This window comes from Streptomyces sp. NPDC004647, from assembly GCF_040609575.1.
In the GTDB taxonomy this organism is placed as follows: domain Bacteria; phylum Actinomycetota; class Actinomycetes; order Streptomycetales; family Streptomycetaceae; genus Streptomyces.
The window spans coordinates 1-57,671 of record NZ_JBEXKU010000018.1 but is presented as its reverse complement, the minus strand read 5'-3'; the positions used below and the strand labels follow the sequence as shown (position 1 = coordinate 57,671).

Below are 57,671 nucleotides of genomic sequence, written 5' to 3'. Positions count from 1 at the left end.
CAAGCGCCTCCGGCCGGGCTCGTTCGCCCCCACCGGCATCACCTGGGGCCGCGACAACCGGACCTGCCCGGTGCGCGTCGTGGGCTCCGGCCACTCCCTGCGCATCGAGCACCGGGTGCCCGGCGGGGACGCCAATCCGTACCTCGCCGTCGCCGCCGCAGTGGCCGCCGGGCTGTACGGCATCGAGAACCGCCTCCCGCTCACGGAGCCGCACACGGCCAACGCCCTGGCCGATCCGTCGGTGCCGCGGCTGCCCACCACGCTCACCGAGGCTCTGCACCGGTGGGAGACCAGCGAGATCGCGGCCAAGGTCTTCGGCGAGGCGGTCGTCGGCCACTACGCGCAGGCCGCCCGTACTGAACTGGCCGCCTTCGAGACGGCGGTCACGGACTGGGAGCGGGTCCGCGGCTTCGAACGCCTGTGAAGTCCCGAGTTCTTCCTGCGGTTCGGGGGCCTGCCTGATACGACTGCGGCCCAGGCCACGGAACATCCGTGGCCTGGGCCGCAGTCGTGCGCTCCCATACCGCCGTTACTTGAGGTTCTTCTCCATCTCGTCGAGGATCTGGTCGGCTCCGGTGTAGCCGATGCCGAGCATCCACAGGTTGTCGTCGACCTTGAACGCCTTGTCGTTCTTCACGGCGTCCAGCTTCTTCCACAGGCTGCCGCCGGTGATGCTGGTCTCCTTGGCCTTCTTCGGGTCACCGTAGGTGGAGTAGAAGATGACGTCGGAGTTGCCCTCGTCGATCCGCTCCGGGCTGACGTCCAGGGAGAAGCCGGTCTTGTCCACGTTGGCGGGGCGGCCGGCCTTCAGGTCCTTGAGCATGCTGCCGACGAACGTGTCGTTCATGTACAGGCGGGTGTCCGCGCCTTCGACGAAGCGGACGAAGCCGACCTTGGTCTTCTTCGCCTTCTCCGCGCCACCGAGCGCGGCGGTCAGCTCCTTCACATGCGACTCGTAGTCGGCGACGACCTTCTTCGCCTCGTCCTTCTTGCCGAGCGCGTCGGCGTGCAGCTCGAAGTTCTCCCGCCAGGTGGGGCCGGTCGTCTCGGTGAAGACGGTCGGCGCGATCTTCGACAGCTCCTTGTAGCTCTTCTCGTCGCGCTCCTTGCTGCTCAGGATCAGGTCCGGCTTCAGACCGCTGATTGCCTCCAGGTTGGGCTCGGCGATCAGCCCGACCTCCTTGATGCCCTTGATCTGGTCCTTGGGGAGGTAGGTGGACATCGGCGCGCCGGCCTCGGCCGTGACGGAACCGACCGGCTTGACGCCGAGGGTGATGGCCGAGTCGAGGGCGTCGGTGTCCAGCACCACCACGCGCTTGGGCTTCTCGGGCACGTTCACCTTGCCCATGGCCGTCGTCACGGCGTGCGTTCCACCTTCGGCGGATGCCTTCGCGTCGTCCTTGCCGGACCCGCACGCGGTGGCGGTGACGGCGAGCACGGCAACGACACCAACGGCTGCGGCGCGACGACTGAGGGATGGGGACATGAATGGAGGCCTTTCTTACGGGTGCACGGCTCAGCGCGGGGGGTGAACTTAGGTAAAGCTAACCTTATGCAGAGTTGGGGGGCAAGGCCGGTCCGGATCACAACTCGGACTACGACGACGGGGGCTGGCTCACGGAGCGCCGAACCGGCGCCGGTTCGCGGCACACGGCGCATCGGCCCAGGGGCCCGTGCCTGCCACTCCCCGAATCGGCACCGTGCCCACGACCCCGATTCCCCGGACTGCGCGCACACGTATGCGTGGTGATGCAGGGAGCACATGGTGCGAGGACCGACCACCCTGAGGTTTCACTCGACCGATCTGGCGACGACGAAGTGGTGGTACACCGAACCAGCCGGTCGAAGAGTTCAGCCGGCCTCTGCCGCTGCGACGGCAGTGGCGGGGGCGTCCGCCCGCCACGGGCTGCCGGGGACGACAAGCGGGCTGCCGGTCACCGGGTCCGGCACGACGACCGCTTCGAGGCCGAAGACGTCGCGTACCAGATCCACCGTGACGATCTGCGAGGGGCATCCCTGGGCAACGATCCGCCCCGCCTTCATCGCCACCAGATGGTCGGCGTACCGCGCCGCCTGGTTGAGGTCGTGCAGCACCGCGACGACCGTCCGGCCACGCTCGCGATTGAGCTGCCGCACCAGGTCCAGCACCTCCACCTGGTGGGAGATGTCCAGATAGGTGGTGGGCTCGTCCAGGAGGAGCACATCGGTCTCCTGGGCGAGCGCCATGGCGATCCACACGCGCTGCCGCTGACCGCCGGACAGCTCGTCGACGGGCCGCTCGGCGAGGGCCGTCACATCGGTGCGGTCCATGGCGTCAGTGACCGCACGCTCGTCCTCCTCCGACCACTGCTGCCACCAGCGCTGGTGCGGCTGGCGGCCGCGCGAGACGAGATCGGCGACCGTGATCGCCTCCGGCGCGACCGGGGTCTGTGGAAGCAGTCCGATGGACTGCGCGATCGTGCGGGTGGGTATGCGGCCCAGCTCCGTACCGTCCAGAAGCACCGAGCCGCGCCGGGGCCTGAGCAGCCGTCCGAGTGCGCGCAGCAGCGTGGACTTGCCGCAGGCGTTGGGGCCGACGATGACGGTGACCTGGCCGTGCGGGATGTCCAGGTCGAGGTCCTCCACGACCGTGCGCTCGTCGTAGGCCAGGGTCAGGTCGCGGGCTGTGAGCCTGCTCTCGGTCACGCTTTTCCTCCAGTACGGCTGCGGACAATCAGCCAGATCAGATACGGCGCACCGACGGCGGCGGTCAGCACACCCACGGGCAGCTCGACCGGCGCGAACAGCAGGCGCGCCGGCAAGTCGGCGGCCACCACGATCAGCGCGCCGAGCAGCGCCGAGCACAGCAGCGGGATCTGCGCCGTGCGCGTCAGCCGGCGGGCGATCTGCGGGGCGAGCAGCGCCACGAAGTCCACCGGGCCGGCCGCACCCGTCGCCACCGACGCGAGGAAGACGCCCAGCAGCGCCAGCCCGAGCCGGGTCCGCTGCAGCGGTACGCCCAGCGCGGTGGCGGTGTCGTCGTCGAAGGCGGCGCTGCGCTGTGCCCGTGCGGCCCAGACCACACAGGGCACCAGGGCGAGCAGCGTCCAGCCGAGCGGTGCGGCCTCGTCCCAACCACGCCCGTTGAGCGAGCCGGTCAGCCACACCTGCGCCTGATGGGCGACCAGATACTCGCCCTTGGTGATGAAAAGGTGGATGACGGACCGCAATGCGATGGCGATACCGATGCCGATGAGCACGAACCGCGCCGCGTGCAGCCCGCCGCGCCACGCGAAGAGATAGACGAGAACGGCGGCGGCCACCCCGCCCGCGACCGAGAAGTACGGCAGCACGCTGAACGAGCCGACGCCGAAAGTCAGCGCGCCGATGGTCAGGGCGCTTGCGCCCTGGGAGACACCGATGATGTCGGGGCTGGCGAGCGGGTTGCGGGCGACGGTCTGGATCAGTGCGCCCCCGACCCCGAAGGCGGCACCGACCATCAACCCGAGGGCCAGCCGCGGCAGCCGCAGCTCGCTCACGATGAATTCGGCCCACGACGGCCGGCCGGCCAGCACGTTCAGGACGTCGGCCGGCGCGACGGAGGTCTCGCCGAGGCAGAGGTACGCGACGCACACGGCCGCGGTCAGCACGGCGAGGGCACCGCCGACGACTGCCGCGCGCCGATGGACGAGGAAGGATCCACGTCCACGCCTGACGAGCGCGTACCCGGCGGGGCGTACGGCCGCCGGGCGCCCGATAAGAGAGGTCGTCATGCGCTCACCGCCTTGCGGCGGACCATGGCGATCAGGAACGGCACGCCGATCAGGGCTGTCATCACACCCGCGGGCACCTCGCCCGGCGGGAAGACGATCCGGCCGATGACATCCGACACGAGCAGCATGACCGGGCCGAGCAGCGCCGCCATCGGCAGCACCCACCGGTGATCAGTGCCCACGATCGCGCGCGCGATGTGCGGCACCGCAAGGCCCACGAACGCGATCGGCCCGGCGGCCGAGACCCCCACGCCCGTGAGCACCGTCGCGCCGATGCCGCCTACGATCCGTACGGTCGCCACGTTCTGCCCGAGCCCCTTGGCGACGTCCTCGCCCAGCGCCAGGGCGTCAAGACCCCGTGCCACCGACAGCGCCAGGACCGCGCCCACCACGAGGAACGGCCAGATCTGACCGGCCACCACCGCGTCCCGCCCGGCGATCGAGCCGACCTGCCAGAAGCGGAACTCGTCCAGCGTGGCGGCGTCGGTCGTCAAGATCCCCTGGATGACGGAGATGAGCAGCGCGTTGATGGCTGCGCCGGCCAGGGCCAGCTTCACGGGGCTCGCCCCGCCACGCCCGCTGGAGGCGACGGCATAGACGGCCACCGACGCAACTCCGGCTCCGAGGAAGGCGAACCACACATAGCCGGAGAGCGTGTGCACCCCGGCAAACGCGATGGCCAGCACCACGCCCGCCGCCGCGCCCTGGCTGATGCCGAGGACACCGGGGTCGGCGATGGGATTGCGGGCGATGCCCTGCATCACCGTGCCCGCCAGGGCCAGGCCCGCGCCGACCATCAGGCCGACGACGGTCCGGGGCACCCGCATTGACCGTACGACTTCGGCAGCTTCGCTCGTGCCGCCGTACAGCAAGGCATCGAAGACTTCACTCGGGGCGATCTGGCGGGCGCCGACGGCAAGGCTGAGCAGCACCGCAAGCAGCAGCGCGACTACGGCCGCGGCCGTCCAGCCGATGCGGCGGCTGACCAGAACGCGTCTTGGGCTGCTGATTGTGGCAGCTGACATCGCATCCATTTCGACGTGGCGGGGGATCTTGATGATCGCGAACTTAGGGAAACCTAAGTGTAGGGCATCCCAAGGTCTCGTAGCCGATTGCCAGGAAGCATGAGTGCCGCTGTGGTATATGCATCTGCCGCAGGGAAGGGGTTGGCTCACCTGGCGACCCGGAGCCTTCGACATGGTCTTCACCCCCGAAGCCGTACAGGTGGTGAAGACCCCTCCCGCCTTCCCGCAGCGAACGCCTACGCGGAACGATTCGTGCGCAGTGTCCGCGAAGAGTGCACCGCCCAACTCAGCCGCCACGGCGCCGATCTCGGCCCTCGCGCCTCGTTACGCCTGGCGGCCGGCGCGAAGGCCGTGGCATGGCGCCCGGCGCGAAGAACCGAGATGTGTGCCGATTCGCAGCGGGCGGAATGAGTCAGGGCCGCTCGGGCTGCGTATCGCCTGACAACACACTCGACCCGGGCGGTGTCCCCGACCCGCCCCGGCCACCTATGGACGTTGGTTGAGAGGACTGCCGGTGAGAGTCGACGACACCGAACTGCAGCGCGTGCCCGGTTCAGGTCCCGCCGGCGCGCAAGAGATCATGGACTCCTTCCAGGCTGTGCTGGACGCCCTGGACGCCGCACGCGCCGACCTCCGCGCGTTCGACGAGCAGGACTGGGATGGAATTCCGCCCGCGTCCTGGCGTTCCCGCGGCGAACCGGCCGCGGGAGAGGTGCGAGGGGGGCCGGGACTTCTGTACCCCGCGCCGCCGGCGGAGGTGGTGGAGCCGCTGTGGGCGCGCAGCGCGCAGCCGGAGAACGCCACGCCCTCCGGGGCGGGGCATCCGCTGTGGGCGGGAGCGGCAGACCCGCCGGTCGGCCCGCCGCCCCTCGCCGGTCCGCCTCCGGCACCCCCGAAGGCCGGCGGGCGCCACAGGGCCGCCCCGCGCAGAGGGTTGCGGCGCCTCACGGACAGGCGGGAGACACGTGCCGCCGGTGTGCTCGGGGTGAGCGCCGTGGGCGGATTGATCCTCGCCTCCTCGCTGCTGGTCAACGACGACTCCCCACCGCTGCTCCCGTTCACGCCCGCCGGGCAGCCCGACGGACCGCCGTCCGACGGACCGCCGTCCGACGATCCCGGTCCGTGGGTTTCCGAGGGCGCGCAGCCGGGTGAGGGCGCGCAGGGTGAGGGCGAGCCGCGCCGGGGCGACGGCGGCCAGGAGGTGCCCGAGCCGCAGAAGCGAACGTTCCAGGTTCCGAACATCTACAACGACGGCGAGACCGACGGCCGCTACGAGATCGAGGTGCGGGCGGGGGGCGTGGCCAGATTCCAGGAGTGGTAGGTCCACGCCGACGAGACGGTGTGGACGGGGACCGCAACCGCGGCGGTCTGGAATCGCTCACCCGGTAGCGCGCACCCGGCAGCCGGGAGGGGGCCGGCCGAAAGGGGCGGTCAGACCAGGGCGATCTCCGCCCAGACCGTCTTTCCCGGGGCGCCCTTGCGGGCGGTGACAGCCCAGACGGTGGCGAGTTGGGAGACGAGAAGGAGACCGCGGCCCGACTCGGCGTCCGGGGAGGGGACCGCGGGAGCCGTGGGCGGGACGACCCTCTCCGTGCGGGTGTCACTCACCTCGATACGGAGGACCGACGCGGTCATGGCGAGGCGCAGCAGGAAGTCCCGGCCGGGTACGTGCCCGTGGCGCACCGCGTTGGCCACCAGCTCGGCGGCGATCAGCGTCAGGGTGTGGTTGGTGTCCGATGCGTACGGGTGGCCCCACGCGTGGAGCCGGTGCGAGACCAGGCGGCGCGCGAGCCGCGCGCCGCGCGGAGTCGATGTGAACTGCATCGCGAACGAGCGCTCGTCGAGGGGACGTTGGCCGGTGGGAAGTGATGCCGGAGTCTGGCGGTTCATGATCTCGAGCCTGCTGGCTCCCACACGCTCTGACCAGCGCTTCCGGGTCTACGAGCTGGTCCTGTACGGCTTCCCGGGCACAGATGTCGGGGCCCGGGAAGCCGTACAGGACCATCGTGGGGAGCGGGTCCGAAGCCGCTGGAACTTCCCTGCGGTACGGGCTTCCTCATGGCGAAGCGTTGTTGTAGGCATTGCCGTCCAGCATGTACAGGTACTGGCCGTGGGCGGTGTGCCCATCGCCACCATGCATACCGTGATGATCCCGCACCAATGATCACGAACCGCAGGCGGGTTGCCGGTTACTGAGACACGCTCCTAGCGGGGAATTCGAAGCATGCTCTCCGCGCGAGCGGAGGTGAGCCGCAGTGCCGCAGTGCCGCAGTGGGCCGGAATAAGCCTTCCGGATATACCTCTGATGGCGATAGAGAAAGGGAAAGGTGAGGGAATTGTAAAACGGCGGGGCGGGGGAGCTCATGCGCGTTCAGGTACTCGGGCCGGTCTGCGCCTGGCGGGACGGCACACGCCTCGCCCTCGGCTCGCCCCAGCGCCGCGCGATCCTCGCCCTGCTGGCCGTGTCCCGTGGACAGCAACTGCCGTACTCCGGACTCGCGGACGCCCTGTGGGGCGAACGGCCACCGGCGACCGCGGCAAACGTCATCCAGACCCACATCAAGCACCTGCGCCGACTGTTGGAGCCCGGGCGGCAGCCTCGCGCCCCCAGCGCGGTGCTGCCCCGGCTCGGCGACGGCTACGCGCTGCGCGTTCCGTACGGCGCCATCGATCTGCTGCGCTTCCGGGGCCTGGTCGCCGCGGCGGAGACCGCACGGCGGGACGGCGGCCAGGAGCGTGCCGCGGCGCTGCTGGCCGACGCGCTCGGGCTGTGGCAGCAACCGCCCCTCGCCGACCTGCCGTTCCTTTCCGCCCACCCGATGCTCGTCGCACTGGCCGGGGAGCGTCGTGGCGTGATCGCCCAGTACGGCGAAGCCATGATCGCGGCGGGAAAGAGCGCCGACGTGCTCCCCGTCCTGGAGGAGGCCGCAGCCGCGCAGCCCTTGGATGAGGACGCCCAGGCCCGGCTCATCCGGGCGTACGAGACCGTCGGCCGACGCGACCAGGCGGTCGCCGTCTACCGGCGAAGCCACCGCCGACTGGCCGATGAGCTCGGTGTCGACCCCGGCCCTGAACTGTCCGAGGCCTATGCGGCCGTGCTGCGCCGCCGCACGGGGCGTCCTCGCGCTCCGGCCCCCGACCATGGCCAAGGCCACGGGCATGTCTCCGACTGGGACGCGGTCTCCGGCCCGGTCCCGGTGGACGTCGCCGGGGCGCTCCCCGCGCAATTACCCGCGGACGTGCCCGACTTCTCCGGCCGGGACACGGAACTGTCGGCCCTCGACCGGCTGTTGAGCAGGACGGGCGGAAGTCCGACGGCGATGGCCGTCTCGGTGGTCTCCGGCACGGCCGGGGTGGGCAAGACCGCGCTGACCGTCCACTGGGCGCACCGCACGCGGCACCGGTTTTCCGACGGCCAGCTCTACGTCAACCTGCGCGGCTACGATCCGGACCACCCCATGCCGCCCGGTGACGCCCTCACCCGGTTCCTCACCGTCCTCGGGGTGGCCGGTGACGCGATCCCGCTCGACGTCGACGACCGCGCGAGCCGGTACCGGACCGAGATGGCCGACCGGCGGATGCTGGTGGTCCTGGACAACGCCCTGTCCGAGGAGCAAGTCCGCCCACTGCTGCCCGGCTCGCCGTCCTGCGCGGTCGTGGTCACCAGCCGGGACAGCCTGTCCGGCCTGGTGGCCCTGCACGGCGCCCGCCGCATCGGCCTGGGCCCGCTCCCGCTGCCCGACGCGGTCGCCCTGTTACGGACGCTCGTCGGCGCGCGGGTCGACATCGAGCCGGGGCCGGCCGCCGCCCTGGCCGACCAGTGTGTACGGCTCCCGCTGGCGCTCCGGGTCGCGGCCGAACTCGCCGTCGCCCGCCTGCCGTTGCCGCTGGCGGACCTGGTGACGGAGCTGGCCGACCTGCAGCGGCGACTGGATCTTCTGGACGCGGGCGGCGACCCACGCGCGGCGGTGGAGGCGGTGTTCTCCTGGTCGTACCAGCATCTTCCCGCCCCCGCCGCCCGCACCTTCCGCCTGCTGAGCCTGCACCCCGGGCCGGAGGCCGACGCCCACGCCGTCGCCGCCCTGCTGGGCGACGCGCCGGGCGACACGCCGGGGTCGGGCGAGGGGCCGGGTTACACGCCGGGCAAGGGGACGGCCCACACACCGCGCGAGGAACCGGGCGAGGGACTGGCCCACGCGCCGAGCGAGGAGCAGCCGGGCCACGCACCGCACGAGGTGCCGAGCCACGCGCCGGGCGAGGAGCGGGCGGCCGCCATCGGTGACGGCCCGGACCGGGCCGCCAGGACGCTAGCGCTGCTGGCCCGCGCCCACCTCCTGCAGCCCGCCCGGCCCGGCCGGTTCGGCACGCACGACCTGCTGCGCGCCTACGCGTACCGCCTGGCCCGTACGCATGACTCCGAGGCCGACCGGCAGGCCGCGCTGACCCGCCTCTTCGACCACTACCTGAGCACGGCCGCCGCCGCCATGGACGCCCTCTACCCCGCCGAGCGGCACCACAGACCCACTGTCGCGCCACCGGCGTACGCCCCTCCGATCGCCGACGACCCGGACGCGGCACGGGCCTGGCTGGACACCGAGCGCCCCACCCTGGCCGCCATCTGCGCGGTGGCCGCGGACCGCGGCAGCCCCGGGCACGCCGTACGCCTGGCCGCCCTCCTCTTCCGCCACCTCGACGCTGGTCACCACACCGAGGCCCTGGAGATCCACCGCCACGCCCTGCGCGCCGCCGAGACGACCGGTGACCTGAGGGGACAGGCCCACGCACTGACCAACCTCGGTGTCGTGCACTGGCGGCTCGCCGACGCCGGATCGGCCGCGGACCACCTCGTACGAGCCCTGGAACTGCACCGCCGGACGGAGGACCGCACGGGGGAGGCCAGAACCCTGTCCAACCTCGGTAATCTCCACTGGCGGCTGGGCCGCCTCCGCGACGCCGCACGCGACCATCAACAAGCCCTCACCCTCTACCGGGAGACCGGGGACCAGGTGGGCCAGGCACGCACACTGACCAACCTCGGCAACGTCTGCCTGCGCCTTGGCCAGTGCGAGCAGGCGGCCGACCACCAGCGGCAGGCCCTCGCCCTCCACGACCTGACCGGTGACCGGATCGGCCGCGCGCGCACCCTCTCCCACCTCGGCAACGCCCTCCTGCGGCTGGGCCGGTACGAGGAGGCGGCCGACCACCAGCGGCAGGCCCTCGCTCTCTTCCGGCTCCTCGGACACCACGGCGGCGAGGCGTACGCGCTGTCCGGCCTCGGCGACATCAGGCTGGAGCAGAGGGCGTTCGAGAGCGCGGCCGATCACCATCGGCACGCCCTCGAACTGTTCCGTGAGAACGGGGAACGCTACGGCGAGGCCTCCGCCCTCAACGGCCTCGCCGAGGCACTCCACGGCGGCGGCCACTACGACGAGGCACTCGTCCACCACTCCACCGCCGCGACGGTCGCGGCCGGCACCGACGAGCACGACCAGTTGGCCCGCGCCCGCGCGGGCGCCGAGCGCGCCCGCCAGGCCCTTGCGACCCGTGAGCCCGCCGGGGGTGACTGTGGGGCGGGCTCACCGTTACTGATCGGGGGTGTCAGTTCGTGTCGAGTGCGATGGCTATGTCGGTGATGGCCACCGGGAACTGCCCCACGCTGACCGGGGACCCGGTGAGCACGTCGACGGTGTAGAGCGTCGACGTCGAGGCGCCCGCCCGAGTGAGCGTGGCGAAGGCCGAGAACGAGGTCGCCCTGCCGTTGGTCAGGTCGGTGTAGATGTCGAAGCCCGCGTTGGCGCCGGCATCCAGGCTGAGGTTGCCGGTCGGGGCCAGCGTGCCGTTGTTGGCCGGTGACTGGATGGCGACCTGGTCCAGGGTCGTGTTGATGTCGAACAGCGTGGTCGCGGTGTTCGGGTCCAGGTCGTTGTTCGTGTAGCCGGCGGCAGTGACGCCCCTGGTCGGCCCGCTGATGGGCGGGGTGGTCAGGATGGTGTCCTCGATCGTGGAGTGGTCGGCGAGGTTGTGCCGCAGGTTCTGGCCATTGTCGCTGATCACACGCAGCCGGTCGGCCGCGGGGTTGAAGTCGACCCCGAAGTTCGTGCCGTACAGCGCGACACTGAGCTGGGAGACCTTGGTGACCACCACGTCCGGTGTCGCGGGCGGGGTCTTGATCGTGTAGATGCCGCCCTTGTTGCCGACGCCGTACATCAGGCCGTCCTGCACGCGGTAGTCGATCCCGATCAGGGCGGTGTCGCCGCTGAGCCCGGTGATGAGCCGGAACCAGTCGAGCACCTGAGGTCTGTCGGTGGTGAACGTGGCCATTAACGTGCCGTCACTCGAGATCCCGAATGCCCGCAGGCTCGGGGGCGCGGCGTAGCTGGTGCTCGGGGTTCCCACAACGAGTGCCGCCACGGCGGTCGCGCCCGCGACGGCCGCGGCCATCCTCTTCTTGATCCTAGCTTTCATGGGTTGTTCCTCCCGGTGAGCGTGTGGCGTGGTAAAGGGATTGCGGCGTGATCCACTTGGCGAACCATCAGCCAGCGACCACAAGCTATGCGGCAGGACTGGACATCCACTGGACGGTGATTGAACTGCTCACACAGGTGAGCTGGTCATCGTCCTGGTCGAAGGCATCACCGTCGACAACTCCAGAAGGGATACGGCACGCTGGTACCGGGACCCGATGAAGGTGTGCTGGAGTTCACCGCTCACAGCGTGACCCCGGCGATGGCCGCCGCTCGGTACTCGCCAGGAGGGACTCCGTAGGTAGCCCGGAACGTACGGCTGAAGTGTGCCGCGTCACGGAATCCCCAGCGGACGGCGATCGCGCTCACCGGTCGGGCACACAGGGCCGGGTCGTGCAGGTCCCTTCGGCACTGCTCCAGCCGACGGAGCCGAATCCAGTTCCCGACCATCGTTTGCTGGTCACGACAGGCAGATGCAGAACTCGTTGCCTTCCGGGTCCTGCCAGACCTGCCAGAGGTCCTCATGCATCTCCCCGACCGCTGTGGCGCCCAGTTCGGCGGCGCGGGCGACGGCCTTGGCGAAGTCATCGGCGATCAGATCGAAATGGATCCGGTTCTTCACGGTCTTGGGCTCAGGGACCAGTTGGAGAGCGAGGTCGGGGCCAAGGCTGATCCAGTCATCCTCACGGCGGGTGATCTCCAGTTCGAGCAGCCCGATCCAGAACCGGGCGAGCAGGTCGAGGTCAGTGGTGTCGATGACGATGCCGTTGAGGCGGATGCCCATGCTGTCCTCTCGTGGTGACCGGCCGGCCATGGACGGACGTGCCGAATATCGACCGCCGACGGTAGACACCAACGGCCCCACACTGCCTCGCCAGAGCACGCTCGACGCCCAGCGCGCGGCGAACCTCGTCAAGCGCTGCGCGAACTCGAGCGGTTCCTCGACGACTGCGACGAGACCACCGCCAATACCATCCGTTGCCCGCCGCACGTGTCATCAGCAGCGCGCCGCCGCGCCGAACAGCGCTGTTAACCGTCCCACCGTACGAGCGGTGTTTCACCTGTCAACTCCCTTGGGGCTGCGCCGAGTCGGCGACCTGGGGGCGTTGATTATCGGAAGGTATCCTCAAGCGGATCGATGGCTGCGATCGCATCAGCGCCCGCGCCGATGCCTGCCGGGAGGCTCGGGAGGGTCGTGGCGATCGGGATCGTCGGTTTTCCCCGGGTCGGGGAGGCCGATGAACTGCTCGGTGAGGGCGCGGTACGCCTCGGCACGTTCCCGCGGAGACCCGGACCGCACGCCCTGGGCAATGTGGCGGGGGACGCCGCCAGGGCCGGGCGGCCGCCGGGACTCGTAGTCCTGCCGCCCTCGGCGGTGCTCACCGTCCCAGTCGTAGACGACCCCGAGGCGGACGAACCGGAAGAGCGTCCCCAGGATCAGGACGAAGGCTATGGTCGCCGCGACGAAGCCGATGTCGTGCAGGAACACCCCCATGAGGCCCACGTATCCCAGGACGAGCAGCAGTCTCGTCACGCCGCTGAACACGACACCGTTGAACACGTCTTCACGATCGAGTCGGAAGATCTCGCGGGGGCTTCGCAGAGGCGGGCGATACGCACCGCCGAGCCGCAGCACGGCCTGCACCCGGGACACGAAGACCGTCGCAGCCAGCGTCGCCAACTGCCAGGTGATCGTCCCGGCGTAATCCGGATGCGTCCAGCCCCATAGGAGCCACGGGACGCACAGGGTGGCCGCAGTCCAGGGCACGAACCAGAGCGCCATACGCGCGACCGCGCCCAGCCGGGAAGCGGCCGACAGGCGCCGGGCCTCGTAGGCGGCCCACTGCTGGTCGCGGTGGGCGGCGGCGGAGTCGTAGGCTTCCTGTATGCGTTGGCTCTCCCAGTCGCGGGCGGCCTGTTTGTTCTGCTCCTGCGCCTGTACGCCGGCGAACAGGGCGTAGTCGGTGCGCAGCAGGATCCCGATCGGGGTATCCGGACCAGGCTCCCGCGCACGCAGCCAGTCGTACCAGTCGACGGCGCCCTCGGCGGGCGGTGTGACGCGGTCGCGGGCCACGCTCAGCCAGGCCGTGGCCTCGGGGCCGGGCAGCAGGGCGGCGAGCAGCAGTCCGTGCGCGGTGCTTTCCGCCGACTCGCGGAACTGCTGGGGCATGTTGGGGGCCTGCGCCGCCAGCTGCCGCCAGCTCGCCCAGACTTCGTCCCACGCCTGCTGGACGCCGTTCAGTTCGCACAACCGGGTGAAGCCGGCCAGCGCGTCCAGCAGACCGCCCGCGCAGAGGTCCCGGTAGAGGTCCGCGTCGGCTCCGGTGTCGTCGTCGAGGCGGCCGTTGCGGCACGCCTCCGAGAGCGACTCGGTGGTGACGGGCGTGCCGCGCCAGACCGGTGTCCCCTCGGGTTCGAGCCAGCGCAGCAAGTGAAGCAGCTTGAGGTCGGACGTGAGCTCGGCGCTCGTCAGTCGGCGGTCGACCAGCTCCAGGCGGCCCTCCACGTCGTCGGTGGCGGGGTCGTCGAACTGACGCAGCCAGGCGAGCAGGGTGCGCCAGCCCTCGGAGGGCTCACCGGGTGTGCCCATGACATCGAAGAATTGGCGGCGGGCGGCCGTCCAGTTGTCTCGTATGGTGGCGGCGAGGTCGCGCGGGGTGGAGTGCAGGGTACCGGCCAGGGCGAGAGGAGTGCGGTGCCGGGTGTCGGCCGACAGCTCTTCCGCGACGGGGGCGCCGCCGCCGTGCCGGGCGAGCGCGGACACGAACCCCGGATCGTCGAGCAAAGTCCTGCATTTGACGGCCTCAAGCCGCTGGTGGCGCCAGTTGCGCGGCGCCTCGGTGACGAGGCCCAGCAGATACCCGTACGCGAACAGCGCGGCGCCCGACATGCCCTCCCACGGCGACCCGCCGTGCGCCAGCTCGGGCGACACGTCCCGGATGTCCAGCACGTACCGGCCGCGCACCAGCCCCGATCCGGGACGCAGCGCACACTCGATGTGCTCGGTGTCCAATCGGTTGTCCTGCCGCGCGGCCCGGGGGAACCCCATCACCTGGCAGTCCGCGAGGGGATACCCGCCCGAAAGCCTGGCCCAGCGCACCGGGCCCATACGGGCCGCCGTCTGTGGGGGGACGAGGTCCCGCTCGGCGAGCAGCAGGGCGGCGTCACACTCGTCGTCCTGCCGTAACCACACCACCTGGCAGCGCTGGGTTCCGCTGCCGCGCACGGCCACGGCCCGCGGCGCGTTCTCGCCGCTCACGACATGGGCGGCGGTGAGGACCAGCCGGGCGGCGAGGAGATAGCCACTGCCACTACGGCCACTGAGGACGGCGGCGACCCTTTCGTGCTCGGGCCCGGTCCCGCGGCCGCCCGTCACGGCGCACCCGCCCCGGTCAGACCGGTGGCGTCGCCCTCGTCGTCCGCCGCGATCAGCAGCGGATCGCCGGTCGCCGCCTGCCGAGGCTCAAGGGTGAGGGAGATCCGATGGGTGCGCGTCCGGCTCACCGCGCCCTCGGTCTCCGCTGCGACGACGAACGCCTTAATCCCGCCGCGTGCACGGGCGTCCTTGCGCAGCTCGACGGCGAACTCCATCTGGATCGGACCCACTTGGAACGCCACTTCACTGCCGACGCCCTGCGCGGCGGCGCTCATCAGCTCGTCGCGCAGAACCTGAACGGCCTGCGCCAGCTCCATGTCCCCAGCCCCGGATCCCAAACCGCTCCCCCGATTGGTCGCACTGTGTCGGCGGATCAGAATTGAATGGCAGGCAGGCTAGCAGAACGGCCAACGGCTGGTCAGTACTACTCGATGATGTTCACCGCAAGCCCGCCCCGGGCGCCAACAGCGTCCGGGGCTCCGGCACGAGACCACCAGGACGAGCTACAGCAACGGCCTCAACTCCCCATCGCGGACATGTAGTCTATGAATCGTCGCAGTTCAGAGCCGGTATCCGAGCTCCTGCGGTCGGTAATGTCGAGTTCAAGTGGCGTCTGTGTGGTGAGTGCAGCGTCCCACACGCCGCATCCCTCGCGGCCGCGGGTCCCCGGGGTGATCGTGGCCGTCAGACGGGTGGAGTGGGGGCGGCGCCGGGCAGCGGCGGGGATTGCTGGGTCGGAGGCTGGAGTTCGGAGAGTACGAGCGCGCTGGACGGGATCCTGCGGCGCCTTTCGAGGAGGTCGGCGAGCGCGGCGTGAAGCTGCTCCGGCCCCTGATACGCCTCGTGGGCCAGGACGAGCCGCGCCTGCATCTCCAGCTCCTGCCACGCGTAGCGCCTGCGCAGCTTCGCCAACTGGCGTGCGTCGGCGCGCAGGAAGCTCGAACCTGCCGCGAAGCCCGCGGACAGCAGCGCCATAATCGCCGCCGGCACGCGAGCATCGGGAGACGCCAGGCCGGCGGCCCCGGCCACGCCGGCGAGGACCGCCGCGGGAAATCCGAGCAAGAGGTAGGTGGCGTTCCAGAAGGCTCCGCGCCGCTGGGCGCTCTGTGCCTCGGTCCTCGCCTCGATGACGATCTGCTCGACCTCGTGGCGGAGGTGGAGCAACTGCGCTTCGTCGTCGTTCCGAGGTGTGGCCGGCATCGGGTCGGCGCTGGTGTCCGTCACGGTTCCCCCAGTCGTGTCGATGGCGGCGGCATCCGCCGGTCGTGTCATGTCGGACGGCGATCGCGATGGCGATGGCGGGGTGGCGGTGGCGGTGCGCGGGCTCGGCTGGAGGCTGTACGTGCGGAGCCTCGGCGGGAGGATACCGGCCACGGTGAGTGTCGTGGCAAAACTTACAGTGAAGTGACGGGTGAGGCACGGGAGTTGGGGCTGCGAGGGCGGGTCAGAGAGGGACGGTTGTCGGCCGTGTCAGTCGGGAGGGTGGAGTTTCGGCCGTCACGGCCCCGGGCCTGGTGTTCCGTCCGTAGCCTCGCGCGTACGACCAGGGGTACGAGCTGGCTGCCGTACGGGTACGGGATGTGCCTGTCGGAGCCGTGGCCCGTGCCCGGTGACGGGGTCGATCGTTGAGCCGCGCCGTGGGCGAGCGGCGGGGAAATACGGCGCCGGAGGTGGCGGAACATGGCTGGTACGGGGCGACCGGAACTGCCGGAGGGAGACGGCTCGGGAGCCTTCCTCAAGAGCTTCGGCAGGCAGATGAAGCTGTTCCGGGAACGGGCTGCGCTGACACAGGCCGAGTTGGCGGCACGGCTGGGGTACGGGGAGAACCTGATCGCGTCGGTCGAGCAGGGCCGGCGCATCGCGCGGCCGGAACTCATCGACAAGGTGGACGAGGCGCTGGGAGCGGGGGGTGTCTTACGGGCGATGAAGGAGGAGGTCGCGCGGGCGCGGTACCCGGCGTTCTTCCGGGACTTCGCGCGTCTTGAGGCGGACGCGGTGGAGCTCCACGCGTATGACAACCAGGTGATCAACGGTCTGTTGCAGACCGAGGAGTACGCGCGGTCCGTCTTGGCGATGCGGCGTCCGCTGCTGGAAGAAGGGACGATTGAGCAACGCCTGGCGGCACGCATGGCGCGTCAGGAGATCTACTCGCGCCGACCGGCTCCGCTCATGAGCTTCGTCATCGAGGAAGTGGTGCTGCATCGCCCCATTGGCGGCAAGGACGTCCTTCGAGGTCAGCTGGAACAGCTTCTAATACTGGGCCAGAAACGAAACGTAGAGGTACAGGTGATGCCTACCGCGCGGGAGGATCACGCGGGAGCGGATGGTCCCCTGATCTTGGTACTGCCTAGAGGCGGTGACGAACTGGCTTACTTGGAGGTGCAAGGCCGCAGCACCCTGGTGTCTCCCCGCGACGAGGTCCGCGCCATCGCTTCACGTTATGGGATCATCCGAGCACAGGCTCTCACTCCTAGGGAGTCACTGGCACTCATCGAGAAGTCGCTGGGAGAACAATGAACACCGAGGTATCTCAGGCTCGGAGGACCGAGCTGGCCTGGTTCAAGAGCAGCTACAGCGGTAGTGAGGGTGGGGCCTGCGTCGAGGTCGCTGTGGAGTGGCGGAAGAGCAGCCACAGCGGCAGTGAGGGCGGGCAGTGCGTGGAGGTGGCTGCCTGCCCTGGGGCCGTGCACGTCCGGGACTCCAAGGACAAGACAGGCCCGGCCCTCTCGTTCGCGCCCGATGAGTGGGCGACTTTCGTGGAGTTCGCCGCGCGGGTCTGAAACCCACAGGTACGACGACGCCCCCGGCACCAGCCGCAGACCGGTGCCGGGGGGGCGTCGCGTGTGTTACGCCTCGGCCGACTTCCGAGGCCGGCCGCTTGCGGCAGTGGACACCTCGATCCGCGCGATCTTGGTGACCTGCAGCGGAACGTCGGTCAGCGTGCTGGTAACACTTCGTGTTTCAGGGATACGAGTTCGACGCGACGCCCATTCAGCGAACGTCCACCCCTGCACGCGGGAATCATTCATCGGATCGGCGCTTCTACGTCGCCGTCAGCGCGGCGACCAACTCATCCAGGCTGTTCGACCGCCAATTGAAGGTATCGGTCCTCTTCGGAGGATCCCCGACTGGTCGCTGAACGTAAGCGGTTCGCATTCCCACCGCCTGAGCTCCGCGAAGGTCCCAGGCGTGGGCGGCGACCATCAACACGCGCTCTGATGGACATGCTGCCGCGTCGACCGCGAGCTGGTAGACCTCCGGTGCGGGCTTGTAGGCCTGGGCACCTTCGGCGGACAAGGCTTGGTGCCAGCGCAGCCCGGCGTATGCGTTGAGACGGAGCAGAGTCGCGCGACTGGCATTGGAGAGCCCCAGTACAGGAAATCGCCGCGCGAGGCGCGTGAGCCCGGCGAGGGAGTCGTCCCAGGGCTTCAGGCGCTGACCCGCGGTAGCCAGTCGCTCGATGGCCACCGGGTCGGTGAGCCCGGCACAGTCGGCTACGCGTTGAGCTGCCTCGCGGTCGATGATCTCGGTGTTGGCGTATTCCCGGCTTGCTTCCTCGATGCGTTGCTGCTCGTGCTCGACATGCTCTCGCCACACGGTGAGCAGCTGGTCGACAGACGCATCGTCGGACGCGGGCACCGCGTCGCGAATGGCCGCTCGAAGTCCGCCTGGCTCGTCGACCATCGTTCCGAGGACGTCGAAGACGACGACCTCGATGTCGCATGCCCCGGCCATCCGGTCTCCTATTCATGGTGGTCGGGCGCGACGTGGCCCGGGTTAACACGTGGACTGGACAGTCAGGACAGTCAGGAGGGTTGCCCAGTTCCGTGCGCGTTCAACGCCACGTGTGTGCGGGCATCCGGCGCACTAGCCCCCGTCGCGTCACCGGTTCAGCAGGTAACGATTGTTGCTCGACCTCACGTCACCGGTCAAGATGGTGACGTGAGATTCGCATTCGTGAGTGGCAACCCAGCTCTGGACCTGGTCGGTACCGTGGGGTCCCGTCGAGACAAGCCCGTCGACCTCCTGGCCGACCCCGCCGACCTTGAGCAGTGGGTCCTCGAATGCGACGAGCTCCCCGACCAGGTGACCGCCGATGTCGCGACCTTCACATCCGCGCTGCAGCTCCGCGAGGCGATCTACCAGCTGGCGCTCGATCGCATGCGGGATCGTCGCTTCGCGCCCACCAGCCTGGATATCGTCAACGACGCCGCTGCCGGGCCGGTACCCACGGTCGAACTCAGCGACACAGGCTTGCATCTGTCAGGAGATCTCCGCTCCGCACTGGCCCACGTCGCACGCAGCGGGATCGCCCTGCTTGCTGACCGCCACGCGTGCTTGAAGGAGTGCGGTCGTCCGGGCTGCACTCGCCTCTATCTCGACCGCTCCCGTGGTGCACGTCGCACTTGGTGCGGCATGGAGAGTTGCGGCAATCGCGTAAAAGCTGCGGCCTATCGAGCCCGCAGACAAGCCGCCGAACAGGGTCGCGAACCCAGCACAGCGACTCGTACCAGAACGTGAGCCTGGAAGGCCGCATCAACGCGACCGAGAAGCACGAGGGACAGCAGAACGTACGGATCGTCCGCCCGAACCCGGACTGGTACTGATGACCACACATACGCACACCACACCCCCCACCGCCGCTGGCTCATCGACGAAATGCGGAGGTCTGGGGTGTCGGCGTCTGCCTTGGTGCCATGAACCATCAGGCACCAGTCGTCCGCGTACCGGACCAGCCGATAGTTGGGCAGACCTCGGCGCCGACGCCTCCGGCGCTCGTTGAGATCAGTTCCGGCGCCTCCCGACGCCTGGGCGATGTGCTCGTCCAGGACCGAGAGCGCGACGTTGCTGAGCAACGGCGAAAGGATCGAACCCTGCGGGGTGCCAGTGTCGTTGTCCCGCAGAGGCCGTCCTCGCTGAGGATGCCCGCCTTGAGGAAAGCCTTCACCAGGGCCAGGACATGTTTGTCGCCGACGCGTGTCCGCACCCGCTCCATCAGGGCGGTGTGCGAGATCTCGTCGAAGCAGGCTTTGATGTCGCCTTCCACGATCCACTCGTACTTCTTGGACGTGAGCAGGCGCACCTCGGCCACCGCGTCATGAGCCCGGCGGTTCGGGCGGAACCCGTAGGAACACGGGAGGAAATCCGCCTCGAAGATCGGCTCCAGCACCAGCTTCAAGGATGCCTGCACCACCCGGTCGGTGATCGTCGCGATCCCCAGTCGGCGCAGCTTCGCTCAGTCCATAGGAACGGTTCCCGTCGGCACTCTGCCACTCACCGTCGATCTCCTCGCGCCCGAAGCCGAGCGGGTTGGCCTCGATCCCGCTCCGAAGTCCCAGTGTCCCGTTCCTGTTCCTGTTCCTGTTCCTGTTCCTGTTCCTGTTCCTGTTCCTGTTCCTGTTCCTGTTCCTGTTCCTGATGGCGTCCATGCCCGCGCGCTACGGCTTGGAGCGCACACCAAGGCAAGGGCCGCGACGCCCGCCGTGAGGAGGAACGCGGCTCGCAGGCCATGGAGTTCGGCGTACGCACCGAGCAGCGCGGGTCCCGCGATCGTGCCCAGCCCCAAGAAGAAGACGGTGACGCTGAAGCCGGCGGAGGGCCGCTCGGGAAAGACGCGGTAGCTCCACACCGCGAGGATCCCGGATCCGGCCATGAAGCACGGGCCGTAGAGCAGGGCGGAGAGGGCGACGGCGGGGAGCGAGCCAGGGGCAAGGCCGAGCAGGGCGACTGCGACGGCGATGCCGAAGAAGAGCCCGGTGTGGACGCGGTGCAGCCCGTACCGCGCGATGGCGTGGCCGGTCAGCGTGCCCGCCGTGCCGGCCGCGCCCATCAGGGACCAGAACAGGGGCGCGGTTGCGGAGCCGGTGCCCGCCGCGTCGGTGATCGCTTCGACGGCGAAGGACCAGTAGACGGCGCCGACGAGGCCGTAGATGACGGCGGTGAGCAGGAGCGGCAGTGCGCTGCGGCGGTACGTCGGTCGGCCCCTGCCCTGTATCCGTCGGTCCGAACCCCCGGGCAGTATCCGGGTGTTGTACGCGGTCGATGCCAGCGCCACCAGTGCGAAGGCCAGCCAGGCGTATCGCCATCCCGTGCCGCGGGCGAGCAGCGCCAGCGGGCCCGCGACCACGACGGCGAAGGCGGTGCCGCTGGCAATGGTGCCCATGACGTGCTCGCGCCGCCCGGCCGGCACCATCCGGTCGACCGCGTCGGAGTAGGGGGCCCAGGCCCAGCCGGAGCTCGTACCGGCGAGGAGCAGCCCGGTGATCATCAGCCCCGGCCCCTGGGCGAGGGCCACAAGCCCCATCCCGACGGCGGCGGAGAGCCCACCGGCAAGGACAAGCGGGCGCGGCCCGAAGCGCGCGATGAGGACGCCGACCATCAGCAGCGCTGCCAGATAGCCGACGTAGGTGGCGCTGCCGATCAGTCCCACGAGAGAGACGGAGAGCCCGAACTCCTCGCGCAGCTCGGGGAGGAAGAGCCCGTATCCGTACCGTGCGAAACCGAAGGTCACGCCGATCGTCGAGATCCCGGCGAGGGCCAGCCGGTTGCCGGGCGCGGTCAGTGAGTTCCATGCCATGCACCCACCATCCGACCTGCATCTTCGCCACACCATTGGCGAAAACGTCAGCCTCCCCTAGATTTACGCCATGACACTTCGTGTGGTGGTGACCCTGCTGGAGGAGACCTCGCTGTTCGAGCTGGCCGTGCCGTGCGCGGTGTTCGCGGGCGAGGGGTACGAGCTGACGCTGTGCGCCACCGCCCCGGGAAGCACCCAGCGCGCCCCTGGCGGTCTGCGTCTGGAGGCCGAGCACGGCCTTGAGTCGCTGCGCGACGCGGATCTGATCGTGGTCCCGGCCTGCATGATGGACGGCTACGAACCGCCGACCGCCCTTCTCGACGCGCTGCGCGAGGCGCATGCCCGCGGGGCGCGGATCGCCTCCCTCTGCTCGGGCGCGTTCGTGCTGGCCGCGGCCGGGCTGCTGGACGGGCGTCCGGCGGCGACCCACTGGATGTATGCGGAGGAGCTCCGCCGCCGCCATCCGTACGTGCGCGTCGACGACCGTTCCCTGTACGTCGACGACGGCTCGATCCTCACGAGCGCGGGCACGGCCGCGGCCATCGATCTGTGCCTGCACATCGTGCGCGGCGACTACGGCACGGCGGCGGCGGCGGAGGTCGGCCGCAGGATGGTCGTGGCCCCGCACCGGGAGGGCGACCAGACCCAGTACGCACTGCCGCCGGCCCCTGTCCCACCGCAGGCGGAGGGCCTCGGGCCGGTACTGGACTGGGCGCTGGCCCAGCTCCACCGTCCGCTGGCGATCGCCGAGTTGGCGTCCCGGGCAGGGATGAGCACGCGGACGTTCGGCCGCCGCTTCGCGGCGGAGGTGGGCGTCACCCCGCTGAAGTGGCTCAACCAGCAGCGGCTGGCACGGGCGCGGGAGATGCTGGAGAAGACTGATCTGGGGGTGGATGCGGTGGCGGAGCGGAGCGGGCTGGGCAGCGCGGACAGTTTGCGCCAGCACTTTCACCGGGCGCTGGCGACGACCCCGGCGGCGTACCGGCGCACCTTCCGCGTCGGCACCCCTCAGAGGTTGTCGAGCGGCTGATCACGCGCGGAGTGCGACTATCGGGATTCGTCCTCCTGGCATGACGGCGGCCCCGGAATGATCACGCGGCCGCAGAACCGGGCTGCGGCTGACGGGCATCCCGAAGACCCTGGCCAGGCGGCCAGCCCGATCGGCGAGTGCAAGACCAACCGAGTGTGGATGCCAGAACCCGCTCTCACCTGCGAAGCCAACCAGCCGTCATGAGGTTCTTGCCGCTCAACCTAGTCCGCCCGGGTCAGACGACAGGTCAACGACTAACTTCGCTGTCAAAGGACAACGGATACCGCAGGGGCATCCGAGGCGATACGACGCAGATCGGGTTCCGTCTACCGCTTGACGCGGCCACGGATGGCGAGGGCGGCGAGGCCGAGCAGGACGGGTTCGGCCAGGCGGGAGGCCATCTCGGTGTAGGTGCCGGTGGTGGTGAGGTCCTGGCCGGGAGCGGAAGACGACCGAGTTCACCACGACCCGGAGGGACTTCTCCCACCGCTCACCCGTCCGGAGGCCACGACTGCTCAGGGCTCGCGTTGATCCATGACCGAACGACCGCACATCACTGACACCGGTGATCAGCCGACGCGGGCGCCCACTGCGAGGGCTCGCTCGCGGGCTTCCTGGCTCACGCCCTTGCGGCGCGGCGACATGCGTCGATTGATGGCTTCGGGCTGACTCACGAGCCTCAATCGTCCCTTTCCGGCCCGGTGATGGGCGACCACGCCGATGAATCGGATATCGCCGCAGAAGCGCACCTTCTCCCCATCGTGTGACCGGCACCAGCGGGCCCAGTACGTGAGACTCCCGCCGAAGGGTGTCCGCAGCCGTACGGAAAGGTGGCGGGCAGGGTTGTCGGGATTGGCTGCCTCGAATCGGCAGTCGGATTTGCCCGCAGGGTGCGCGACTGCCGTCGACCACGCGTAGCCCTTGAGGACACGCAGGATGCGCACCAGGTTGATCAGCTGCTCAAGCCGGTGGTGGATGTGGAGCCCGATGAGAATCACCAGGACCAGCCACAGCGGGACGAACCAGCTCGGCGTCAGGGCCGTGGCGAACAACCCGGCCGGAAACAGGATCAAGGCAAAGAGAGCACCCGCCAGTTGCAGGAGCAGCGCAGCGCGCCAAGCCCGGCGGGTGGCGGGGTCGTCCCAAGCGAGCGGGACTGTGGAAGACGTCATCCCTGAGTTTCCTCGGACCTCTTGAGTTGCGCAGCCCGGGCCGGTGCGAGGCTCACCGACGCGATACGCGAACACTCGCGGATCACCGAACACCGAACGAATCCCTGCGACCTTCCTCAGATCGGAAGTACGGGCTCGGGCCCCTCGCCGTTCACTCGATTCACTCGAGCCGGCCCTGGCCCACACGTGGGACCGCGACAGGCTCCGCCATGGTCAGCGGTCGGATCCCGCCGACATCGGATCGGAGACGATGTCGGTGGCGGGCTGTCATTCGGGACGTGCGGCCCGTTCCGTCCGGATGCGCAGCTGTTCGGCGTCACCGGGGCGTACGGCCGCTGAAAGCCGCTACGGCAATGCGACAGATGCGCCGGCGCGGCTCAGTCCGGGGTGCCGGCGGTCGGTTCGGTGACGTGGTCGATGGTCTCGCGGAGTGCCTGGCGTGAGGTGATGCCGAGCTTTCGGTAGGTGCTGGTGAGATGGACCTCGACCGTGCGTCGGGTGACGAACAGCGCCTGGGCGATCTCCCGGTTGGTGCTGCCGGCGGCGGCCATGCGGGCGACCCGGAGCTCACTTGCGGTGAGGGCCGCGGGTCCGCTGAGTACCGCGCGCCGGGGCCGGGCGCCGGCCGCCACGAGTTCGTCGTTGGCCCGCTGTGCCAGGGCTCGGGCCCCGCATCGTGTCGCGAGGTCCAGCCCCCGCCGCCTACGGACTGGGCAGGGCGCTGGACGACGCGGGCTCCTTGCCGGGCCGCCCAGAGGTCGTCCTGTACACCAAGGAGCCGCTGCGCGACCTCCCTACCGGCGCCAGCAGCACACGGCTGGCGCCGACGGCAGGCAGTGAACTCCGGTACCGCTACCGGGGACTGCGGCTCCTCGTGCAGGCGAACGGCCGCCTCTTCCTGGTGCCCGCGCACTGGACCACGCCCGGCGGACGCACCCTGGTCTTGCCGTACGACAACACCGTTCACCTCGAACTCGTGCCGCCCTGAGTGACGCCATGAGCCTGAGCGCCGGCGCGGGGCAGTCCGCCGCCACACGGCGGGCACGCCTCACGTTGCGGGTCGGGACAGGGGTGCCGTCGACGTGCGAGTAGCCCCACTCGGCAGTAGGCGCAGTCGCTGATGACGTCTGGGGACCGAGAAAAAGCGGGCCGTCTCTCGATGACACGAATTCCGTGAAAGAGCACGGAAAATGAGCGCTACCAGCAGTGCGGGGTTCACGCTTGCGCTCGTTGGAAGGTGCTCGGTGTGATGCCGTAGGTGCGCTGGAACCAGCGGCTGAAGTGAGCCTGGTCGGCGAAGCCGGTGGCAGCAGCCGCGTCGGCGGAGGTGGCGCCGGTCGTCAGCAGGTGGCGGGCGCGGCGCAGGCGGAGTTGGCGCTGGTAGTCGCTGGGGGCCATGCCGAACTCAGCGCGGAAGGCGCGGTAGAGGGCGAATCGGCTGCAGCCGACGGCCCGGGCCAGGAGGTCGGCCCGGATCGGTTCGAGGTATGCATCGTTCAGCAGCGCACGGGCCCGTCGGGCGGCCTGTCGCTGCGCACCTCTGGCGAGCGTTCGCATGTGGGGTGTCCGGGTCGCGCCGCGGTGTGCCATCGCGGTGACGGCCGCGGTCAGGCGTTCGTCCCGTAGAAGTGGATTCTGGCGGGTGACCAGAGCGGCGTGCAGGCGTGCGAGGGCGTCGGCGAGCACGGGGTCGGTCAGAACGGGCTGCACGAAGAGCGGCATGGCGTCGGAGCGCCCGTCGGCGGCGTCGGCGAGGACCTCGCGCACCACCGCGGGTCCGATGTGCACGATGCGGTACTGGTAGCCCAGTTCTGCCGCGGCCTGACCGTCGTGCACCTCGTCCGGATTGAATGCCATCACCATCCCGGCGCCGCTGGTGTGGGCTGCGCCGCGGCAGCGGAAGCGCTGAGCGCCGGCGTCGGTGATGCCGAAGGAGTATGTGTCGTGGCTGTGCGGCGGGTACACGTGGTCGAGGAAGTGTGCGTGCATGGCCTCCAGCGGGCGCGTACCGTCCCGCCAGTACCGCACCCATCTCTGCCCCATCCCCATGGCCTCATTGTGGCGTGCGCACCAGCGTTCAAGACGGGCGGGGAGCTGGGCCGCCAGTGTCGGGACATGCAAACGAAGAGGGGACTGAGCAGTCCGCATCTGCCGCTGATGATCACTATGGTGCTGTGGGGGAGCGCCTTTTCCAGCTCCAAGTCGGTGGTGGAGCAGGTGCCGCACACCGTGGCCGCGCTGCTGCGCTTCGGGGGCGGTGCCGTTGCGCTGCTGGCAGCCGTGTGGCTGTTCGGGAGCCGGGGGGCGACGGTGACGGCGCGCGACGGGTGGCGCGCGGCGATGGCTGGAGTGCTGGGCGTCTTCGCCTACAACGGCTTTTTCTTCTGGGGGCTGTCGCTGGCACCCTCCCTGGACGCCGGCATTCTCATCCCCGTCATGAGCCCGGTGCTCACCAACGCCTTTCTGCTCGTGACGCGTCGGGAGCGCGCCTCGCGGGCGCGAATAGCTGGTCTCGGCCTCGGTCTTGCCGGGGCTGTGGTCTTCTTCCTGGGGGCGGGCGGCAGTTCGCACGGAGGCTCGACGCGACTCGCGGGGGATGCGCTGTTCCTTCTCAGTGCGCTGTGTTGGGCCGCCTACACGCTGGCCGGCCCGCGGGTGCTGGCCGGTATCGAACCGCTACGGGCCACGACGTACGCGACCTGTACGGGGGCCGTTCTGCTCGGTGTGATCGCCGCACCCGATATACCGGAGGTGCGCTGGAGTGAACTGCCGGCGGGCGTCTGGCTGAACGTCGCGTATTTGGCCCTGGGTGCTACTGCCGTCGCGAACCTCTTCTACTACCGGGGGGTTGGGGCAGTAGGTCCCGCACGGGCCTCCCTCATGATGTTCACCGTCCCGGTCATCAACACCCTGTGCGCCACGCTCTTCCTGGGCGAATCCTTCGGTGCGCTGCAGGGAGCGGGTGCACTCGTGCTGCTCGCGGGTGCCGTACTGGCCGTCACCCAGGGGCGGCTGCCGAAGCACCCGGCCCGGTCAGCAGGGACTCGTCGTACGGGTGACGCCCGTGAGCCGGAGGGCCATGTGGGGCGGTGATGACCATGTGGGGTGGCGAAGACCAGGGTTTTCGCGTCCACCTCGTGCTGGGCCAGGACCAGGCCGGTCCCGTTCATCGCGCCCAGCACGTGGACCTGGTGCCGTCGGCGCGGACCGCGCCGCGGGCAGGCTCGCCGTCCACGGCCACGGCAGGGCGGGATGCCTTAGGGCGTGTATCGAAAGTAGATCTTGGTCGTGGGATGATCTTGGTTCGTGGCACGTGAAGATCTGACGGACGAGCAATGGGCGGTGCTGGAGCCGTTGTTGCCGAGGGGCAAGAAGCCCGGCCGCCCGCTGACGTGGGCCCGGCGACAGCTGATCGACGGCATACGGTTCCGGGTCCGCACCGGTGTCCCGTGGCGGGACATGCCCGCCGAGTACAGACCCTGGGGTCGGGTGTACGACCTGTTCCGTCGATGGCAGCGGGACGGCACCTGGCATCGGATCTTCACCGCGTTGCAGGCCCGGGCGGATGCCAAGGAGCTGATCACCTGGGACCTCAACGTAGACTCCACGATCGTGCGCGCCCACCAGCACGCCGCCGGTGCGCGTAAAAAGGGGAGTTCCAACAGGAACCGCCTGGCGGTGTCGCCTGCGAGCCGGACGACCACGGGCTAGGACGCTCCCGCGGCGGTCTTAACCCCAAGCTGCACCTGGCCGTCGAACAGAGGCAGAAGCCCATGTCCATCGTGATCACGGCCGGGCAGCGCGGGGATTCTCCGCAGTTCGAGGTCGTGCTGGGCCGCATCCGGGTGCCCCGACTGGGGTGCGGCAGGCCCCGCGTGCGCCCGCGACGGGGGGCGGACAAGGCGTACGCGTCCCGCAAGAACCGCGCCTACCTGCGGCGTCGCGGTATCCGCTGCACCATTCCGGACAAGGCCGACCAGGTCCGCAACCGCAAGAAGCGCGGGTCCAGCGGTGGCCGGCCACCGAAGTTCGACCCAGAGGACTACAAGGCCCGGCACGCGGTCGAGTGCGGCATCAATCGCCTCAAGAGACATCGAGCCGTGGCCACCAGGTACGACAAACTCGCGGTCCGCTACGAGGCTACCGTCCTCGTTGCCGCCATCAACGAGTGGTTGTGACGTACTGGTCCGACGACAACTCGAACACCCGTACTCGCCGACCGCAGGTGGGATTGACGGTCTCACGGACCGGATGCATCCCCAGTTTGGTCATGATCCGTTCGGAGGCGTCGTTGCCCACTTGAGTGATGCTGACGATCCGCTCCAGCCCTCGCTCTTCGAACCCGAACCGTACAGCGGCCGCAGCGGCCTCGGTGGCCAAGCCCTGCCCCCAGTGGGAACGTCCCAGCCGCCAGCCGACCTCAACCGCCGGCAGTACCTCCGGCAAGAAGTCGGGCACCGAAAGGCCGGTGAACCCGGCCAGCTCGCCAGTGGACCGGATCTCCACGGCGAACAGGCCGAAGCCCTGTGACTCCCACTCGCTCTCCCATGCCTGGACCCCGCCGCGAGTCTGCTGTTCGTCACGGACGCTGCCGTCACGGATCCACCGCATGACCTCGGGGTCGGCATTGACGGCAGCCATGGGCGCAACGTCTTCCTCGCGCCAGCGACGCAGGATCAAACGGGGAGTCTCAAGCGTGACCATCCAAATCATTCTGGATCACAAATGGGCTCTCCGCCATCCTCACCAGGCACTTTCGATACACGCCCTAGGGGCTTGGGCGCGGACTCAGTCGGCGAGCCAACGGCTCTCGAGGGCTAGCCGCGTAGCGGCGGGATCTGGGGGAAGGCGAACGATCAACGAAAGGAGCCCGCCGTGCCCGTCACCTTCCGCAAGAGCTTCCGCATATTTCCGGGCGTCCGCCTCAACATCAACCGTAAGTCGGTGTCCTTCACGGTCGGCAAAGGCGATGGCGCCAGGCGCACTTACTCCTCGACAGGTCGCCGTACCACCTCGATGGACCTCCCCGGCCCCTTCGGTTACCGCAAGACCACCACACGCGGCAGCCGCCACTGACACCCCGTGCGCAGCAGGCGAAGGGCGGCCGAAGTCCGGCAGGTGCCGTCGCCACACCCCCACCCACACCCCCACCCGCACCCGCACCCGCACCCGCACCCGCACCCGCACCCGCGAAAGTGCCTAGGCGGCGCGCGTGAGTCGTACGCGCGCCGCCTTCGCGCGCCCGGGCGCGAGCGGGTGCGCTCACCGTCTCGACCCGTCGCGCCGGGTCCGCACCGAACGGATCGTCACATTCTTTGCACAGACTGTGACTTGCGTCTCTAGTGCTCCTCAGATTCGACGTCCCACTGTGCGGCGGTGCAGCGCGGAAACGGGGAGTACGGGTGGAACAGCAGCTGGACGTCCGGCTTCGCATGGTTCTGATTTCTGAGTCCCGGCGCCACATCGAGATGGGACGGTCATCCCTTTGGCATGGCACGCAGACGATCGCCGGAGCAGGGATGCGTCCACCGCCTTCGTCGCCGGCCGCGCGCCTCGATCCGGTTCGCGGTCGCGTCCGTGGGGGCGATAGCCCCACCGTGCTTCCGTCGCGTCACCCGTCGAGCGTGCCCGTCAGGGCTCCCACCGGATCCTCGTCCGGTGAGCCCTCCGGCCACCAGTCGTCGCGGCCCTCGTCGCTGCGGTACGGGTACCAGCGGCCATCCCGCCCGTAGCGGAGCTGGATGGCGCGGGACGGGTCGGTGAGGTGGTTGCGCCAGATCGTCATCCGGGGGAAGTCCGCGGCGGCCAACGCGCTGCGGGCGCGGTCGAAGTCGCCGGCCGGGGGGTCCCACGGGGTTTCGAGTACGGCCAGACCCTCCGGGCCGCCCTGGCGCCAGGCCGCGGCCGCGCGGGCGAGGTCCTGGGGCGTGTGGTCCGTGCCCGCGGCCAGGCTCGAGAAGAGGGGGGAGAAACTGCGGCGGCCGGTGAGGTGGGGGTGAGTGGCGGCGAGGCGGACCGCGTCGTGCCAGGTGGACGGGGACCCGAAGGGCGCGGACGCGATGGATGAGACCGCGGATGACGCGGATGGCAAGGGCGCGGACGCCGAGGATGAGGACCCGAAGGGGCCCGCCCCCGTGGTGAGGAACGTCTGCGCGCGGGACGCCGCGTCGATGGCGAGAAACTCGAGAGCCGATGAATCCGGCCCGCCGTCCACCTCCGGGAAAAGCGGCGGGTGATCGGGGCCAGCGGGCGGCGGCAGAGGCGCGGGTAGCGGCGGCCGGTCCGGCACAGACAAGGCCTCGCGCGCACTGACAGCGGCCACGTCGGGCTCGGCCCTGGCGGACCTTTCGCGCGCGGCCCGGGCGGCGTTACGGCGGCCGAGCTCGTCGAGAAGTTCGGTCTCGTCCCGGCCGCGCAGCAACAGGAGTACGAACGGGTCCGCGTCCAGCAGCCGGGCCGTCTGATAGCAGAGGGCAGCGGCGTGTTTGCACGGGTCGCCGTGGTCTGGGCAGGAGCATCCGGGAACCAACTCGCCCCGCCCCGGCAGAAGTTGGACGCCGGCCGTCTCTGCCGCCTCGACCAGCGCGTGCGGCATGTCCTTGTCCAGCAGCGCCGCGATGTGCGCGGGCTCCGTCGCGACCGTGTCGAGGAAACTGTCCCAGGCCCGGTCGGAGAGGACCGGGAGGGAGACCTCCGTGCGGTACGGGCGCGGGCGGCTGCCGCGCACCATGGCGGCGATACGGCCCGGGGTGACCGTGATCGTGTCGACGTACCCGCCGCGTGCGTACGTGCGGCCGCGGGAGAGCCGCCCGGGGTCGAGCGAGGTCTCCTCCAGCGCCTCCACCCAGGCATTGCCCCACCAGGACTCGGCGAACAGCCCACGGCTGCGGGCGGGGCGGGTGCTGCGGTCGGGGCGGCCGGCGCGGTCAGCGCGGTCAGGACCGGAGCTGCTGCCGCCGTGGCCGGCACGGGGGCCGGCGCCGACCGGCAACGGCGGGAATGTGCGGCGGCGCGTCATGACGTCCTCCGCAGGGCGACGAGGTCGGCAAGCTCCGCGTCGCTCAGCTCGGTGAGCGCGGCCTCGCCGCCGCCCAGCACCGCATCCGCCAACGCCCGCTTGGCGTCGAGCAGTTGGGCAATACGGTCCTCCACCGTCCCCTCGGCGATCAGCCGGTGTACCTGCACCGGCCTGGTCTGCCCGATGCGGTACGCGCGGTCGGTCGCCTGTTCCTCGACGGCCGGGTTCCACCAACGATCGTAATGGATCACATGTCCCGCCCGGGTGAGGTTCAGGCCGGTGCCCGCCGCCTTCAAGGACAGGAGGAAGACGGGGACCTCGCCGGACTGGAACCGGTCGACCATCGCATCGCGCCGCGCGACAGGCGTGCCCCCGTGCAGCAGCTGGGCCGGAATGCCGCGGCGGGCGAGGTGCCTGTCGAGCAGACGCGCCATCTCCACGTACTGGCTGAAGACCAGTACCGCGCCCTCCTCCGCCAGGATCGTGTCCAGCAGTTCGTCCAGGAGCTCCAACTTCCCGGAACGGGCCGCAGCGAGCCCCGGCGCGGTCTCCTTCAGATACTGCGCCGGGTGGTTGCAGATCTGCTTCAGCGAGGTGAGCAGCTTCATCACCAGGCCGCGGCGCGCGATCCCTTCGGCCCCCTCGATCCGGGCGAGGGTCTCGCGCACGACGGCTTCGTACAGCGCGGCCTGTTCCCGCCCGAGCGCGACGGGATGATCGGTCTCGGTCTTGGGCGGCAGCTCGGGCACGATGCCCGGATCCGACTTCCTGCGGCGCAGCAGGAACGGCCGTACGAGACGGGCGAGGCGGTCGGTCGCCTCCTGGTCCTCGCCGCCCTCGACCACGCGCGCGTGCCGCGCGCGGAAGGCCTTCAACGGGCCCAGGAGTCCGGGAGTGGTCCAGTCGAGGAGGGCCCACAGCTCGGAGAGGTTGTTCTCCACGGGGGTGCCGGTGAGCGCGACCCGCGCGGGCGCCTTGATGGTGCGCAGTGCCTTCGCCGTCGAAGAGTGCGGGTTCTTCACGTGCTGGGCCTCGTCGGCGACGACCAGCCCCCAGGCTCTGCCGGCGAGTTCGGCGGCGCTGGTGCGCATCGTGCCGTACGTGGTGAGGACGAATCCGCCCTCCAGGTCTTCCAGGGTGCGGCCGGCGCCATGGAAGCGACGTACGCGCACGCCCGGAGCGAACCGTTCGATCTCGCGCTGCCAGTTGCCGAGCAGAGAGGCAGGGCAGACGACCAGGGTCGGAGCCGAGCGGAACCGGTGGTCACCTGGCAAGCGCTCACCCTGCTCACCCTGCTCACCTTGCTCGTGCCGACCGTGTATCTGCTCGTGCCGACCCTGCATCTGCTCGTGCCGACCCTGCATCTGCTCGCGGTGCAGGTGGAGCGCGATCAGGGTGATCGTCTTGCCGAGGCCCATGTCGTCGGCGAGGCAGCCGCCGAGGCCGAGGGACGTCATCAGATCGAGCCAGGCGAGGCCGCGCAGCTGGTAGTCGCGCAGCGTCGCGTGCAGCCCGTCCGGCTGGGCGACAGGCTGCGCGTCGGCCGTGAGCCGGGTACGGAGATCGGCCAGTGCCCCCACCGGTACGGCCTCGACACGCTCACCATCGACCTCGGCGGCGCCGGTGAGGGCCACCGACAGTGCGTCCACCGGGTCCAGCAGGCCGAGCTCGCGCTTGCGGGCCTTGCGTACGAGGGCGGGGTCGACCAGCACCCACTGGTCACGCAGCCGTACGACGGGACGGTGCGCCTCCGCGAGAGCGTCCATCTCCGACTCGCTGAGCGGCTCGCCCCCGAGCGCCAACTGCCAGCGGAACTGAAGGAGTTCTTCGGTCTCGAAGAAGCCGAAGCCGTCGGCGGCGGAGCCGGGAGCGGGTCGTACGACGGCGGTGGCGGTCAGTTCGCGGGCCAGCTCCTTGGGCCAGCGGACTTCGACGCCCGCCGCGCCCAGCCGGGTCGCAGCCTGGCCGAGCAACTCGTACAGCTCCTCCTCGGTCAACGGCAGCACGTCCGGTACGGACCGCTCCAGCAGGCGCGCGAGCGGCGGCCAGACACGGGCCGCGCGGCGTACGGCGAGCAGGGCGTCGATCCGCGCCCGCGGCCCGAAGTGCTCCACGCCCGCCCACAGCCCCGCCGCATCGGTGATCAGCGTCGGGTCGGCGAGGCTGTGGACCTGGACGACCGCGGCCGCGTGGCTCTGCTCGCCGCCGTCCCCCGCATCGAAGATCTCGTACGCAGAGAGGTCCAGCCGCAGCGAGATCCGCACCCCCGTGTCCAGGCCCGCCGCCACCTCGGCAGCCCACTCCCGTGCCTCCGGCAGCCGCTGCGGCTCGCTCGCGGCGTACGGGGCGCCGACCGCGTACGGGGCCGCGGGCGTACGGGGCATCGCGTCGGCGACCGCATCCAGGAAGGCCCTGACCAGCCCTTCCGGATCGGGCAGCCGCAACGGCCCCCGGCCCGGAAGCGGAACGGCATGCGCCGCGGCGGGCATGGCCGCGGCGATGGCCCGCAGATGCGCGACGTCGTCCGTGCCCAGCGGCCCGGCGCGCCAGGCGTCGACGTCGCCGCCGGTCAGCCCGGGGAGCAGCCGGCCACGGGCGGCGAGGTGCAGGGCGTGCAGGGCCGCCGCGCCCCAGCAGGCGGTGGCGGGGTGGGCGGCGGGGTCGTGCCGGGCGCGGGCCAGCAGGGGGACGGCGGCGGGGACGGGCAGCAGCAGGGCGGGGACGGTACGCCTGCGGATGCCCGTGCCGTGGGGGCGTACGACCGTCAGCTCGCCGCGCGCATCGCCTGTCCCACCGGAAGGATCGGCCGACCATGCGCTCGGCGGAGTGCCGGCCGGAGCCCTGGGAAGTGCGCTGCCGTCGGGCCGCCAGAAGGCGATCCGCCCGTCGCGCGGCGGCTCGGCGGGCAGAAAGATCGCCGCACAGCCCGCAAGGGCGTCCCCCGGAGGGAGTTGCGTGCGCGCCAACGTCTCCCACTCCTCGTACTGCGCTGTACCGCTGCCGGTGCTGTAGGGCTTGTGCTGTACCGCTTGCTGCTGCGCCTCATGTGCTCTACGGCTGTTCCCGCGAACCAGCCTGCGAGTCTACGTCCGCCCCTCCGGCGGCTCGTATGGGCGGGGCCACGGGCGAGCGGCGAGCCGGGCGCCCGGCAGGCACAGGCTGCCCGCTCGGACGTCTGCCTCCACCGTATGGGGCCTTACGGCCGTGCGCCCGCCTCCCCATTCCGGGAAGGCGGGCGCACGGCCGTAACGGCTGCTGTCGGGCCGTCGGGCCGTCGGCGTCAGCAGCGCGGCAGCGCGTTTGTCTCGCTGTAGATGTCGCTGTCGCGCATGAACCCCCAGGCACCGTTGTCCGCCTGTGTGTAGATCCACCGGTTGGGGTGCGGACCGCCACCACCGGTGGAACCGCCCTCCTGGCGGCAGATGAACCACGACGGGTTGGAGTACATCCGGCCGACGACGGCATCGGAGTTCGCCCCGTACACGGGCGCGCCGACGACGTTGTTGCACCACCAGTGGCCGCTGCGGTACCAGCAGGGGTTCGCGACCGCCCGGGCGTCGCTCTTCGCCGCGGACTGCACCGCGGGCCCTGCCGCCTGCCTCTGCCAGGTTTGCGCCGGAGCGCTGGGCGCGCCTGCCGACGCGGCACCAGCCGGTGCGGCCCCCGTGAGTGCGAGTGCGGCACCCGCCCCGAGGGCGGCAGATGCGACCGAAAGCTTACGGATCACCATGACTCCCCAGTTGGAGATCTTGCGGTCCGCTGGACCTTCTGCGCCTTGTACGACATGTTCCGCAGCCGTAAGGATGTGCAGCAGCCAAAGGATGGCCGAAACACCGGAGTTACCGAACCTGGGCGCTGAAAGGGTCTGGGTCACCGGGAGAGCGGCGAGGTGACGTCGTTGCAGCTCCCGCCGGTGAGTGCGGGGCCGGCGGGATACCGTGAGCCTCCACGATCGCGTGGTGCGCCCAGTTCGCCGGCGTACAGAATGGGGGGACGCTGTGACCGAGCCGGACCGGCAGCAGTTCTCGCTGCTCAACGACGAGCCGGTCACCGATGCCGCGGCTGACCTTCTGGGTGCCGGCCGCGCGGCCGAGCAACTCGCCGGCCTGCTGGTGGCGTCCCGCCACTCGACGCCGTTCACCATGACCGTCGATGCCGGATGGGGCACGGGCAAGAGCAGCCTGATGCGTCTGGTGGACGCGGAGTTGGCGCGGACCGCCGACGTGCACACGGTCTGGTACAACGCGTGGACGTCGACCGGCGCGGACGCCCTGGAAGGACTGATCAAGTCCGTCCTGATGCGCTTCGACCGCCGCCTGCTCCGCCGGGCGCTGCAGCGGGTCTCCGAGCACAGAGCACTGATCAGGGTGGCTCGCGCCGTGTCCATGGTGGTGGCGGGGCCGCTCGGGGTGGCCGGTCTGGCGGACGAGCTCTGGAAGAGCCTGTCCATGAGCCCGCAGGCGCGCAATGAGATGCGGGACGCGATCCGGGACCTGGCACAGGAGTGGGCGGAGACGGGCGAGTTCTCACCGCGGCGACTACTGGTGGTCTTCATCGACGATCTGGATCGCTGCTCGGAGGAAACGGTGCTCGCCGTGTGCGAGGCAGTCAAGGTCTACCTGGACGTGCCCGGGCTCGCCTTCGTCATCGGCTGCGACCGGTCGGCGCTCGCCCCGAACGGCCTGCTGCGCGATCTGTCGCCCGCCGGGTCGGCGTTCATGGAAAAAATCCTCCAGACCAGCTATCGGATTCCCGTGCCGGACGGCGCGGGAATCGAGGAGTTCGTCCGCCGCTGTGCCCGCGACTCCGGCATCCACGCGCTGTTCAACGACGAGCTGATCTCCCTCGTCGCCGACCGCTCCGGACGCAACCCGCGGCGGATCAAGAGGCTGATCAACGGGTTCGTCCTGGAAGTGGGTCTCAACCCACTGTGGCAGGACTTCGGCCCCCAGGCCGTCGACGCCGTGATCAGGACACTACTGCTCCAGTACTTGTACCCGGACTTCTACCGCATGCTCGTCGGCAGCGGCGCCGCCTACGGTGACGTGCTCACCGAGTTTCTGACCTACCGCGAGGTCCGGCGTGCCCTCCGGCAGGTCGGGGACGACAGCTCCCTTGAGGTGGATCTCACGCAGTTCTGCGCGGAGCACGAGGTGCGGCCGCCGGCGCAAGGAAATCCGGAGGGTTGGGGAGAGACCCTGGCAGAGCTGGAGTCGCAACTGCCCAGCGGGTTCCCCGCGCTGGCCGCCGACCGCGGGTTCACCTCGCTGATCGAGGACCTGATGGAGCTGCCACAGTCCGCAGAGCTGATCCAGCGACTGCGGCAGCAGCCGCTCTCCGCCTCCGCCGAGCCGCCCGGGGAGCAGGAGGCGGTCTACCACATGCCCGAGCGCACCCTCGCGGACGAGCGAGGAGCGCGCGCCGACCAACTACTCGGGGGGAAGCGCATCCTGTGGATCGACGACAATCCGGACAGCGTCGAATTCGAGGCCGAAGGGATGCGCCGCGCGGGGGCGTCTGTGGCGATCGTCAAGGACAGGGCGGAGGCGGAACGGCATCTCGCTGCTGAAGGCCGTGATTTGCTGATCTCCGACATCACTCGCGGTACGGACTACGATGCTGGGTTCACCGATGTCGAACGCCTTCGCAACGACGGCTTCTACTCCGGACCTGTGATCTTCTACACGGGCCGGGTCACCCCCGCGCGCGAGGCGCGCGCAGAGGAACTGGGAGCCCTGGGTGTCACCGCGAGCCCAGGACGACTTCAGAAGTTGGCCGCCGGTGCCGCGCTGCGCGGAGCCGGCTGAGATCCCGTCACCGGTGTCGAGGGCGGGATCGCTGCCGTCCTCACCCTGCCCTGGCCCCGACGGTGATCAACTCTGCTCTGGGGCTCGCCCTGGCCGTTCGGGGCGGTTCGGGTGGATGCTGGGAGTGGAGATGCAGGGAGATGCGTACCGGCAGTGAGCCCTCGGAAGCACGGAGTGCGCTGCGCATGCGGTTCGGGCTGGCAGCGTGGGGGCTGGTCTGGGCTCTCGCAGGGACAGTGATCTTCGCCGAGATCGGCCATCTCGGCTGGGCCATCGCATGCGGGGTGGTCGCGGCGATCGCCGCCGTGGATCTGATCGTGGTCGTGCACCGCATGCACCAGGGACCCCACTGGCAGCCGGGCCGGGACGTTCCGCCTTACCGGCCCCTCGGCCGACGCTGAGCCGACGCTGAGCCGACGGAATGATCTGATCGAGTCGCGAGCCTGGCCGGCCAGGGAAGGACGAGGTCAGCGGTGCGTCAGTCGGGGTTCTCACCGAAGCGGGCCGCCTCCACGAAGTCCGGGCGCGGATCCAGGGCCGCGGCCAGGCGGAAGTGGCGGGTGGCCTCACTCGGACGGTTGGCCCGCTGGAGCGTACGCGCCAGGGCGAAGTGGGCGAACGCGTTGTCCGGCTCCCGCTCCAGCACCAGCTGGAATTCCAGCTCGGCGGAGCGCAGTTGGGCGGAGTGGAAGAACGCGCGGGCGCGCAGGAGCCGGGCCGCGGTGTTCTCGGGGTGAGCCGTGATCACCGGGTCCAGAAGCTTCACCGCACCCTGCGGGTCGCGCGCGGCCAGCAGGTGCTCGGCGGCGCGGTAGTCGATGACGTGTGTCTCGGGGGTCCGCTCGGGCACGGTTCCTCTCCTCACCCAGCTGCATCATGGCGGGTCTCGTCGCTGCGGTCGGCACAACAACAGCGTCCGGGACAGCATTCCCCTCGGATCGCCACCGCGCACATGGCGGCCGCGAGAGGTGAGATCACCGAGGGCCGACGCGTCCGATGCGGGCACGCCCGAGACCCGTAGGAAGGGCTGGGCCGCTACCCGCGTCGGTACGCACGCGCCGCCTGGACGCAGGGCGGCGACGCAGGTAGCAGCGGCAACGGCAACGGCAACGGCAACCGAGCGACGCACAGACCACCGCGATCCGATGGCCGAAAATGATCAGCTCCGTCCCATCGTTCGTCACCCGCCACCGGCACCATATCCACCCTGACCAGTGACGATGCCCCTCGAAGCCGGGCACAACCCCTCCCGAACCCCCGTCAACCCTCTCCCATGTGGCGCAGATCCCACTGCTCGACTTCTTGACGCCCAGGGAAATGGAAGACAACATTCCGTTCACTGTTCAACACGTCGTCGGTCCCTGAGCTTGCCCGGCCAGCGCCGGACCGGCCGCCCGCCCCGCAGCTCGTACGAGACGGTGGGCCACCCGAGCGCGCACGCCGCCAGGCACACAACCGGGACGACGCCGGTGCCGTCTGTTCCGCGGTGCCCGGAAAAGGAGTGCCATGCGTCGCCGCTATCTCGCCCTGGTCCTCGCCGCGGCAGCCACCGCACTGACCGCCGTCGCCGCGCCCGCGGTCGGCGATCCCCTGGACGTCCCCCCGCCCGGCGCGAACAACTGGTCATGCAAGCCGACCGCGGAGCACCCCGATCCCGTCGTTCTCGTCAACGGGACGTTCGAGAACATGGCGAAGAACTGGAGCACGCTGGCGCCGAAGCTCGCCGACGCCGGGTACTGCGTCTTCGCGCTCAACTACGGGGACAACGCGACCGCGCCCGTAGCGGACTCCGCCCGCGAGCTCGCGCCCTTCCTGGACAAGGTGCTGAGTGCCACCGGCGCGCAGAAGGTGGACATCGTCGGTCACAGCCAGGGCGGCATGCTGCCGCGCTACAACATCAAGTACCTGAACGCCGCGGGCAAGGTCGACGACCTGGTCGGCATCGTCCCGTCCAACCACGGCACCGACAACCCCGGGGCCTTCGTGACGGGCGCCACGCTCTGCCCCGCCTGCGCCGACCAGCAGACGGGCTCACCGTTCCTCACCGACCTCAATGCGGGCGGGGACACCCTGCCGGGTCCGGACTACACCGTGATCACGACCAGGAACGACGAAGTCGTCACGCCGTACACCAGCGCGTTCCTCGAAGGGCCGGAACAGCAGGTCACCAACGTCACCTTGCAGGACCAGTGCCCACTGGACGTGTTCGAGCACGACCAGACTCCCAACGACCCCGTGGTCGCCCAGTGGGTGATCCACGCTCTGGGCCGGCAAGGCCCGGCCGATCCCGGCTACAAGCCGAAGTGCCTGCTCTGACCGGGACGCGCTCCCTCGACGCCACCGCTCCGGCTTCCTGACTTCCGCACTGTGTCCCCGACGTGACGGGCCCGCCCCAAACCGGGCGAGCCACCGTCGACGCGCGAGCTGCACCATCCCCACGGCGCGCGCCGCGTCAGCCCGCACACGGAAGCCACTTATATCCCACACCCGCATCAGCCTCATGGCGCTCAGGCAGGCACATCAAGCACCCGGGCCCAGACCATGTCCGACCATCCATCCCGGTCACCCCCGCGCTGAGGCCGCCCGCTCGCGCAGCGCCTCCCACACCTTCCTGACCTGCGGCTCCAAACCCTCCAGCGGACCATCGTTCTCGATCACCAGGTCCGCGACCGCCAGCCTCTGCTCCCGCGTCGCCTGCGCCGCCATACGCGACCGCGCCTCGGCCTCCGCCATCCCCCTCAGCCGCACCAACCGGTCGATCTGCGTCTCAGCGCCGGCGTCCACGACCACCACCAGGTCGTACAGCGGCGCCAGACCGTTCTCCGTCAGCAGCGGCACATCGTGCACCACGATCGCGTCCTCGCCCGCCGACGCCTCCAGCTCGGCCGACCGGGCACCCACCAGCGGGTGGACGATGGCGTTCAACGCGTGCAGCCGCTCCGGGTCGTTGAAGACGATGCCGCCCAGCTTGGGGCGGTCCAGAGTGCCGTCATCAGCCAGGATCTCCGGCCCGAACTCATCGACGACCGCCGCGAGCCCCGGAGTTCCCGGTTCCACGACCTCCCGCGCGATCCTGTCCGCGTCCACGACCACCGCGCCGTACGACGCGAGCAGCCGCGACACCTCGCTCTTCCCGGCTCCGATTCCGCCCGTCAGGCCCACCTTCAGCATGACGCGAGACTAGCCCTGCCCGGCCGGTCAGCTGCCGTCGCCCTCACGCTCGGCGAGGAAGCGCTCGAACTCCCGGCCCAGTTCGTCCGCCGAGGGCAGCTGCGCCGCCTCCGCGACGAGGTTGCCCCGGGACGTGGACCCGGCAGCCGCGTCGTACTGATTCTCCAGGCCCCGTACGAGCGCAACGAGCTCCTCGTCGCCCTCCCCGATCTGCCGGTCGATCTCGGTCTGGGTACGGTGCGCCTCCGTACGCAGGGCATGCGCCACGGCGGGCAGCACCAGGCCCGTCGCCGCCGTGATCGCCTCCAGAGCGGTGAGCGCGGCGTCCGGGTACGAGGAGCGGGCGATGTAGTGCGGTACGTGCGCCGCGACGCCGAGCACGTCGTGCCCCGTCTCCGCGAGCCGGAACTCGACCAGGGACTCGGCGCTGCCGGGCACCTGCGCCTCCTCGAAGAGGCTCTGGTGACCGGGCATGAGGTCGAGCCGGTTGCCGTGCGGGGTGATCCCGACGGGGCGGGTGTGCGGGACGCCCATCGGGATGCCGTGGAAGCTCACGGACAGCCGTACGGAGAGACGCTCCACGATCTGCCGGACAGCGGCGGCGAACCGCTCCCACTCCACGTCCGGCTCGGGCCCGGCGAGCAGCAGGAACGGGGCGCCCGTGGCGTCCTGTACCAGATGCACTTCGAGCCGCGGGGCATCGTACGAGGTCCAGCGGTCACTCTTGAAGGTCAGCAGGGGCCGCCGCGCGCGGTAGTCGATGAGCCGGTCCGCGTCGAAGCGGGCGACGGTCTGGTGCGGCAGTCCGTCGAGCAGCCGCTCCACGATCTGGTCGCCGGCGTCACCGGCGTCGATGTATCCGTCGAAGTGGTAGAGCAGGACGAGCCCCGCCGTGTCCTGGGCGATCGCCGTATCGGCCACCGCCAGCCCCTTGGGGTCCCATTCGTACAGATCCTGCGGATCAAGCACCGTAACCGCGCCTCCTCGTGTTCCTCTCCGCCAACACACAACGGGGTATAGGCATTCCCCGTCTTCGCCCGCTCATGACCCCGGAGCCTGCGGAACGCGCGGCAGCGTCGACTCCAAGACGGCCCCGGCTGGGTACGGACCAGAATCTTGACGTGCCCACGCAATACACCTCGCGTACGCAGCCGGGCTCACGCGCGGAGCCAGCGCGCCCCGCACCCGCACCCGCACCCGCACCCGCACCCGCACCCGCACCCGCACCCGCAGGCGAACGAGCACGGGCAGGCGTACGCAGCATGCACGCACCCACGCGTAAGGCCCGCCCCCCGAAGGGAGCGGGCCTTACGTTCAGCTATCAACTACCGGGTACAGAGCCTCAGCTCTGGCCGCCCGCCAGCTTCTCGCGCAGCGCGGCAAGCGCCTCGTCCGACGCCAGGGCGCCGGAGTTGTCCGCGGACTCCGAAGAGTACGAACCGCCGCCGCCACCGCCGGCGTTGCCACCGCCGCCGCTGCCGGCACCGGGGCCGGCGGCCGGAGCGGCAGCACCCTCGGCCGCAGCCTGCTCGTCGGCCTCGCGGGACTTGATGACCTGCGCCTGGTGCTGCTCGAAGCGGACCTGCGCCTCGGCGTACTGGCGCTCCCACTCCTCGCGCTGCTTCTCGAAGCCCTCGAGCCAGTCGTTGGTCTCCGGGTCGAAGCCCTCGGGGTAGATGTAGTTGCCCTGGTCGTCGTACGACGCAGCCATGCCGTACAGGGTCGGGTCGAACTCGACCGACGCCGGCTCGGCACCGAAGGCCTCGTTGGCCTGCTTCAGCGAGAGGCTGATGCGGCGGCGCTCGAGGTCGATGTCGATGACCTTGACGAAGATCTCGTCGTTGACCTGGACGACCTGCTCCGGGATCTCCACGTGGCGCTCGGCCAGCTCGGAGATGTGGACCAGACCCTCGATGCCCTCGTCGACGCGGACGAACGCACCGAACGGAACGAGCTTGGTGACCTTACCCGGGACGACCTGACCGATCTGGTGGGTCCGGGCGAACTGCTGCCACGGGTCTTCCTGGGTCGCCTTGAGCGACAGGGAGACGCGCTCGCGGTCCATGTCGACGTCCAGGACCTCGACCGTGACCTCCTGGCCGACCTCGACGACCTCGGAGGGGTGGTCGATGTGCTTCCAGGACAGCTCGGACACGTGCACGAGACCGTCGACGCCACCCAGGTCCACGAAGGCACCGAAGTTGACGATCGAGGAGACGACGCCGGAGCGCACCTGGCCCTTCTGGAGGGTGGTGAGGAAGGTCTGGCGGACCTCGCTCTGGGTCTGCTCCAGCCAGGCACGGCGGGACAGGACCACGTTGTTGCGGTTCTTGTCCAGCTCGATGATCTTGGCCTCGAGCTCCTTGCCCACGTAGGGCTGGAGGTCGCGGACGCGGCGCATCTCGACCAGGGAGGCGGGGAGGAAGCCGCGGAGGCCGATGTCGAGGATGAGACCACCCTTGACGACCTCGATGACGGTACCGGTGACGATCCCGTCTTCTTCCTTGATCTTCTCGATCGTGCCCCAGGCCCGCTCGTACTGAGCGCGCTTCTTGGACAGGATGAGGCGGCCTTCCTTGTCCTCCTTCTGGAGAACCAGGGCCTCGATCTCGTCGCCGACTGCCACGACCTCATTGGGGTCGACGTCGTGCTTGATCGAGAGCTCTCGGGAAGGGATGACGCCTTCGGTCTTGTAACCGATGTCGAGCAGGACCTCGTCCCGGTCGACCTTCACGATGACGCCGTCGACGATGTCGCCGTCGTTGAAGTACTTGATCGTCTCGTCGATCGCGGCGAGGAATGCTTCCTCGTTACCGATGTCGTTGACCGCTACCTGCGGGGTGGTGGCGGTGGTCTCGGTGCTGCTCGTCATGTAGGAAGGGCTCCGGTACGGACAGTGAGTCGTAGGTACTGCTACGCCGGGAGCCCGTATCGCACCGCCGAAGCCGACAGCCTAGGAGGCGAACCTTCCGCAGAAAACGGACAAGCGCCTCGACAACCGAGGGGACATACAACAGATGCAAGCGCGGCCTGCTCGGTCTGAGGCGCGCAGGCTCGCAGCGCAACTTGTAGCATACGGGGGCAGCCGGACACGGTCAATGCGCGAAGGCGCACACGCGGGGCGGAATCCCCCATACCCGGCACAACTTATGTTCTGTGAGGCCACAGCGGCCGCACTGCACACTGCAGCTGCAAGGTTCGAACGAAGACTACGACGACGGGCGCCATGAGCCAAGGGGATGAAGCCGAAGCGACTCGGCGCGACGCCGGAGACGCGGAGAGCAGCCGGGCGAGCCGGGGCTGGTGGGATCGCAACGCGGACGACTACCAGCTCGAACACGGCGGCTTCCTGGGGGACGACCGCTTCGTATGGAGCCCCGAGGGCCTCGACGAGGAAGAAGCGGGGCTGCTCGGTCCGGCGGACGAGTTGAAGGGCCGGGACGTACTGGAGATCGGGTCGGGCGCGGCGCAGTGCTCACGCTGGCTCGCCGCCCAGGGTGCGCGGCCGGTGGCGCTCGATCTCTCGCACCGGCAGTTGCAGCACGCGCTGCGCATCGGCGGCGGTGTGCCGCTGGTCCAGGCGGACGCGGGGGCGCTGCCTTTCCTCGACGGATCCTTCGACCTGGCGTGTTCGGCGTACGGCGCGATTCCGTTCGTGGCCGATCCGGTGCGGGCGATGCGCGAGGTCGCGCGGGTGCTGCGGCCCGGCGGCCGCTGGGTCTTCTCGGTGACCCACCCGATCCGCTGGGCCTTCCTCGACGAACCGGGACCGGAGGGCCTGTCGGTCGCCGCCTCGTACTTCGACCGCACGCCGTATGTGGAACAGGACGAGTCCGGGCGTGCCGTGTACGTGGAGCACCACCGGACGGTCGGTGACCGGGTACGGGACGTGGCCGCGGCCGGTTTTCGGCTGATCGACCTGGTGGAACCGGAATGGCCTGCCTGGAACGTCCAGGAGTGGGGCGGCTGGTCTCCGCTGCGGGGGAACCTCATCCCGGGTACGGCGATCTTCGTCTGCGTCCGGGACTGACCCACGCCGGCGCCCGTGGGTGGTGGCCGGCCGGCTCCCCGCCGACGGGCCACGAACCTGGCGATCGTTCCGGGCGAGCGGGCCCGGCGCTTGCCCAGGCCGGTCGTACGGAGGCGTTCGCCCAGGCCGGTCGTACGGACCCTGGCGCTTTCCCGCGCCGGTCGTACGGACCCTGGCGCTCGCCCGCGCCGGTCGTGTCGGCACCGGTCGGCCCGCGCCCGGTGCCGGGGGCCGCGGTTGGCGCCGCGCTGCGAGACTGGGCGGGTGATCAGGACCGACGCGCTCGACCAGCTGCCCGTACGGACCGCGCTGCCCGCGTTGGAGCACGCGCTGGACGCGCGCGGCGCCGCCGTGCTGTGCGCGCCGCCCGGCACCGGCAAGACGACCCTCGTGCCGCTGGCCCTGGCAGGTCTGCTGAACGGCGGGCCCGTACGGCGTGTCCTCGTCGCCGAGCCGCGCCGTATCGCGGCACGGGCCGCAGCCCGGCGCATGGCGTGGCTGCTGGGCGAGGAGGTCGGCGAAGGGCCGGCGCGCGACGGTTCCGGCAGGGGTGGTGGCCGGGCGACGGGTGGGCGGATCGGGTTCACGGTGCGCGGCGAGCGGCGCGTGGGGCCCGGGACGGTCGTCGAGGTGGTGACGACCGGGGTGTTGCTCCAGCGGTTGCAGCGCGATCAGGAGCTGGCCGGGATCGATGTCGTCGTGATCGACGAATGCCACGAGCGGCATCTCGACGCCGATACGGCCGCGGCGTTCCTGCTGGACGTACGGGCTGCGCTCAGGCCTGAGCTGCGGCTCGTCGCTGCGTCGGCGACGACGGACGCGGAGGGCTGGGCGCGGCTGCTCGGCGGCGATGGCGGGGCCGGGCAGGGCGGCTCCGACGCGCCGATCGTTGAGGCGGAGGGGGTCTCCCATCCTGTTGAGGTGGTGTGGGCACCGCCGGCTCGGCCCGTGCAGCCGCCGCACGGCATGCGGGTGGACCCGGCACTGCTGGAGCATGTCGCGGCGGTCGTGCACAGGGCGCTGCGCGAGCGGGACGGGGATGTGCTGTGTTTCCTGCCCGGGGTCGGGGAGATCGCGCGGGTCGCGGGGCAGCTGGGCGGGGCGGGCGCGGAGGTGCTTCAGGTGCACGGGCGGGCGCCGGCGGCCGTGCAGGACGCGGTGCTCGCGGGCGGCACGGGAGGCCGGCGGGTCGTACTGGCCACGTCGGTCGCCGAATCGAGCCTGACCGTGCCAGGCGTACGGGTCGTCGTGGACGCGGGACTCGCGCGCGAGCCGCGTACGGATCACGCGCGCGGGCTGAGCGCGCTGACGACCGTACGGGCCTCTCAGGCGGCGGCGCGGCAACGTGCGGGCCGGGCCGGGCGTGAGGCCCCGGGCGCGGTCTACCGCTGCTGGGCGGAGGAGGAGGACGCGCGGCTTCCGCGGTGGCCGTCGCCGGAGATCAAGGTCGCGGACCTGACGGCGTTCGCCCTTCAGACCGCGTGCTGGGGTGACCCGGACGCGTCGGGGCTGGCGCTCCTGGACCCGCCGCCGAGCGGGGCGATGGCCGCCGCGGGCGAGGTGCTGCGGGCCATCGGCGCGCTGGACGCCGACGGCCGCGCCACCCGACGCGGCGCCGGGATGGCCCGCCTCGGCGTGCATCCCCGGCTTGCGCGGGCGCTGCTGGACGGGTCGGAAGAGGTCGGTGCGCGCCGTGCCGCCGAGGTGGTGGCGCTGCTGTCGGAGGAGCCACCGCGCGCGTACGGCGACGACCTGGCGGCGGCTTGGCGTACGGCCCGCCGGGGCGGGGACGCGTATGCCGGACGCTGGCGGACGGAGGCCCGGCGTCTGGAGAGCGCGCTGCGTTCGGCCGAGGCTTCACACGCGCGCGGCGCGCGTGAAGAAGGCGGAGAAGGGGGAGGCGGCAGGGAAGGCGGAGGAGAAGGCGGCCCGGCACGCGCGCATGGGACGAGCGGCGATCCGCGCGCGCGTGGAGAAGACGGCCCGGCCGATGACGCTGCCGCTGGGCTCGTCGCAGCGCTGGCCTTTCCCGAACGCGTGGCGCGCAACAGGGGTTCGGGCACGTATCTCATGGCCTCCGGGACAGGAGCCCAGGTAGGAGACGGATCGAGGCTCGGGTCGGCGGAGTGGATCGCTGTGGCCGTCGCGGACCGGCCGGTGACCGCCGCCTCGGCCCGGGTCAGGCTGGCGGCGGTGATCGATGAGGACGCCGCCCGGCTCGCGGCCGGTCCCCTCCTCACCTCCGGTGAGGAGGTGAGCTGGGCCGGCGAGCGTCGCGATGTGGTCGCCCGGCACGTCGAACGGCTCGGCGCGATCGAGCTGCTCGTACGTCCGCCGGCCGCTCCCGACCCGGCACGGGTGCGCGCGGCGCTGCTGGAGGGGCTGCGGCGGGAAGGGCTCGGGCTGCTGCGCTGGTCGCGCGAGGCCTCCGAGCTACGGCAGCGGATGGCCTTTCTGCACCGGGAGCTGGGCGGGGCGTGGCCCGATGTGTCGGACGCGGCGCTGCTGTCCCGCCCGGACGAGTGGCTGGGGCCGGAACTGGACCGCGCGCGGAAGCGCGGGGATCTGGAGCGGGTCGCCACGGGCAGGGCTCTGGCCCGGCTGCTGCCCTGGGCGACGGGTGATGCGGCGCGGTTCGACGAGCTGGCGCCGGAGCGGATGGCGGTGCCGAGCGGTTCACATATCCGGATCGACTACGGGGGCGGGCAGCCTGTGCTCGCCGTCAAGGTCCAGGAGCTGTTCGGGCTGGAGCAGACCCCGCGGATCGCGGGCGGGCGAGTGCCGCTGCTCGTGCATCTGCTCTCCCCCGCCGGCCGGCCCGCCGCGGTCACCACCGACCTGGCTTCCTTCTGGCGTGAGGGCTACCGCTCCGTACGGGCCGAGCTCCGCGGCCGTTATCCCAAGCATCCGTGGCCCGAGGACCCGGCCCATGCCGAGCCGACGCGGCACACGAAGGCGCGCCTGAACCGGAGTTGAGACCCGGGCTCCTCAGACGTCGGCAGGTGCGGGGTGCGGGTCGGCCCCGCCGTCGACGGGAGCGCCGGGGCCCGGGCGGCGGCCCCGGGCTTCCAGGACGAGGGAGAGAGCGATCAGTCCGGCTCCCAGGACGACGAAGCCCCAGGGGAGATAGCCGGTCATCAGGAGGATCAGCTGCCGCTGGGACTTGACCAGGCCGACCGTGGAGTCGATGTAGTCGTCGCGCATCTTCACACGGCCCGCGAACGCGGTCACCGTGTCCCGGTCGCCGAGGAGGGTGCCGCCGCGCAGCTCCTCCTTGTGGATCTCCTGGCCGTTGACGGGGGCGCCGGTCGTGGGGTCGACCCAGAACATGCGCCGGGTGGTGTACCAGCGCGTCGTGCCCGTTTTTCCGACCGACTCCGGTGTGATGCCCGCGACCGGCAGCTTCTTCGGCATCGGGACCTTGGTCCAGGGGATCGTCTGCTCGAAGTAGTAGACCTCCAGGCCGCGGAAGGTCTGTGTGCCCTCGTAGCGGATGGGGGCGGAGGTCCGCGCCTGGGCGTCGAAATAGGTGTAGTCCCGCTTCTCCGTGAGGAACGGCCACTTGAACTCGATGCCCTCGCGCCGCACCGGGTCACCGTCGACATGCTCGCCGTCGGCGTGCACGGGTGCCTGGGTGTGGGCGTCGAAGATATAGCGCTCGGGGATGCTGGAGACCATCTTGCCGTCGGGGCCGACGACGTGGGAGAGACCGTCCCAGACCACGACGTCCCGTCCGGCGGTCCGTTCGATCTTCGCCGACTCCTCGACGTTCCCCTTGAGCGTCTGCACGATGGTGACCTTGGAGACCTTCTCGGGCTTCATGGTGCCGTAGTCGAGGAGGGTGGCGTCCTCGGCCTCGAGCACCATCTCCTGGTACTGACCCGGCGGGACCTTCGCGAGCCGGGGGAAGGCGTACCAGCGCAGGAGCGGCGACAGCGCGACGAAGAAGACGGCGAAGGCGAGCAGCACCAGGCTCGCCGTCCCGTGCATGCCACCCCGGGGCCGGCGTTGACCGGGGCGCCCGGCCCGGGCTCCGGACGGGGGGCCTCCGGGGGGTGTCCCCCGGGCAGGCACAGTACGGCGCATGGCGAGCGGCCCTCCCTCTACGGATGCTTCGGGACGGTGGTGAGCAGCGGCTTGGGGGAGGTCTTGCCGCTCGGTGCGCCGAGTGCCGTCACGGCCAGGACGAGGGCGAGGGCGGCGACGAGTCCGATCGCGGCGGCTGCGAGAGCGCGCATGGCCCGCCTCCCGGTGTGTGGTGGCAGCTTCCTGATGGGTCGTCAGGGCTGGGGCACCGTAGCAACAGGAGGCCGAGATGAGAACACGTCCGACCGCTCCCGCGCGCGGCAGAGCGCGGAGGAGCGGCGTCCGGGCGGGGCTGTGCTGTTTACGGGGCGGGATGTGCGGTTACGGGGCGGGCGGCGCCTGCTCCGTAACGGTCAGCTCGATGGTCAGCGTCGTGCCGTCGGCGGTGGTCAGGCGCAGCAGGAACGTGCCGGTGTGAGTGTCGGTGAAAATCTTCGGCAGCTTCAGCGTGCCGTCCTGGTCGGTTTCGAGGGCCTCGAGGGTGCGGACCGTTTTGCCGTCCTCGTCCCTGAAGTAGGGGCCCTTGTCGTTCTCGACCGGCTTCTCCGGATCGGCGGTGATCATGGACGCGGTCATCGCCACGCCCGCCGCGGGCTTGTCCTGGTAGGTGGCCTTGACTTCCACCGGGTCGGCGAATTCGCCGTCGGTCCCGGCCTTCAGCGGCTCGTCGCCGATCCGGGCCAGCCTGTCGGCCTGCGGGTCCGGCGTGGGGCGGGACTTGACGGTGGCGGTGAAGTCGGCACCGGGAAGGCTGCGGCCCACGACCGTGGCCCGGACGGTGAATTCGCCGGCTTTCTCACCCGCGAGCAGCCTCGGGGCCCGGGCGGTGCCGTCGCTGCCGGTGAGGACAGTGACGCGGGTCGCCTTGCCGGGGAAGCGTGCCTCCGTGCCACCGCGGATCTCGTACGCGATGCGCACATCCGCGACCGGTTTGCCCGCCGCGTTCTTCGCCCGTACCCGGATCGGCTCGGTGAACTCGGTGCCCGCCGTGGCCGTCAGCTCATTTGCGCCGGTGTGGTCGAGGCCGGTGACCCGGTCGGCCGGGGCGGTCTCGTCGGGGTCGGCCGGGTCCGACGGCTCGGCCGGGTCCTTCGGCTCGGTCGAGGTCGTACCGGCTCCGCCGTTGTTGCCCTTGGGGGGCTTGGGGGAAGGGCTGCCGTCCGGGCCGCTTCGTGAGGGCGGGGTGCTCGCGGAGCCCTTGCCGCTGTCCTTGCCCTTGCCCTTGTTCTTCTGCGCATCGCCGTCGCCGCCCGGGCCGGTACTGACGGGCAGCACGCCCGTACCGTCGGGCACCTCGTGACTGCCCTTCTTGTAGTACTCGAACCACGAGAGGACGGTGAGCAGATACTCCCGCGAGTGGTTGTAGCCGAGGATCGCGCGTTCGATGTCCGCCTGGACCGACAAGTCGCGGCCGCCCGCACACAGATAGCGGCCGGCGGCCAGCGCCGCGTCATAGATGTTGTCGGGGTTCTTCTCCCCGTCGCCGTTGCCGTCCGATCCCCAGTTCGCCCAGGTGGAGGGGATGAACTGCATCGGACCGACGGCGCGGTCGTGCGTGGTGTCGCCGTCGTACGCGCCGTCGTCGGTGTCCGTGATCCGTGCGAAGCCCTTGCCGTTGAGCTGCGGGCCGAGGATCGGCGCGGTCGTGGTGCCCTCCGCGTCGACGGCGCCACCGCGCGCCTGGCCGGACTCGACCCTGCCGATGGCGGCGAGCAGCTCCCAGGGCAGATTGCAACCGGGGTTGGTCTCCGCGAGCGCCGCCTGCGCCTTCCTGTACGCGTCGAGAACGGTGGCGGGTATGCCGGCCTCGGCGGGGCGCTTGTCGCCCGGGAGGCCTATGGAAGTGCCGGGCTTGTCCGGGGTGTTCAGCGGTGGCAGATCCGTGTGGTACGGCGAGCCGCCGTCGATGGGGGTGTCGTTCGAGGGCTCCGTGGAGCCGCCGTCCGCCGCCTGCCGGTCGGAACCCAGCAGACCGGGCGCCTGGGACGCGGTCAGCGCCGCCATCGCGACTGCCGCCACGGCTGTCGTGGCCGCTCCCCTGCGCAGTCGCCGGCCGAATTGCGCTGCCATATGTGCGTCCTCCCCTGCAAGTTCCCTGCCGAAGACCAGGGGACGCCGGTCAGGGATCCGCCCCGTCCGGTGTGTTGCCGGGCGTCCCCCGGCGCCACAACTCAGGTGACACTACGACAACTTCCGATCCGCAGTCACCGGCCTCTTGCCAAGTTTCACCACATTCGCATCTGGCCGTGGTGGCAGGCCCGGCCGCGCACGTGCCGTCTCGCCCCCGCGCTCCCGTGCTCCGGCGTACCCGCCGCGAACGGAACGAGCAGGCGCAAGCCCGCGCGGCCCGGCAACAACCGGCCGCGGTTCAGTGCGCGGCCGACTCCCAGTCCGCGCCGGCGCCGATCGAGACGTCGAGCGGTGCCCGCAACTGGGCCGCGCCGCCCATCTCGCGGCGGAGCAGCTCCTCCACCGCGGCACGCTCGCCGGGAGCGACCTCCAGCACGATTTCGTCGTGCACCTGAAGCAGCATCCGCGAGGTCAGCTTCTCCCGGTGAAGTGCCTCGTCCACCCGCAGCATGGCGACCTTCACGATGTCGGCCGCGGTGCCCTGGATCGGGGCGTTCAGGGCCATCCGCTCGGCCATCTCGCGGCGCTGCCGGTTGTCGCTGTTGAGGTCGGGGAGGTAGCGGCGGCGGCCGAGGATCGTCTCCGTGTAGCCGGTGGCCCGCGCCTCCTCGACGACCCGCTGCAGATAGTCGCGCACCCCGCCGAAGCGCTCGAAGAAGGTGTCCATCAGCTTGCGTGCCTCGTCCGGCGCGATGTTCAGCTGCTGGGCGAGCCCGAACGCCGACAGGCCGTACGCCAGGCCGTACGACATGGCCTTGATCTTGCGGCGCATCTCCGGGTCGACCTCGGTCTTGGCGACTCCGAAGACCTGGGAGGCGACGGTGGTGTGCAGGTCCTCGCCGGAGGTGAACGCCTCGATCAGGCCCTCGTCCTCGGAGAGATGAGCCATCACCCTCAGCTCGATCTGGCTGTAGTCGGCGGTGAGCAGCGACTCGAAGCCCTCACCGACGACGAAGCCGCGCCGGATCGCCCGGCCCTCGTCCGTACGCACCGGGATGTTCTGCAGATTCGGATCGGTGGAGGAGAGCCGGCCGGTCGCCGCCACCGTCTGGTTGAAGCTGGTGTGGATACGCCCGTCGGGCGCGATCGTCTTGATCAGTCCCTCGACGGTGGAGCGCAGCCGGGCCTGCTCCCGGTGCCGCAGCATGATCACCGGAAGGTCGTGCTCGGTCTGGGCGGCCAGCCAAGCGAGCGCGTCGGCGTCCGTGGTGTAACCGGTCTTGGTCTTCTTGGTCTTGGGCAGACCCAGCTCGCCGAAGAACACCTCCTGGAGCTGCTTGGGCGAGCCGAGATTGAACTCATGGCCCACCGCGGCGTGCGCCTCCTTCACGGCCTGCTGCACCGCGCCCGCGAACTGCTGCTCCATGCGGGCCAGCCAGTCGCGGTCCGCGGCGATCCCGGCCCGCTCCATCCGGGCGAGCATCGCGGAGGTGGGCAGCTCCACGTTGCGCAGCAGGTCGGCCGCGCCCACGTCCGCCAGCCTCGCCGTGAACGCCTCGCCCAGGTCCAGGACCGTACGCGCCTGGGTCATCAGGGCGTCCTGCTCGGCCTGCTCGTCGGCGCCGAACGCCAGCTGTCCGCTGTCGGCGGCGGCCGGGGCGAGTTCACGGCCCAGGTATTCGACGGACAGCGCGTCCAGCGCGAAGGAGCGGCGGCCGGGCTTGACCAGATAAGCCGCGAGGGCGGTGTCCATGGTGACGCCGGCGACCTGCCAGCCGTGCTCGACGAAGACCCGCATCACGCCCTTGGCGTTGTGCAGCACCTTCGGGCTGTCCGGGTCGGCGATCCACGCGGCGAAGGCCCGCTCGTCCGCCTCGTCCAGCTCGGCCGGATCGAACCAGACGGCCGGACCGGACGCCAGCGCCAGAGCGATCTCGCCGACGCGGCCGCTGCCCTGCTCCCAGGTGTCGACCGACGCCAGGCCCAGCGGCTGCGCACCGTGCCGCTCCAGCCACGGGGCAAGCTCACCCGCGCCGAGCACCTCGCCGTCCAGCTCCACAGCCGGGGCCGGCGTCTCCTCCTCCACCACCGCGCCCGGGTCCGCGGCCATCAGCCGGTCCCGGAAGTTCTGGTGGCGGAACTCCAGCGCATCGAGCATCACGCCGAGCGCCTGCCGGTCGTACGGAGCCCGGGCCAGCTCCTCGGGGCCCTTGGACAGCTCCACGTCCCGCACCAGCTCCGTCAGCTGCCGGTTGAGCTTGACGGCCTCCAGATGCTCACGGAGCTTCTCGCCGACCTTGCCCTTGACCTCCTCGACCCGCTCCACCAGTTCCTTGAAGGAACCGAACTGGTTGATCCACTTCGCCGCGGTCTTCTCACCGACACCCGGGATCCCGGGGAGGTTGTCGGAGGGGTCTCCGCGCAGCGCCGCGAAGTCCGGGTACTGCTGCGGCGTGAGGCCGTACTTCTCCTCGACCTTCGCCGGCGTGAACCGGGTCAGCTCCGAGACGCCCTTGGTCGGGTAGAGGACGGTGACGTGCTCGCTGACCAGCTGGAAGGCATCGCGGTCACCGGTGACGATCAGCACCTCGAAGCCCGCGTCCTCGGCCTGGCCGGCGAGCGTGGCGATGACGTCGTCCGCCTCGTACCCCTCCACCGCGAAGCGGGTGACGTTCATCGTGTCGAGCAGCTCGCCGATCAGCTCGACCTGCCCCTTGAACTCGTCCGGAGCCTTCGAGCGGTTCGCCTTGTACTCGGCGAACTCCGCCGAGCGCCAGGTCTTGCGGGAGACGTCGAACGCGACCGCGAGATGCGTGGGCCGCTCGTCGCGCAGCGTGTTCGCCAGCATCGACGTGAAGCCGTAGATCGCATTGGTCGTCTGCCCCGTGGTGGTGCTGAAGTTCTCCGCGGGCAGCGCGAAGAATGCCCGGTATGCCAGGGAGTGCCCGTCCAGCAGGAGCAGGCGGGGCCGGTCCTCCTGCCCTGCGCCGGGGGAGGTCGCTGCGGTCTTCTTCGATGCTGTCTGTGCCACGCCCCCGATCCTGCCACGCCCCACTGACAGCGGATGCCCACCGGGATACCGCTGTCGGTCCGCCGTGGCAGGATCGGAAGGGTATATCCGCACCGCTCGAGGAGCGACATGGCAGCCAAGCCGCCCGCAGGAGACCCGGTCCAGGACGCACCGGAGGTCTCGGCTCCGCAGCATGCGGCCGCCGGGCTGTCCGCAGTCGGCCACTCGCTGCGCATGGCCCGGCAGCAGATGGGCGTCCACCGCACCGCGCTCACCCTCCTCAAGGTCAACCAGAAGGACGGCTTCGACTGCCCCGGCTGCGCCTGGCCCGAGCCGGAGAAGCGCCACACCGCGGAATTCTGCGAGAACGGCGCGAAGGCCGTCGCCGAAGAGGCCACGCTGCGCCGCGTCACCCCCGACTTCTTCGCCGCGCATCCCGTCCGCGACCTCGCCACCCGCAGCGGCTACTGGCTCGGCCAGCAGGGCCGGATCACCCAGCCGATGTACCTACCGGAGGGCGCCGACACCTACGAACCGGTGCCGTGGGAGCGGGCCTTCGACATCGTCGCCGAGGAACTCTGCGCGCTGGACTCCCCGGACGAGGCCGTCTTCTACACCTCCGGCCGTACGAGCAACGAGGCCGCCTTCCTCTATCAGCTCTTCGCCCGCGAATTCGGCACCAACAACCTCCCCGACTGCTCCAACATGTGCCACGAGTCCTCGGGCTCCGCGCTCACCGAGACCATCGGCGTCGGCAAGGGCAGCGTGCTGCTGGAGGACCTCTACCGCGCCGACCTGATCATCGTCGCCGGGCAGAACCCGGGGACGAACCACCCCCGGATGCTGTCCGCGCTGGAGAAGGCCAAGGAGGGCGGCGCCCGCATCATCACCGTCAACCCGCTGCCCGAAGCCGGCATGGAACGGTTCAAGAACCCGCAGACCCCGCGCGGTCTGGCCGGCAGTGGCACCGCGCTCACCGATCTCTTCCTGCAGATCCGGCTCGGCGGCGACCAGGCCCTCTTCCGCACCCTGGGCCGGCTCATCCTGGAGACCCCGGGAGCGGTCGACGAGGACTTCGTCCGTGAGCACACCCACGGCTACGAGGAGTTCGCGGCCACCGCACGCGCCCACGACTGGGACGAGACGCTGCGCGCCACCGGCCTCGACCGGGAGGCGATCGAGCGGGCGCTGCGCATGATCCTCGACTCCCGGCGCATCGTCGTCTGCTGGGCGATGGGCCTCACCCAGCACAAGCACTCCGTGCCGACGATCAAAGAAGTCGTCAACTTCCTCCTGCTGCGCGGGAACATCGGCCGCCCCGGCGCCGGTGTCTGTCCCGTACGCGGCCACAGCAATGTGCAGGGCGACCGCACCATGGGCATCTTCGAACGGCCCGCCCCCGCCTTCCTCGACGCCCTGGAGAGGGAGTTCGGCTTCGCTCCCCCGCGCGAGCACGGGCTGGATGTCGTACGGTCCATCCGCGCGCTGCGCGACGGCCACGCCAAGGTCTTCTTCGCCATGGGCGGCAACTTCGTCGCCGCCACCCCCGACACCGAGGTCACCGAGGCGGCCGTCGGACGGGCCCGGCTGACCGTGCATGTCTCCACCAAGCTGAACCGCTCGCACACGGTCACCGGAGCGCGCGCCCTCATCCTCCCCACCCTCGGCCGCACCGAGCGCGACCTCCAGGACGGCGGCGAGCAGTTCGTCACCGTCGAGGACTCCATGGGAATGGTGCACGCCTCCCGCGGCCGGCTGGAGCCCGCGAGCAGCCATCTGCTCTCCGAGCCCGCCATCGTGTGCCGGCTGGCCCGGCGCGTCCTGGGCGAGGACAGCCGTACCCCCTGGGAGGAGTTCGAAAAGGACTACGCCCGCATCCGGGACCGCATCTCCCGGGTCGTGCCCGGCTTCGAGGACTTCGAGACACGAGCCCGCCGCCCCGGGGGGTTCACGCTGCCGCACGCCCCGCGCGACGACCGCCGCTTCCCCACCGCCACCGGCAAGGCCAACTTCACCGCCGCGCCCGTCGAGTACCCCGACGTACCGGAGGGGCGCCTGCTGCTCCAGACGCTGCGCTCCCACGACCAGTACAACACCACGATCTACGGCCTCGACGACCGCTACCGCGGCATCAGGAACGGCCGCCGCGTCGTCCTCGTCCACCCCGAGGACGCCCGCACGCTCGGACTCGCCGACGGCTCGTACACCGACCTGGTCAGCGAGTGGCGGGACGGCACCGAGCGCCGCGCGCCCGGCTTCCGCGTCGTCCACTACCCCACCGCCCGGGGCTGCGCCGCGGCGTACTACCCGGAGACGAACGTCCTCGTACCGCTGGACGCGACCGCCGACACCAGCAACACCCCGGCCGGCAAGTCCCTGGTCGTACGTCTGGAGCAGACGGCCCCCGGGACCGGGGTCACCGCGCGCACCTGATAGGAAGGTGCACGGCACAACAAACTCAGCGCAGTTCGCGGAGAACGGATCGGAGCCGGGCACCATGGGCGAGCAGAACAGCACCACGTTCCCGCAGGAGATCCTCGACCAGTGGTCCGGCCTCGGCCTCGATCTCCCGGCGCTGTTCTCCGCCGGCCACCTCGGTGACCGGATGGGTCTGGAGATCCTCGAGGCCTCCCCCGAGCGCGTCGTGGGCACCCTCCCCGTCGAGGGCAACACCCAGCCGTACGGGCTGCTGCACGGCGGCGCGTCCGCAGTCCTCGCCGAGACCCTCGGTTCGGTCGGCGCCATGCTGCACGGCGGCCCGGGCAAGTTCGCGGTCGGCGTCGACCTCAACTGCACCCACCATCGCGGCATCCGCTCCGGTCTGGTGACCGGCGTCGCCACGCCCGTCCACCGCGGCCGCACCATGGCCACGTACGAGGTCGTCGTCAGCGACGAGCAGGACCGGCGCATCTGCTCCGCCCGGCTGACCTGCCTGCTCCGCGAGGTCGCCCAGGACGGCACACCGGGCTGACGACCTCGCGCGGCGATGCGCGGAAGCGCAGCGGCAAACAAGCGGTGGGCAGCAGGCGAGCAGCGGGCAGCGGATGGGCCCGAAGGCCTGACGCACGGTCGGGGCGAATCGCCACAGCCGGGACCCCACGGCGCGGCTCGAGCTGACTTCCTGAGCCTGCTCTGCCTGCTCTGCCTGCTCGTGCGGCGGCGGCGGCAGCTCGCGCGGAAGCCCGGCGGCTCGAGCGCCCGGAGAGTCCAGGGGTGACGGTGTTTTACGACATTCCGGACGCATGGCAGTCGCACGACGAACGCCGCGCGGTCAAATTCAGCGACTTTCCGACCGACTCCAGGCCACTGCCGTAACACTGTGTAACGCACACGCAATACAGGACTTCAGCGAAATACACGACGGGGCTCAAGTCCCGTATCATCCCTGTTCGCTGGGAGCGATCCATGCTCCGACATCCGGCGACACCTTAGCGGAGCTGCAGTTTCCCACTATCCAGATTGGGTTGTACGTCCGGTTTTGCGGCAGTTTGTCGATTACGTTCCGCTACACAAAACTCGCTGCGTGACGATCGTCATAACAAGAGCGTCACATCATGGCCTGCACCTCTGCCCCATACGCGCGCACCCGCTTAGAGTCACCGCCAGTCACCGCGCGCCGGGTACTCATCGGATGTTCCCGTTTCTCTCTCCCGGCGCGTCAGACGGCACCTCAGCAGAGGAGGCCGCGCCTTGGGAAGGGACTGATCGTGCGTAACCGCTCCTTGATCGTACTCACCAGCGTGCTCACTACAGGGGCTCTTACCCTTACCGCTTGCGGCTCGCGCGACGACGACAAGTCCGGTGGCGGGGGAGGGGACAAGAAGACCGTGGTGATCGGGGTATCCGTGCCCCTCACCGGCGACCTGTCCGCTCTCGGCCAGGGCATCAAGAACTCGGTCGACCTGGCCGCCAAGACGGCCAACAAGAACAACGAGGTCCCCGGAGTCGAGTTCAAGATCGAGGCACTGGACGACCAGGGCCAGCCGAACTCCGGCCAGCAGAACGCCACCAAGCTGGTCGCCAACAAGGACGTCGCCGGCGTCGTCGGCCCGCTGAACTCCAGCGTCGCCCAGTCGATGCAGAAGATCTTCGACAACGCCAAGCTGGCCGACGTCTCACCCGCCAACACCGCCCCGGAACTCACCCAGGGCAAGGACTGGCAGACCGGCAAGAAGGCCCGCCCCTTCAAGTCCTACTTCCGCACCGCCACCACCGACGCCGTCCAGGGCCCCTTCGCCGCCCAGTACCTCTACAACGAGGCGAAGGTCAAGAAGGTCTTCGTCATCGACGACCAGAAGACCTACGGCGCCGGTCTCGCCAAGACCTTCACCCAGGAGTTCAAGAAGCTCGGCGGCAAGGTCGTCGGCACCGACAAGGTGGAGCCGGAGGAGCGCGACTTCAACGCCGCCGTCTCCAAGGTCAAGAGCTCCGGCGCCAAGGCCGTCTACTACGGCGGCGAGTACCCGGCCGCCGGCCCGCTCAGCCAGCAGCTCAAGGACTCCGGCGCCAAGATCCCGCTCATGGGCGGCGACGGCATGAAGAGCGACGACTTCATCAAGCTCAACAAGAAGTCCGAGGGCGACCTCGGCACTTCCGTGGGCGAGCCGGTCGAGGTCCTGGACTCTGCCAAGAAGTTCGTCGCCGACTACAAGACCGCGAACTACCCGGACCCGTACGAGACCTACGGCGGCTACTCCTACGACTCCGCCTGGGCCATCATCCAGGCCGTCAAGGCCGTCGCCCAGGACAACGACGGCAAGCTTCCCGAGGACTCCCGCGCCAAGATCGTCGACGCGCTGGCCAAGGTGAGCTTCAACGGCGTCACCGGAGCCGTCTCCTTCGACGAGTTCGGCGACACCACCAACAAGACGCTCACCGTCTACAAGGTCGAGGGCAAGGCCTGGAAGAACGTCAAGAGCGGCGAGTTCAAGGGCTGACCCAGCCCCTCGCACCGCCCAGCAACTTCACAGATCAACCGACAGAGGCCGGGGGGGGGGGGGGGCCGGCCCCCCCCCCCGGCCGCGGAAAAACGGAGGGGTTAAAAACACCACCCCCGGGCCCGGGGGGGAGGAGAAAACGCACA

General features: G+C 70.3%; 47 protein-coding genes and 1 pseudogene (1 of these 48 running past the window's edge). 19 read left to right on the top strand and 29 right to left on the bottom strand.

Going from position 1 to position 57,671, the window contains the following annotated elements:
* A protein-coding gene (locus tag ABZW18_RS10785; RefSeq protein WP_356185082.1) for a glutamine synthetase family protein crosses the window boundary here: on the top strand, positions 1–424 show its 3' portion. 947 nt of this gene lie to the left of the window's left edge; only the last 424 of its 1,371 coding nucleotides appear in the window; the start codon falls outside the window, past its left edge; it ends in the stop codon at positions 422–424.
* A gap of 105 nt (positions 425–529) precedes the next feature.
* On the opposite strand, the gene ABZW18_RS10780 is transcribed toward ABZW18_RS10785, so the two are convergent.
* The 4 genes from ABZW18_RS10780 to ABZW18_RS10765 form a co-directional block, all read right to left on the bottom strand.
* Positions 530–1,486 carry an iron-siderophore ABC transporter substrate-binding protein gene (locus tag ABZW18_RS10780; protein ID WP_356185079.1) on the bottom strand — a complete coding sequence of 319 codons (957 nt, stop codon included), beginning with the start codon at positions 1,484–1,486 and terminating at the stop codon, positions 530–532.
* Positions 1,487–1,851: 365 nt separating this feature from the next.
* Complete coding sequence (locus tag ABZW18_RS10775) at positions 1,852–2,685, bottom strand: ABC transporter ATP-binding protein (protein ID WP_356185077.1); 834 nt, start codon at positions 2,683–2,685, stop codon at positions 1,852–1,854.
* The gene (locus tag ABZW18_RS10770; RefSeq protein ID WP_356185074.1) at positions 2,682–3,752 is read right to left on the bottom strand and encodes an iron chelate uptake ABC transporter family permease subunit; all 1,071 of its coding nucleotides are present in this window, start codon (positions 3,750–3,752) and stop codon (positions 2,682–2,684) included. The genes ABZW18_RS10775 and ABZW18_RS10770 overlap by 4 nt, the downstream gene beginning before the upstream one ends.
* Positions 3,749–4,777 carry an iron ABC transporter permease gene (locus tag ABZW18_RS10765; RefSeq protein ID WP_356185071.1) on the bottom strand — a complete coding sequence of 343 codons (1,029 nt, stop codon included), beginning with the start codon at positions 4,775–4,777 and terminating at the stop codon, positions 3,749–3,751. Before ABZW18_RS10765 ends, ABZW18_RS10770 begins: the two co-directional genes overlap by 4 nt.
* A gap of 514 nt (positions 4,778–5,291) precedes the next feature.
* On the opposite strand from ABZW18_RS10765, the gene ABZW18_RS10760 reads away from it, so the two are divergent.
* Positions 5,292–6,098, top strand: coding sequence for a hypothetical protein (locus tag ABZW18_RS10760; protein ID WP_356185069.1), 807 nt, complete (start codon positions 5,292–5,294; stop codon positions 6,096–6,098).
* Between the two features lie 110 nt (positions 6,099–6,208).
* Here ABZW18_RS10760 and ABZW18_RS10755 read toward each other — a convergent pair whose 3' ends face one another.
* Positions 6,209–6,667 carry an ATP-binding protein gene (locus tag ABZW18_RS10755; RefSeq protein WP_356185067.1) on the bottom strand — a complete coding sequence of 153 codons (459 nt, stop codon included), beginning with the start codon at positions 6,665–6,667 and terminating at the stop codon, positions 6,209–6,211.
* Between the two features lie 473 nt (positions 6,668–7,140).
* On the opposite strand from ABZW18_RS10755, the gene ABZW18_RS10750 reads away from it, so the two are divergent.
* Positions 7,141–10,410 carry a tetratricopeptide repeat protein gene (locus ABZW18_RS10750; protein ID WP_356185064.1) on the top strand — a complete coding sequence of 1,090 codons (3,270 nt, stop codon included), beginning with the start codon at positions 7,141–7,143 and terminating at the stop codon, positions 10,408–10,410.
* Here ABZW18_RS10750 and ABZW18_RS10745 read toward each other — a convergent pair.
* From ABZW18_RS10745 to ABZW18_RS10720, 6 genes are all read right to left on the bottom strand, one after another.
* On the bottom strand, positions 10,376–11,242 hold the full coding sequence (locus ABZW18_RS10745; RefSeq protein ID WP_356185061.1) for a DUF4394 domain-containing protein: 867 nt from the start codon (positions 11,240–11,242) through the stop codon (positions 10,376–10,378). The genes ABZW18_RS10750 and ABZW18_RS10745 overlap by 35 nt on opposite strands.
* A gap of 242 nt (positions 11,243–11,484) precedes the next feature.
* The gene (locus tag ABZW18_RS10740) at positions 11,485–11,691 is read right to left on the bottom strand and encodes a helix-turn-helix transcriptional regulator (RefSeq protein WP_356185058.1); all 207 of its coding nucleotides are present in this window, start codon (positions 11,689–11,691) and stop codon (positions 11,485–11,487) included.
* Between the two features lie 10 nt (positions 11,692–11,701).
* Entirely contained in the window at positions 11,702–12,025 is a 324-nt protein-coding gene (locus ABZW18_RS10735; protein WP_356185055.1) for a VOC family protein, read from the bottom strand.
* A gap of 369 nt (positions 12,026–12,394) precedes the next feature.
* A complete protein-coding gene (locus ABZW18_RS10730) occupies positions 12,395–14,617 on the bottom strand; it encodes a serine protease (RefSeq protein ID WP_356185052.1) in 2,223 nt (740 codons plus the stop codon).
* Positions 14,614–14,934, bottom strand: coding sequence for a trypco2 family protein (locus ABZW18_RS10725; protein WP_356185049.1), 321 nt, complete (start codon positions 14,932–14,934; stop codon positions 14,614–14,616). Before ABZW18_RS10725 ends, ABZW18_RS10730 begins: the two co-directional genes overlap by 4 nt.
* 367 nt (positions 14,935–15,301) lie before the next feature.
* Complete coding sequence (locus tag ABZW18_RS10720; RefSeq protein ID WP_356185046.1) at positions 15,302–15,889, bottom strand: hypothetical protein; 588 nt, start codon at positions 15,887–15,889, stop codon at positions 15,302–15,304.
* Between the two features lie 408 nt (positions 15,890–16,297).
* On the opposite strand from ABZW18_RS10720, the gene ABZW18_RS10715 reads away from it, so the two are divergent.
* Positions 16,298–17,134: a helix-turn-helix transcriptional regulator gene (locus ABZW18_RS10715; RefSeq protein WP_356185043.1), complete on the top strand. Its 837-nt coding sequence runs from the start codon at positions 16,298–16,300 to the stop codon at positions 17,132–17,134.
* Positions 17,131–17,397 (top strand): DUF397 domain-containing protein, encoded by a 267-nt coding sequence (locus ABZW18_RS10710; protein ID WP_356185040.1) that lies wholly within the window; start codon positions 17,131–17,133, stop codon positions 17,395–17,397. The genes ABZW18_RS10715 and ABZW18_RS10710 overlap by 4 nt, the downstream gene beginning before the upstream one ends.
* Before the next feature lie 262 nt (positions 17,398–17,659).
* On the opposite strand, the gene ABZW18_RS10705 is transcribed toward ABZW18_RS10710, so the two are convergent.
* Positions 17,660–18,352 (bottom strand): haloacid dehalogenase type II, encoded by a 693-nt coding sequence (locus ABZW18_RS10705; protein WP_356185037.1) that lies wholly within the window; start codon positions 18,350–18,352, stop codon positions 17,660–17,662.
* Between the two features lie 222 nt (positions 18,353–18,574).
* Between ABZW18_RS10705 and ABZW18_RS10700 the strand changes: the two genes are divergently transcribed.
* On the top strand, positions 18,575–19,138 hold the full coding sequence (locus tag ABZW18_RS10700; protein WP_356185034.1) for a CGNR zinc finger domain-containing protein: 564 nt from the start codon (positions 18,575–18,577) through the stop codon (positions 19,136–19,138).
* 184 nt (positions 19,139–19,322) lie between these two features.
* Here ABZW18_RS10700 and ABZW18_RS10695 read toward each other — a convergent pair whose 3' ends face one another.
* Positions 19,323–19,808, bottom strand: coding sequence for a reverse transcriptase domain-containing protein (locus tag ABZW18_RS10695; protein ID WP_356185031.1), 486 nt, complete (start codon positions 19,806–19,808; stop codon positions 19,323–19,325).
* A 45-nt stretch (positions 19,809–19,853) separates the two neighbouring features.
* Entirely contained in the window at positions 19,854–21,194 is a 1,341-nt protein-coding gene (locus tag ABZW18_RS10690) for an MFS transporter (protein WP_356185028.1), read from the bottom strand.
* A gap of 70 nt (positions 21,195–21,264) precedes the next feature.
* Between ABZW18_RS10690 and ABZW18_RS10685 the strand changes: the two genes are divergently transcribed.
* Entirely contained in the window at positions 21,265–22,224 is a 960-nt protein-coding gene (locus tag ABZW18_RS10685) for a helix-turn-helix domain-containing protein (RefSeq protein WP_356185026.1), read from the top strand.
* Positions 22,225–22,793: 569 nt separating this feature from the next.
* Here ABZW18_RS10685 and ABZW18_RS10680 read toward each other — a convergent pair.
* Together ABZW18_RS10680 and ABZW18_RS10675 are read right to left on the bottom strand one after the other, a co-directional pair.
* Positions 22,794–23,396 (bottom strand): hypothetical protein, encoded by a 603-nt coding sequence (locus tag ABZW18_RS10680; protein WP_356185023.1) that lies wholly within the window; start codon positions 23,394–23,396, stop codon positions 22,794–22,796.
* 377 nt (positions 23,397–23,773) lie between these two features.
* Entirely contained in the window at positions 23,774–24,028 is a 255-nt protein-coding gene (locus ABZW18_RS10675; protein ID WP_356185020.1) for a helix-turn-helix transcriptional regulator, read from the bottom strand.
* A gap of 44 nt (positions 24,029–24,072) precedes the next feature.
* Here ABZW18_RS10675 and ABZW18_RS10670 point away from each other — a divergent pair, with 44 nt between their 5' ends.
* Positions 24,073–24,384 carry a hypothetical protein gene (locus ABZW18_RS10670; RefSeq protein ID WP_356185017.1) on the top strand — a complete coding sequence of 104 codons (312 nt, stop codon included), beginning with the start codon at positions 24,073–24,075 and terminating at the stop codon, positions 24,382–24,384.
* A gap of 227 nt (positions 24,385–24,611) precedes the next feature.
* Here ABZW18_RS10670 and ABZW18_RS10665 read toward each other — a convergent pair whose 3' ends face one another.
* Positions 24,612–25,445: an AraC family transcriptional regulator gene (locus ABZW18_RS10665; RefSeq protein WP_356185014.1), complete on the bottom strand. Its 834-nt coding sequence runs from the start codon at positions 25,443–25,445 to the stop codon at positions 24,612–24,614.
* 66 nt (positions 25,446–25,511) lie between these two features.
* On the opposite strand from ABZW18_RS10665, the gene ABZW18_RS10660 reads away from it, so the two are divergent.
* Both ABZW18_RS10660 and ABZW18_RS10655 read left to right on the top strand, forming a co-directional pair.
* Complete coding sequence (locus tag ABZW18_RS10660) at positions 25,512–26,489, top strand: DMT family transporter (RefSeq protein ID WP_356185011.1); 978 nt, start codon at positions 25,512–25,514, stop codon at positions 26,487–26,489.
* A gap of 213 nt (positions 26,490–26,702) precedes the next feature.
* Positions 26,703–27,574: pseudogene (locus ABZW18_RS10655) on the top strand (IS5 family transposase).
* Here ABZW18_RS10655 and ABZW18_RS10650 read toward each other — a convergent pair.
* Positions 27,558–28,100, bottom strand: coding sequence for a GNAT family N-acetyltransferase (locus tag ABZW18_RS10650; RefSeq protein ID WP_356185008.1), 543 nt, complete (start codon positions 28,098–28,100; stop codon positions 27,558–27,560). The pseudogene ABZW18_RS10655 and the gene ABZW18_RS10650 sit on opposite strands and share 17 nt — an antisense overlap.
* A gap of 171 nt (positions 28,101–28,271) precedes the next feature.
* On the opposite strand from ABZW18_RS10650, the gene ABZW18_RS10645 reads away from it, so the two are divergent.
* On the top strand, positions 28,272–28,472 hold the full coding sequence (locus ABZW18_RS10645; RefSeq protein ID WP_356185001.1) for a DUF4236 domain-containing protein: 201 nt from the start codon (positions 28,272–28,274) through the stop codon (positions 28,470–28,472).
* 535 nt (positions 28,473–29,007) lie between these two features.
* Here the strand turns inward: ABZW18_RS10645 and ABZW18_RS10640 are convergent.
* The 3 genes from ABZW18_RS10640 to ABZW18_RS10630 form a co-directional block, all read right to left on the bottom strand.
* Complete coding sequence (locus ABZW18_RS10640; protein ID WP_356184999.1) at positions 29,008–30,414, bottom strand: SWIM zinc finger family protein; 1,407 nt, start codon at positions 30,412–30,414, stop codon at positions 29,008–29,010.
* Complete coding sequence (locus ABZW18_RS10635) at positions 30,411–33,380, bottom strand: DEAD/DEAH box helicase (RefSeq protein ID WP_356184997.1); 2,970 nt, start codon at positions 33,378–33,380, stop codon at positions 30,411–30,413. Before ABZW18_RS10635 ends, ABZW18_RS10640 begins: the two co-directional genes overlap by 4 nt.
* A gap of 314 nt (positions 33,381–33,694) precedes the next feature.
* Positions 33,695–34,144 carry a hypothetical protein gene (locus tag ABZW18_RS10630; protein ID WP_356184994.1) on the bottom strand — a complete coding sequence of 150 codons (450 nt, stop codon included), beginning with the start codon at positions 34,142–34,144 and terminating at the stop codon, positions 33,695–33,697.
* A 268-nt stretch (positions 34,145–34,412) separates the two neighbouring features.
* Here ABZW18_RS10630 and ABZW18_RS10625 point away from each other — a divergent pair, with 268 nt between their 5' ends.
* Together ABZW18_RS10625 and ABZW18_RS10620 are read left to right on the top strand one after the other, a co-directional pair.
* Complete coding sequence (locus ABZW18_RS10625; RefSeq protein WP_356184992.1) at positions 34,413–36,221, top strand: P-loop NTPase fold protein; 1,809 nt, start codon at positions 34,413–34,415, stop codon at positions 36,219–36,221.
* 140 nt (positions 36,222–36,361) lie between these two features.
* Positions 36,362–36,622 (top strand): DUF6343 family protein, encoded by a 261-nt coding sequence (locus ABZW18_RS10620; protein WP_356184989.1) that lies wholly within the window; start codon positions 36,362–36,364, stop codon positions 36,620–36,622.
* A gap of 77 nt (positions 36,623–36,699) precedes the next feature.
* Here ABZW18_RS10620 and ABZW18_RS10615 read toward each other — a convergent pair whose 3' ends face one another.
* Positions 36,700–37,071, bottom strand: coding sequence for a tetratricopeptide repeat protein (locus ABZW18_RS10615; protein ID WP_356184986.1), 372 nt, complete (start codon positions 37,069–37,071; stop codon positions 36,700–36,702).
* A 656-nt stretch (positions 37,072–37,727) separates the two neighbouring features.
* Between ABZW18_RS10615 and ABZW18_RS10610 the strand changes: the two genes are divergently transcribed.
* Positions 37,728–38,537 carry an alpha/beta fold hydrolase gene (locus ABZW18_RS10610; protein ID WP_356184984.1) on the top strand — a complete coding sequence of 270 codons (810 nt, stop codon included), beginning with the start codon at positions 37,728–37,730 and terminating at the stop codon, positions 38,535–38,537.
* 246 nt (positions 38,538–38,783) lie between these two features.
* Here the strand turns inward: ABZW18_RS10610 and coaE are convergent, their stop codons facing one another.
* From coaE to rpsA, 3 genes are all read right to left on the bottom strand, one after another.
* Complete coding sequence (gene coaE / locus ABZW18_RS10605) at positions 38,784–39,392, bottom strand: dephospho-CoA kinase (protein ID WP_356184982.1); 609 nt, start codon at positions 39,390–39,392, stop codon at positions 38,784–38,786.
* A 27-nt stretch (positions 39,393–39,419) separates the two neighbouring features.
* The gene (locus tag ABZW18_RS10600; RefSeq protein WP_356184981.1) at positions 39,420–40,361 is read right to left on the bottom strand and encodes a PAC2 family protein; all 942 of its coding nucleotides are present in this window, start codon (positions 40,359–40,361) and stop codon (positions 39,420–39,422) included.
* A gap of 373 nt (positions 40,362–40,734) precedes the next feature.
* Positions 40,735–42,264, bottom strand: a complete 1,530-nt coding sequence (gene rpsA / locus ABZW18_RS10595) for a 30S ribosomal protein S1 (RefSeq protein WP_356184979.1) — start codon at positions 42,262–42,264, stop codon at positions 40,735–40,737.
* A gap of 354 nt (positions 42,265–42,618) precedes the next feature.
* On the opposite strand from rpsA, the gene ABZW18_RS10590 reads away from it, so the two are divergent.
* Positions 42,619–43,422, top strand: coding sequence for a class I SAM-dependent methyltransferase (locus ABZW18_RS10590; RefSeq protein WP_356184977.1), 804 nt, complete (start codon positions 42,619–42,621; stop codon positions 43,420–43,422).
* A 264-nt stretch (positions 43,423–43,686) separates the two neighbouring features.
* Complete coding sequence (locus ABZW18_RS10585; protein ID WP_356184974.1) at positions 43,687–46,398, top strand: ATP-dependent helicase C-terminal domain-containing protein; 2,712 nt, start codon at positions 43,687–43,689, stop codon at positions 46,396–46,398.
* A gap of 12 nt (positions 46,399–46,410) precedes the next feature.
* On the opposite strand, the gene ABZW18_RS10580 is transcribed toward ABZW18_RS10585, so the two are convergent.
* The 4 genes from ABZW18_RS10580 to polA all read right to left on the bottom strand — a co-directional run bounded on the left by ABZW18_RS10580 (position 46,411) and on the right by polA (position 52,609).
* Positions 46,411–47,412, bottom strand: a complete 1,002-nt coding sequence (locus tag ABZW18_RS10580; RefSeq protein WP_356184971.1) for a DUF3068 domain-containing protein — start codon at positions 47,410–47,412, stop codon at positions 46,411–46,413.
* Positions 47,413–47,525: 113 nt separating this feature from the next.
* A complete protein-coding gene (locus ABZW18_RS10575; protein ID WP_356184970.1) occupies positions 47,526–47,660 on the bottom strand; it encodes an SPW_0924 family protein in 135 nt (44 codons plus the stop codon).
* A gap of 169 nt (positions 47,661–47,829) precedes the next feature.
* Positions 47,830–49,578: a lytic transglycosylase gene (locus ABZW18_RS10570; RefSeq protein ID WP_356184967.1), complete on the bottom strand. Its 1,749-nt coding sequence runs from the start codon at positions 49,576–49,578 to the stop codon at positions 47,830–47,832.
* A 298-nt stretch (positions 49,579–49,876) separates the two neighbouring features.
* Positions 49,877–52,609, bottom strand: a complete 2,733-nt coding sequence (gene polA / locus ABZW18_RS10565; protein ID WP_356184964.1) for a DNA polymerase I — start codon at positions 52,607–52,609, stop codon at positions 49,877–49,879.
* A gap of 108 nt (positions 52,610–52,717) precedes the next feature.
* On the opposite strand from polA, the gene ABZW18_RS10560 reads away from it, so the two are divergent.
* From ABZW18_RS10560 to ABZW18_RS10550, 3 genes are all read left to right on the top strand, one after another.
* Positions 52,718–55,021 carry an FdhF/YdeP family oxidoreductase gene (locus ABZW18_RS10560; protein WP_356184961.1) on the top strand — a complete coding sequence of 768 codons (2,304 nt, stop codon included), beginning with the start codon at positions 52,718–52,720 and terminating at the stop codon, positions 55,019–55,021.
* 64 nt (positions 55,022–55,085) lie between these two features.
* Positions 55,086–55,559 carry a PaaI family thioesterase gene (locus tag ABZW18_RS10555; RefSeq protein ID WP_356185168.1) on the top strand — a complete coding sequence of 158 codons (474 nt, stop codon included), beginning with the start codon at positions 55,086–55,088 and terminating at the stop codon, positions 55,557–55,559.
* Positions 55,560–56,295: 736 nt separating this feature from the next.
* Positions 56,296–57,525 (top strand): branched-chain amino acid ABC transporter substrate-binding protein, encoded by a 1,230-nt coding sequence (locus ABZW18_RS10550; protein WP_356184959.1) that lies wholly within the window; start codon positions 56,296–56,298, stop codon positions 57,523–57,525.
* Positions 57,526–57,671 lie beyond the last annotated feature (146 nt).

Coding starts and splice junctions, on each gene's coding strand:
- ABZW18_RS10780 (WP_356185079.1), bottom strand. CDS start 1,486: ATGTCCCCATCCCTCAGTCGTCGCGCCGCAGCCGTTGGTGTCGTTGCC.
- ABZW18_RS10770 (WP_356185074.1), bottom strand. CDS start 3,752: ATGACGACCTCTCTTATCGGGCGCCCGGCGGCCGTACGCCCCGCCGGG.
- ABZW18_RS10765 (WP_356185071.1), bottom strand. CDS start 4,777: ATGTCAGCTGCCACAATCAGCAGCCCAAGACGCGTTCTGGTCAGCCGC.
- ABZW18_RS10755 (WP_356185067.1), bottom strand. CDS start 6,667: ATGAACCGCCAGACTCCGGCATCACTTCCCACCGGCCAACGTCCCCTC.
- ABZW18_RS10750 (WP_356185064.1), top strand. CDS start 7,141: ATGCGCGTTCAGGTACTCGGGCCGGTCTGCGCCTGGCGGGACGGCACA.
- ABZW18_RS10745 (WP_356185061.1), bottom strand. CDS start 11,242: ATGAAAGCTAGGATCAAGAAGAGGATGGCCGCGGCCGTCGCGGGCGCG.
- ABZW18_RS10740 (WP_356185058.1), bottom strand. CDS start 11,691: ATGGTCGGGAACTGGATTCGGCTCCGTCGGCTGGAGCAGTGCCGAAGG.
- ABZW18_RS10735 (WP_356185055.1), bottom strand. CDS start 12,025: ATGGGCATCCGCCTCAACGGCATCGTCATCGACACCACTGACCTCGAC.
- ABZW18_RS10725 (WP_356185049.1), bottom strand. CDS start 14,934: ATGGAGCTGGCGCAGGCCGTTCAGGTTCTGCGCGACGAGCTGATGAGC.
- ABZW18_RS10720 (WP_356185046.1), bottom strand. CDS start 15,889: ATGACACGACCGGCGGATGCCGCCGCCATCGACACGACTGGGGGAACC.
- ABZW18_RS10715 (WP_356185043.1), top strand. CDS start 16,298: ATGGCTGGTACGGGGCGACCGGAACTGCCGGAGGGAGACGGCTCGGGA.
- ABZW18_RS10710 (WP_356185040.1), top strand. CDS start 17,131: ATGAACACCGAGGTATCTCAGGCTCGGAGGACCGAGCTGGCCTGGTTC.
- ABZW18_RS10705 (WP_356185037.1), bottom strand. CDS start 18,352: ATGGCCGGGGCATGCGACATCGAGGTCGTCGTCTTCGACGTCCTCGGA.
- ABZW18_RS10690 (WP_356185028.1), bottom strand. CDS start 21,194: ATGGCATGGAACTCACTGACCGCGCCCGGCAACCGGCTGGCCCTCGCC.
- ABZW18_RS10685 (WP_356185026.1), top strand. CDS start 21,265: ATGACACTTCGTGTGGTGGTGACCCTGCTGGAGGAGACCTCGCTGTTC.
- ABZW18_RS10680 (WP_356185023.1), bottom strand. CDS start 23,396: ATGACGTCTTCCACAGTCCCGCTCGCTTGGGACGACCCCGCCACCCGC.
- ABZW18_RS10665 (WP_356185014.1), bottom strand. CDS start 25,445: ATGGGGATGGGGCAGAGATGGGTGCGGTACTGGCGGGACGGTACGCGC.
- ABZW18_RS10660 (WP_356185011.1), top strand. CDS start 25,512: ATGCAAACGAAGAGGGGACTGAGCAGTCCGCATCTGCCGCTGATGATC.
- ABZW18_RS10650 (WP_356185008.1), bottom strand. CDS start 28,100: ATGGTCACGCTTGAGACTCCCCGTTTGATCCTGCGTCGCTGGCGCGAG.
- ABZW18_RS10640 (WP_356184999.1), bottom strand. CDS start 30,414: ATGACGCGCCGCCGCACATTCCCGCCGTTGCCGGTCGGCGCCGGCCCC.
- ABZW18_RS10630 (WP_356184994.1), bottom strand. CDS start 34,144: ATGGTGATCCGTAAGCTTTCGGTCGCATCTGCCGCCCTCGGGGCGGGT.
- ABZW18_RS10620 (WP_356184989.1), top strand. CDS start 36,362: ATGCGTACCGGCAGTGAGCCCTCGGAAGCACGGAGTGCGCTGCGCATG.
- ABZW18_RS10610 (WP_356184984.1), top strand. CDS start 37,728: ATGCGTCGCCGCTATCTCGCCCTGGTCCTCGCCGCGGCAGCCACCGCA.
- coaE (WP_356184982.1), bottom strand. CDS start 39,392: ATGCTGAAGGTGGGCCTGACGGGCGGAATCGGAGCCGGGAAGAGCGAG.
- rpsA (WP_356184979.1), bottom strand. CDS start 42,264: ATGACGAGCAGCACCGAGACCACCGCCACCACCCCGCAGGTAGCGGTC.
- ABZW18_RS10590 (WP_356184977.1), top strand. CDS start 42,619: ATGAGCCAAGGGGATGAAGCCGAAGCGACTCGGCGCGACGCCGGAGAC.
- ABZW18_RS10580 (WP_356184971.1), bottom strand. CDS start 47,412: ATGCACGGGACGGCGAGCCTGGTGCTGCTCGCCTTCGCCGTCTTCTTC.
- ABZW18_RS10575 (WP_356184970.1), bottom strand. CDS start 47,660: ATGCGCGCTCTCGCAGCCGCCGCGATCGGACTCGTCGCCGCCCTCGCC.
- ABZW18_RS10570 (WP_356184967.1), bottom strand. CDS start 49,578: ATGGCAGCGCAATTCGGCCGGCGACTGCGCAGGGGAGCGGCCACGACA.
- ABZW18_RS10560 (WP_356184961.1), top strand. CDS start 52,718: ATGGCAGCCAAGCCGCCCGCAGGAGACCCGGTCCAGGACGCACCGGAG.
- ABZW18_RS10555 (WP_356185168.1), top strand. CDS start 55,086: ATGGGCGAGCAGAACAGCACCACGTTCCCGCAGGAGATCCTCGACCAG.